Origin of the sequence: Streptomyces sp. NPDC059455 (assembly GCF_042750115.1) — a bacterium.
Classification (GTDB): Bacteria; Actinomycetota; Actinomycetes; order Streptomycetales; family Streptomycetaceae; genus Streptomyces; species Streptomyces endocoffeicus.
In genome coordinates, this window is sequence record NZ_JBHYVB010000035.1 from 29,267 (window position 1) to 72,179 (window position 42,913).

General features: G+C 71.9%; 34 protein-coding genes and 1 pseudogene. 12 read left to right on the forward strand and 23 right to left on the reverse strand.

Going from position 1 to position 42,913, the window contains the following annotated elements:
* From ACFXB5_RS15350 to ACFXB5_RS15435, 18 genes are all read right to left on the reverse strand, one after another.
* Nucleotides 1-3,349: putative baseplate assembly protein (locus tag ACFXB5_RS15350; RefSeq protein ID WP_385207434.1), on the reverse strand; the 3,349-nt coding region annotated here is incomplete at its 3' end.
* A complete protein-coding gene (locus tag ACFXB5_RS15355; RefSeq protein WP_385207436.1) occupies nt 3,346-6,549 on the reverse strand; it encodes a putative baseplate assembly protein in 3,204 nt (1,067 codons plus the stop codon). The genes ACFXB5_RS15355 and ACFXB5_RS15350, both read right to left, overlap by 4 nt.
* Nucleotides 6,546-6,944, reverse strand: coding sequence for a GPW/gp25 family protein (locus ACFXB5_RS15360; protein WP_385207439.1), 399 nt, complete (start codon nt 6,942-6,944; stop codon nt 6,546-6,548). Before ACFXB5_RS15360 ends, ACFXB5_RS15355 begins: the two co-directional genes overlap by 4 nt.
* The gene (locus tag ACFXB5_RS15365; protein WP_385207442.1) at nt 6,941-7,285 is read right to left on the reverse strand and encodes a hypothetical protein; all 345 of its coding nucleotides are present in this window, start codon (nt 7,283-7,285) and stop codon (nt 6,941-6,943) included. The genes ACFXB5_RS15360 and ACFXB5_RS15365 overlap by 4 nt, the downstream gene beginning before the upstream one ends.
* A 34-nt stretch (nt 7,286-7,319) precedes the next feature.
* Nucleotides 7,320-7,853 (reverse strand): phage baseplate assembly protein V, encoded by a 534-nt coding sequence (locus ACFXB5_RS15370; RefSeq protein WP_385207445.1) that lies wholly within the window; start codon nt 7,851-7,853, stop codon nt 7,320-7,322.
* Nucleotides 7,854-7,887: 34 nt separating this feature from the next.
* Nucleotides 7,888-9,027 (reverse strand): hypothetical protein, encoded by a 1,140-nt coding sequence (locus tag ACFXB5_RS15375; protein ID WP_385207447.1) that lies wholly within the window; start codon nt 9,025-9,027, stop codon nt 7,888-7,890.
* Nucleotides 9,017-9,394 carry a hypothetical protein gene (locus tag ACFXB5_RS15380; protein WP_385207450.1) on the reverse strand — a complete coding sequence of 126 codons (378 nt, stop codon included), beginning with the start codon at nt 9,392-9,394 and terminating at the stop codon, nt 9,017-9,019. The genes ACFXB5_RS15375 and ACFXB5_RS15380 overlap by 11 nt, the downstream gene beginning before the upstream one ends.
* A 4-nt stretch (nt 9,395-9,398) precedes the next feature.
* Nucleotides 9,399-10,085, reverse strand: a complete 687-nt coding sequence (locus tag ACFXB5_RS15385; protein WP_125755359.1) for a hypothetical protein — start codon at nt 10,083-10,085, stop codon at nt 9,399-9,401.
* A gap of 18 nt (nt 10,086-10,103) precedes the next feature.
* Nucleotides 10,104-10,565 (reverse strand): hypothetical protein, encoded by a 462-nt coding sequence (locus tag ACFXB5_RS15390; RefSeq protein WP_385207453.1) that lies wholly within the window; start codon nt 10,563-10,565, stop codon nt 10,104-10,106.
* 156 nt (nt 10,566-10,721) lie between these two features.
* Nucleotides 10,722-17,585: a DUF4157 domain-containing protein gene (locus ACFXB5_RS15395; RefSeq protein ID WP_385207456.1), complete on the reverse strand. Its 6,864-nt coding sequence runs from the start codon at nt 17,583-17,585 to the stop codon at nt 10,722-10,724.
* A complete protein-coding gene (locus ACFXB5_RS15400; RefSeq protein ID WP_385207459.1) occupies nt 17,582-17,911 on the reverse strand; it encodes a hypothetical protein in 330 nt (109 codons plus the stop codon). The genes ACFXB5_RS15395 and ACFXB5_RS15400 overlap by 4 nt, the downstream gene beginning before the upstream one ends.
* Nucleotides 17,902-20,211: an AAA family ATPase gene (locus tag ACFXB5_RS15405; protein WP_385207461.1), complete on the reverse strand. Its 2,310-nt coding sequence runs from the start codon at nt 20,209-20,211 to the stop codon at nt 17,902-17,904. Before ACFXB5_RS15405 ends, ACFXB5_RS15400 begins: the two co-directional genes overlap by 10 nt.
* A gap of 35 nt (nt 20,212-20,246) precedes the next feature.
* On the reverse strand, nt 20,247-21,176 hold the full coding sequence (locus tag ACFXB5_RS15410; protein ID WP_385207462.1) for a DUF4255 domain-containing protein: 930 nt from the start codon (nt 21,174-21,176) through the stop codon (nt 20,247-20,249).
* A 4-nt stretch (nt 21,177-21,180) separates the two neighbouring features.
* Nucleotides 21,181-21,924, reverse strand: coding sequence for a hypothetical protein (locus tag ACFXB5_RS15415; protein ID WP_385207464.1), 744 nt, complete (start codon nt 21,922-21,924; stop codon nt 21,181-21,183).
* Nucleotides 21,917-22,828, reverse strand: coding sequence for a hypothetical protein (locus ACFXB5_RS15420; RefSeq protein WP_385207466.1), 912 nt, complete (start codon nt 22,826-22,828; stop codon nt 21,917-21,919). The genes ACFXB5_RS15415 and ACFXB5_RS15420 overlap by 8 nt, the downstream gene beginning before the upstream one ends.
* Before the next feature lie 129 nt (nt 22,829-22,957).
* A complete protein-coding gene (locus tag ACFXB5_RS15425) occupies nt 22,958-23,482 on the reverse strand; it encodes a phage tail protein (protein WP_014058531.1) in 525 nt (174 codons plus the stop codon).
* 7 nt (nt 23,483-23,489) lie between these two features.
* Nucleotides 23,490-25,337 carry a phage tail sheath family protein gene (locus ACFXB5_RS15430; protein ID WP_385207469.1) on the reverse strand — a complete coding sequence of 616 codons (1,848 nt, stop codon included), beginning with the start codon at nt 25,335-25,337 and terminating at the stop codon, nt 23,490-23,492.
* Nucleotides 25,338-25,887: 550 nt separating this feature from the next.
* The gene (locus ACFXB5_RS15435; protein ID WP_385207471.1) at nt 25,888-26,463 is read right to left on the reverse strand and encodes a DUF6817 domain-containing protein; all 576 of its coding nucleotides are present in this window, start codon (nt 26,461-26,463) and stop codon (nt 25,888-25,890) included.
* 180 nt (nt 26,464-26,643) lie between these two features.
* On the opposite strand from ACFXB5_RS15435, the gene ACFXB5_RS15440 reads away from it, so the two are divergent.
* From ACFXB5_RS15440 to ACFXB5_RS15450, 3 genes are all read left to right on the forward strand, one after another.
* The gene (locus tag ACFXB5_RS15440) at nt 26,644-27,558 is read left to right on the forward strand and encodes a LysR family transcriptional regulator (RefSeq protein ID WP_385207473.1); all 915 of its coding nucleotides are present in this window, start codon (nt 26,644-26,646) and stop codon (nt 27,556-27,558) included.
* A 274-nt stretch (nt 27,559-27,832) separates the two neighbouring features.
* Nucleotides 27,833-28,843, forward strand: a complete 1,011-nt coding sequence (locus tag ACFXB5_RS15445) for a sporulation protein (protein WP_385207476.1) — start codon at nt 27,833-27,835, stop codon at nt 28,841-28,843.
* A 155-nt stretch (nt 28,844-28,998) separates the two neighbouring features.
* Entirely contained in the window at nt 28,999-29,508 is a 510-nt protein-coding gene (locus ACFXB5_RS15450; protein WP_385207479.1) for a DinB family protein, read from the forward strand.
* Nucleotides 29,509-29,542: 34 nt separating this feature from the next.
* On the opposite strand, the gene ACFXB5_RS15455 is transcribed toward ACFXB5_RS15450, so the two are convergent.
* Nucleotides 29,543-30,322, reverse strand: a complete 780-nt coding sequence (locus ACFXB5_RS15455; protein ID WP_385207482.1) for a methyltransferase domain-containing protein — start codon at nt 30,320-30,322, stop codon at nt 29,543-29,545.
* A 28-nt stretch (nt 30,323-30,350) separates the two neighbouring features.
* Between ACFXB5_RS15455 and ACFXB5_RS15460 the strand changes: the two genes are divergently transcribed.
* Nucleotides 30,351-30,752, forward strand: coding sequence for a MerR family transcriptional regulator (locus ACFXB5_RS15460; protein WP_385207485.1), 402 nt, complete (start codon nt 30,351-30,353; stop codon nt 30,750-30,752).
* 149 nt (nt 30,753-30,901) lie between these two features.
* A complete protein-coding gene (locus tag ACFXB5_RS15465) occupies nt 30,902-31,441 on the forward strand; it encodes a hypothetical protein (RefSeq protein WP_385207487.1) in 540 nt (179 codons plus the stop codon).
* Between the two features lie 123 nt (nt 31,442-31,564).
* On the opposite strand, the gene ACFXB5_RS15470 is transcribed toward ACFXB5_RS15465, so the two are convergent.
* Nucleotides 31,565-32,107: a hypothetical protein gene (locus ACFXB5_RS15470; RefSeq protein ID WP_385207489.1), complete on the reverse strand. Its 543-nt coding sequence runs from the start codon at nt 32,105-32,107 to the stop codon at nt 31,565-31,567.
* A 180-nt stretch (nt 32,108-32,287) separates the two neighbouring features.
* Here ACFXB5_RS15470 and ACFXB5_RS15475 point away from each other — a divergent pair, with 180 nt between their 5' ends.
* Nucleotides 32,288-33,211 (forward strand): glycosyltransferase family 2 protein, encoded by a 924-nt coding sequence (locus ACFXB5_RS15475; protein ID WP_385207491.1) that lies wholly within the window; start codon nt 32,288-32,290, stop codon nt 33,209-33,211.
* Between the two features lie 258 nt (nt 33,212-33,469).
* Here the strand turns inward: ACFXB5_RS15475 and ACFXB5_RS15480 are convergent, their stop codons facing one another.
* Complete coding sequence (locus ACFXB5_RS15480) at nt 33,470-34,735, reverse strand: APC family permease (protein ID WP_385207493.1); 1,266 nt, start codon at nt 34,733-34,735, stop codon at nt 33,470-33,472.
* 229 nt (nt 34,736-34,964) lie between these two features.
* Between ACFXB5_RS15480 and ACFXB5_RS15485 the strand changes: the two genes are divergently transcribed.
* Nucleotides 34,965-35,324: a metalloregulator ArsR/SmtB family transcription factor gene (locus tag ACFXB5_RS15485; RefSeq protein ID WP_201854808.1), complete on the forward strand. Its 360-nt coding sequence runs from the start codon at nt 34,965-34,967 to the stop codon at nt 35,322-35,324.
* 51 nt (nt 35,325-35,375) lie between these two features.
* Here ACFXB5_RS15485 and ACFXB5_RS15490 read toward each other — a convergent pair.
* Nucleotides 35,376-36,049 (reverse strand): annotated as a pseudogene (locus ACFXB5_RS15490) (cation transporter).
* 212 nt (nt 36,050-36,261) lie between these two features.
* On the opposite strand from ACFXB5_RS15490, the gene ACFXB5_RS15495 reads away from it, so the two are divergent.
* From ACFXB5_RS15495 to ACFXB5_RS15515, 5 genes are all read left to right on the forward strand, one after another.
* Nucleotides 36,262-37,359 carry a LacI family DNA-binding transcriptional regulator gene (locus ACFXB5_RS15495; protein WP_385207496.1) on the forward strand — a complete coding sequence of 366 codons (1,098 nt, stop codon included), beginning with the start codon at nt 36,262-36,264 and terminating at the stop codon, nt 37,357-37,359.
* A complete protein-coding gene (locus ACFXB5_RS15500) occupies nt 37,356-38,357 on the forward strand; it encodes a 2-hydroxyacid dehydrogenase (RefSeq protein ID WP_385207499.1) in 1,002 nt (333 codons plus the stop codon). The genes ACFXB5_RS15495 and ACFXB5_RS15500 overlap by 4 nt, the downstream gene beginning before the upstream one ends.
* Nucleotides 38,358-38,371: 14 nt before the next feature.
* The gene (manD, locus tag ACFXB5_RS15505; protein WP_385207507.1) at nt 38,372-39,577 is read left to right on the forward strand and encodes a D-mannonate dehydratase ManD; all 1,206 of its coding nucleotides are present in this window, start codon (nt 38,372-38,374) and stop codon (nt 39,575-39,577) included.
* Between the two features lie 5 nt (nt 39,578-39,582).
* Nucleotides 39,583-41,100, forward strand: coding sequence for a mannitol dehydrogenase family protein (locus ACFXB5_RS15510; protein WP_385207501.1), 1,518 nt, complete (start codon nt 39,583-39,585; stop codon nt 41,098-41,100).
* A gap of 93 nt (nt 41,101-41,193) precedes the next feature.
* Nucleotides 41,194-42,585, forward strand: coding sequence for an MFS transporter (locus tag ACFXB5_RS15515; RefSeq protein WP_385207504.1), 1,392 nt, complete (start codon nt 41,194-41,196; stop codon nt 42,583-42,585).
* On the opposite strand, the gene rpsR is transcribed toward ACFXB5_RS15515, so the two are convergent.
* Complete coding sequence (gene rpsR, locus ACFXB5_RS15520; protein WP_385207509.1) at nt 42,582-42,812, reverse strand: 30S ribosomal protein S18; 231 nt, start codon at nt 42,810-42,812, stop codon at nt 42,582-42,584. The two genes, ACFXB5_RS15515 and rpsR, sit on opposite strands and share 4 nt — an antisense overlap.
* Between the last annotated feature and the right edge of the window lie 101 nt (nt 42,813-42,913).

Genomic DNA, 42,913 nt, shown 5'->3' on the forward strand with positions numbered 1-42,913 from the left:
CTCGGGGCCGGGGGCCCCCCCCCCCCCCCCCCCCACTCTCCCGCCGCCCCCGCCCCCCCCGGGGCTGGCCCGGGCGCCCCCCCCCGGCCCGGCCGATGCCCGCGCGGGACCGGGCGAAGTCCTCGTAGTCCTGGAGGGAGACCAGCCGGTCGAGCGCGGAGACCGCGAGCGGGATGGTGCGGCGCGTCAGGCCCGGGCCGTCGCCGTCCGCACCGCCGGTGGCGGGCTGCGGATTGGTGACGGCGGTGACGCCGAGGGGCCGGGTGAGGGCCTGGGTGATGCGGTCCGCGGGCACGTTGGCGGCCTCGCCGGTGCCGAAGCGGTAGCGGGCCCGTACGTTCTCGTGGCCGCCGGGCAGCCGGGCGCCGTGCACCCCGTCGCCGAAGGTCACCGTGGTCCGCCCGTCGCCGGTGGTCCCGGTGACGTAGACGCGCTCGCGTGGTCCGCGTCCGGCGAGGCTGTCCACCCGGTGCCACAGCAGCCCGTCGACGCGGACCTCCAGGGCGGGGGTGGCGCCCAGGGGGTTGTCCGCGGGGAGCCAGGTCAGCGGCGACTGCCACAGCGTGAAGGTCTGGTTGGCCAGGGCGGGGTCGCCGCTGCCGATGGGCTCGTCACGGCTCTCGCCGTGCGTGGCAAGCACGACGTTGCCCTGGTGGCGGACCGTCTCGCGGCGGTAGCGGTAGGCCAGATCGGCGGTGAGGGTGAGGGTGGTGTGCACATGGTCGCCGGGCAGGTCGGGGTCGACGCGCTGGTCCACGGCGGCGATCACCGCCAACTCCGTGCCCCGGACCCCGGTCGGGGCGCCCGGCCCGGCCGGACCCGGGATGTCGGTGCGCTCACCGGAGACGATGATCCGGCGGCCCGGCCGCAGCCCGTCGTACAGCTCGGCGAGCTCGATCTCATTGCCGTGCACATCCTCGCCCAGCGGCTCGTCCGCCGGGCGCAGCGGTTCACCGCCCGCGTGCACGGTGGTGTCGCGGATCGCGGAGAGCAGCACATCGTGTTCGTCGAGCCACGGGTCGGCGAGGGTCAGCTGGGTGCCGCGGCCGGTGATGCCGTAGTTGGTGTACGCGGCGGTGCGCACGGCGACGACGCGGGTGGTGAGGAAGGCGAGCTTCTTGTCGCCCGGGATGCCGTCCGGCTCGCCGGACCCCTTGCGGGGCCGCTCGATGGCCACCCAGCTGCCGACCGTGATGGAGTTCTGGACCGAATCCAGCGGCAGCACATAGCGGTTGGTGGGCTCCGGCACGGTGGCGATGCCGATCTCGACGGCCGGGGGCTCGCTGCCGGGGGTGAAACGCAGCGTCAGTTCATAGGCGCCGTAGCCGATCTGTTTCGGGGGTTCGCCACGGCTGAGCATCCACTGCTTGGTCTCTCCGTTGTCCACGACCACATGCACCCGCCCGTCCTCGGCGGGCCGGGCCACGAACAGGGTGAGCGGGGGCAGTCCGGGCAGCAGGGTGGCGGTGACACCGGGCTCCTGCGAGTCGGTGGGACGGCCCCGGAGCCAGCCCAGGTCGTGGTCCTGGCCGACGCGGGTGGACAGCTGGACCTTCCCGGGGCCGAGCTCGAACTCGGCGGTCTGCGGCAGGTTCTCGCTGCGCTGCCATGACGTCCCGGTCTCGATGTGCTGGAACTCCGCCTTCACCGGCGCCTTGACCGCCGTGTCGTACACGATCCGTACGGCGGTGAGCTCACCGCCGGTCAGCGGCCAGTCGGTCTGCCGGATGACCCGGCCCCGGTCGTCCTGCACCGGCTTGAGCGGCGCCATCGCCCCGAAGGGCGCGGCCGTCACCCGCATCGCCAGCAGTTCGCGCAGCAGCGGGACGGTCCCCGGCTGGGCCGTGGCGGCCGGGGCGGCGCGGCGCCACGCCGTGTACATCCCGTCCGCCACCCTCGGGTCGAGGGCCGACAGCAGCCCGGCGGCCAGGTCGGACCCCGGCCCGAAGAGCCGCCGCGGATCGTGCGCCGCCGTGGCGCGGGCGCCGGACGGGGGCCGTACGACGCGGGTGCGCAGGGCGGGCAGGACGGCGCCGAGGGCGCGCATGGCGGCGGAGCCGTGGGCGGGCCCGGTGGCGGAGCCGCGGGTCCCGGTGGCGGGATGGTGGGTCCCGGTGGCGGGGTCATAGGTTTCGGTGACGCTGTCGGCCGCGGGCCGGTCCTCGGCGAGCTGGGACCGCAGCCGCACCTCGCCGGACCCGGCGGTGTCCGACTCCCCCGCCCGCTCCCGCAGTTCGCCGATCACCGCCTCCAGCCGCTCGAACCAGGCGGCGACCTCCTCGTACGGGGCGGCCAGCACCTGCGCCTCCGCCAGCCGGTCATGCGGTTCGGCGAGCCGCCGGGCGAGCTGCCCGGGTGTGGTGATCCCGTCCAGGTCGCCCCGCAGCGACGCCAGGACCTGCGCGTCGAACTCCTCGATCAGCCGGCTGACGGGACGCGGATCGGGGTGGTCCGGCGTGGGCTCGGCGTCCCCCCGGTCGTCCGGGTCCTCGTCCGCCTCCGGGTCGGTGATCCACCGGCGTACCTCGTCCACCAGCTCCTTGAGGGACGGCGGGGCGGACTGCGGCAGTCCGATCGCCGTCACGTCCTCGTCGCGGTCGACGGTCACGCGCGCGACCGACAGCAGCGGCCGACCGGCGCTCCCGGACTCCGGCGTGGTGTCGAAGACGAAGAGCAGCTTGTCGCCGACGGTCAGCCCGAGGGAGGTCCCGGACACCAGCAGCTCCGAGCGGCGCCGCAGGTCGTCCGGGCCGATCAGGGCGGGCCGGCGGCGGCGCACCGCCAGTTCGTTCCACGCCCAGCGGGCCGTCAGGTCCTCGCTCGTCTCGAAGGTCTGCGACTCCTCGTCGGAGGCCGCCGGGACGCTGTGGCTGATGGCCCCGCGCGGAATCGTCACCAGGACGTCCTCGGCGCGCGGATCCCGGTCCAGGGTGTACGCGAGATGGGTGTCGGCGGCCACGCCCGGCCGTGGCACATGCCCGACCAGCCGCCCCAGGAGGGCGAGTGAGCGGGGGTCGTGGGCGGTGCGCAGATAGCCCTCGTCGGCGATCCGCTCGGAGTGGAAGGTCAGCAGGTCGCTCAAGACCGCCCAGGCGTCCAGCAGTCCGAGGGCCGGGTCGTCCGGGGTGCGTACGGTCAGGCCGCGCAGCGCGGGGTAGGCGGGTGAGGCGAGCCGGTCGAGCATGGCGGCCAGGAACGAGCCGTAGTCGCCGACGCGATAGTCCAGGGCGGTGCGGCCGGGCGGGTTGTGCGGGGTGCCGGGGGCGGCCCGGCGCTCGTCGTGGCCGCCGCAACCGCAGCCGCGGTCACCGGAGTTGACGTGGCCGGGGTGGTCGGGGTGGTCGCTCATCGGGCCCCCTTCAGCTCGATGACCAGGCGGCCGTTCTCGGGCCGGTCGGGGTCGTTGTCGCATTGGGCGATCTCCAGGGGGCCGATGCGCAGGACGCCCTCCTCCAGCGCCTCGCCGTGTGACGTCTCGTACGAGGTGCCGTCATCGGGTTCCTTCGGCCCCTCCAGCCCCTCGTGCCACAGCCTTCGCAGCCGGGTGACCTCGACGCTCAGCACCCCCGGCACCGTCGCCGCGACGGCCACCAGCCGGCTGAGCCGCACCGGTTCGCCGAAGGTCAGCGCGTCGGGGTGGAAGAAGCCGAGCCGCCCGCCGGAGAACCGGCGGCTGCCCAGCGCCCGGTACAGCTCGGCGAGAATCTGCCCGTGCTGGTGTCCGGGCGCGGCACACACCTCGACCGCGATGTCCAGCGGCACGGCGCGGGCCGGGCCGACCACCAGGTCGTGTCCAATCCGGCGGTAGCCCTCCAGGGCATGCGCGACCGCGTCCAGGAGGGCGGGGGGCGGTGCCCCGGTCCCGTACGCGTCGATGGCGATATGCGCCTCCCGCACACTGCCGGTCCAGCGGATCTCCGCCGCCGCGCGCTGCACACCGGGCAGTTCGGAGGCGAGCGCCGCGTAGTCCTCGGCGGTGACGGCCCGGTGCCGGGTGCGCTTCAGATCGAGCGGGGCGAGCTGGCGGACCTGTTCGACCGGCTCGGGCTCGGTGCCACCGACGGCGGGCAGCGGATTGCGCACCCCGGCCACGGGCAGGGGCTGCCCGGTGGCGGTTTTCCCTCGGGATTCCGGATCCCGGCACAGCACCAGGTGGTTGATGGCCTCGGGGCCGACGTTGCCCGCCCTGCCGCCACCGGTCCGGTAGTGGACCGCGAGACGCGCCCCGGGTTTCGGCGTGGCGCCGTACCGGCCGTCGCCGAAGCGCAGCGCGATACGGCCGTCGTCCTCCAGCTCGCCGACGAAGTGGCGGTCCCGGGGACGGGAGGTGAGCAGATCGCGGCGCGGTGTCCAGGTCTCGTCGCCGTCCTCGATCGTTACGGCGGGGAGCGCGGCCCGTGAGTCCTGGACGAGGGCGGCGGCCGGGCCGTGCAGCACCGGATCCTCCGGGCGCAGCCCGGCGGCGTACGCCCGGCCCCAGCTGTGGGCGATCTCCCAGGCGATGCGCCCGTCCAGGACGGTGCCCGCCCGTGCCCTGGCGGTCAGCGCGGCCAGGCGCCCCAGCTTGGCGTCGAGCAGCCGGTCGCAGCGGTGCAGCAGCTCGCGCAGCGCGCGGACCGGGTGGCGGGCGAGTTCGAGGCGCTCCAGGACGCGCAGCCCGAACAGGACGGCCAGCTCGGCGATCTCCTCGTCCGAGAGCCCGTCCCGGTCGCGGGCGCTGCGCCACAGCTCCGTCAGCCGCTGCCGCACCCGCCCCGGTATGGCGGCCAGATGCTCGGCCTGCCCGGCCGCGATATGGCGCGGATCGGGGAAGGGCACGGCCTGGGTGACGGGCGCCTGGTGCAATACGGGCCGGAAGCGCGGCACGATCCCGGGGTAGACGGACTGGGCGAGAAGCGTCCGCAGGGCCTCGGCCTGGGCGTACGCGGTGCCCGGCACGACCTTCTCGCGCCGCTGCCCGGCCGACTCCAGGCCGATCCCGGCGCGGCCGGTGGCCTCCGGGCCGACGGTGGTGAACAGCTCCCGTACGTCACCGGGGGTCAGTTGCCGCCCGTGGCGGGCCCGGTCCAGCAGGGAGTCGATGAGCCGTGCGGGGGCGTTCCCGGCGTCCTTGTCGAAGCAGCCGAAGGCGGGTGGGTCACAGGACCCGGCGACGGCGGGGACGGGCGGGACGGTGAGGGTCTCCGGCGTGCCGCAGCAGAAGGCCAGCGAGCGGCCGTGGTCGACCAGCACCACATTGCCGCGCGCCACGCTGACGTCCTCGATGGGCGCGCAGTCCGTGCCGCCCCGGGTGGCCAGGCACAACGGGAACGCCAGCGCGTCCTCCCGCGCCCAGGTGACCTCCACCACCGGCTGCTCGGCGAGCCGGTCGACGGCGGGGGTGACGGAGGTGAGGCGCACGGCCTGCCGGTGCGACGGGTCGGCGTCGCCGGGCGTCCCGGAGCGCGGCCCCCGCACCTCCTCGAAGAGCAGCAGATCGCCGGGGCGCAGATCGAGCGCGCGGGCCTGGCACTCCTCGTCGGCCCACGCGTCGCGCAATGTCGCGGAGGTGGCGCCCACGGGTAGCGAGCACACCTCGCCGCCCCAGGTCCACAGGCGGATGCGGTGGTGCTCCGGCCGCAGGTGGAGGGGCTGGTCGGTGACGACGGGCTCGAACACCTCCACCGATCCGCGCTCATCGAGCACGGCCAGCTCCCGGTCGTCCAGCACGGCCCCGATATCCGGCCGGTCCAGCGGGCCGAGCGTACGGATGTCCACGGCGGCGAAGCGGTACTCCCCCGGGTCCAGCGTCAGCGGCTCTGCCGTCTCCACGGTGACGAAGGCGCGGGCGTTGCAGCCGTCGTGCATCGGATAGTCGATGAGCCGCACGTGGCGGCGTACGGACACCCGGCGGCGGGCGGTGTCGAGATACGCCTCGGTGGCCACCGCGTCCTGCTGGTAGCTGATCTGGTCGGCGGTGTAGGCGAGCAGCTCGACCAGGGTGATGCCGAGGTCGGCGGCGTTGCGCTCGACCCAGTCCGGGGTGGTGAGGCGGAGCCGGTCCAGGACGACCTGGCGGAGGGTGTCGTAGTCGCGGGCGGTGTAGTCGATGACGGGGGCGGGGGCGAAGGCAGCCGGGAGGTGTGGGGTCTCGTCCTTGCAGTCGAACGGGGTGGGGCAGTCGGGCCGGAAGGTGAACTCGGCGGAGAAGTACCGCTGGTCGAAGCCGGGGAAGGGCTCGGTGCCGGGCCGCCCGTAGGGGTCGGTGTCCACGAGGGAGAGCCGGTAGGCCGAGGTGTCCCCGGCCCGGTCCACCGTGACGTACAGCTTGTCGTCGAGCTCGGGGTCCTCCTCGCGCTCGACGGAGATCTCCATGACCTCGATGCCGGTGATCCGGCGACCGCCGTCGACGCGTACGTTCTCCGGGCACAGGCCGTGCGGGGCCTTGCCGAGGAAGGTGACGGTGAGGGTGATGCCCTGTTGAGTACTGTCGCCGACTTCGACGGCGTCCACCCCGTTGAGGTGGGCGGCCCTGATGCGATCGCGCCGTGACGCGGTGGACGCGCTCATGTGGCGCCCCTCCCCTCGAACACCTCGTCGCGCAGGCCGGCGGTGGCGCGCACCACATACCGCAGATGGACGCGTACGACGTTCTCCTCGCTGACCACGTCCAGGGACTCGACCTCGATCAGCTCGCCGAGCCAGCGCTGCAGCGACGCCTGGACCGACAGCTCGACGGCGGAGGCCAGTTCGGGGCTGTTGGGCGTGAAGACGAGGTCGAGCAGCCCGCAGCCGAAGTCGGGCCGCATCACACGTTCGCCGGGGCTGGTGAAGAGCAACTGCTCGATGAGATCGCGTATGTGGTCGTCGTGGTCGGCGTGCGCGGTGCGCCCGCGCCGGTCGGTCCGGAACGGGAAGGCGATATCGGTGCGTACGGTGTGTGTCCTGCCGGTCCGTGTCCTCATCCGCACATGACTCCTTGCCGCGCGGCGGAGACGACGGGTGGCCCCTGCGGCACGAGCCCCGCGCTGAAGCACTGTGCCGAGGAGGTGTCGAGCAGGACGGGCACGCCGTCGATCAGCACCGTGTCGCGGTCCGGAGTCCACCGGACGGTGGTGCACGGCAGTGGGACGCGGTCGACGGTGTGCGGGCAGCCGACGACCGTGAAGACGTCGTCGGCGGTCGGCACGGGCTGCCCGTCGAGCCGCACACCGGACGACGGAACGGATGCCGCCCGTACGCGTCCGCCGTGCGGGCAACTGATCACGGCGGTATGGCTGACGAGGTTCCCGGAATTCCCGGACACGTCGGTGGTCCCTCCCCGTTCTCGTTCTGGCTGGTTATCGCTTCTTGGGCACGGTCAACCGGCCCTCGTTGAGGTCGACCTGATCTCCGACCAGGGAGACGGACGCCCCCTGGCCGTTGTTGATATAAACTCCGGTGGCGTCGATCTTTATGAACGCGCCGCCGGGCGCTTGCAGCAGAATTCCCTCGGCCGGAACGTCGGACATCACGATCTTGTGCTTGCCCGGTGTCTGGATCACCACGGGGTGCGCGGTCGCCGGATCGGTCCGCGCGTCCTCCGGGAGCTGCTCCCTGGCCCCGAACCAGCACCCCGTCCAGATGGGGAAGCTGGGATCCCCCTGCTCGAACTCCACCCACACCCCGGCCCCGACGGACGGCACGACGTATTGCCCGGCGGGCCGCTGCTGATCCCCGGTGAAGGGGAAACAGGGCATGGCCCAGGTCGACGGCTCATCGCCGAGGACATCGGGCACCTCGACGGTGACCCGGCCGATTCCGAGCGGGTCCTGGTTGTCCCGCACCCGGCCCCGGAATTTGCCGAGGAAGCGGTTGTTGGGTGTGGCCGCCATAGGGGCTCCTGATCCTTTCCCTTTGTTCCATAACTCAGGGCCGAACGGTGTCGCTCCGGGCGATGAGCCCTTCGCGGGTGAGGGTGAAGTTCTGCTGGAAGGAGCCGGGACGGAGATGGTGGGTGACGGACTTGACGTAGTACTCCCCGTCATAGGTGCGCCCGGCGCCCCGGACGCCGACGAGCTGGCGCGGCTGGAGGATGTACCCGTGCCGGTTGACGTCGAGCGAACCGGACCCGGAGATGGCGTCGGCGGTGGTGGCGGCCCTCGCCAGGGCCTCGGCCTCGGCCTGCGCCCGGTCCTTCTTGGCGGTGCCGGAGAGTGTCTTGCGCTTGAGTGCCGGGGTGGCCCGTTTGCCGAGGGGCGGCCGGAGGGGGCTGATGTCGGGCTGGGCGAGGAGGGTGGAGGTACGGGTAGCCGGGTCCTGCACACGGGCCTGGGGCTCCTCGCGGGCGGTCCCGTCGTAGGCGAACGTCAGCTGGTCGACGGTGGAGTTGACGTCCATGTTGACGGTGAGGGCGTGCTGGGCCGTGCCGATGCGCTTTTCGGGCCCCCAGTAGGCGGTGGAGACCTCGGGGAAGGGCCCGGGGATGAGGTAGAAGACATAACCGTTGGCCTGAGCGAGATCGGTGACGTATTGGAGGTCGGTGCCCGTCTGATAGTCCACGCGGCGCTGTGCGTTGGGCGGTTGGAGGATCTTCTCCTCGATGACGTCGGCCTCGATCCCGTAGTCGGTGTACTTGGAGAGGATGCGGCTGACGCGCTTGAAGGGCGGGAGGTTGGGATAGCGGTCGGTCCGCTCCTCGAGATCCATGAGGAGGGTGAGGTCCTCGCCGGTGACGGTGAGGGTCGTCTGCCCGGGCTGATTGCTGGCCCCCACCTCGTGGCGCACGATGAGCCCGTCGAGGAGGACGATCGGCGTGCCCTTGACGGCGGCCGTGACGATGACGCGGGTGCGGGGGTCGAAGAACCCCTCGGGAAGCAGCCGATCGATGATCGCCCCCTTCTTGGTGAGGTCGAACGCCATCTGGAAGCCGCTGCGTTCGCCCGCGGTCGTGGTGATCTGCGCGGACAGCAGCGCCGCGGTGACCTCGGGGGGCACGGGCCGGGTGAGCTTGGGCCCCATCCGTAATTCGAGATGGATGGGCCCCTGCCCGACGGGCTCATCGGCCACTTCGCCCACCTCCCTGAGCCCCCGGGAACCCGTTCGGGATCTCGATCTCCTCGCCCGGCTCGGCGGTCAGCTCGCGCGGGTCGAGGACGGGGTTCGCGTCAGCGATCCGCCACCAGGCGGCGGGGTCGCCGAAGTAGCGCTGACCGAGGTGGTCGGGGCGCTCGCCGGCGCTGACGGTGTGGGTGGCGGCGTCTTCGTCCGCTTCGCTGATGAGCGGCAGCAGCCGCCGCTTGGCGTACCGGACGGGCGTCCCGTCGGGCTGGATGTGCACCCCGATTTCGGCGTCGTGGTAGCGGCTGGAGCGGGGGTAGGGGTGCGACCCCGGAATCGCGTCGAGCGCACTCTCATACGACTGTGACCCGGCCATTTTCCTATACCCTCCCCAACCCGATGTCCCCGCTGTTCAACCCCAACGCGCTGAGCGCACCGCCGCGGGCCGCCGCAGCGAGCCGCTCCTTCTGCGCGAGATGCGCCAGGTAGAGCTCGGCCCCACGGTGGCCGGCGGGCAGGTCGCTCACGGTGAGCACCTTCAGCCCGATGCTGAGGGAGGCGCGGATGGGGTTGAGGTTGACGTCGAACGCCGATTCGTTGATCGAGAGTTCCGTTATCCGCACGGGCATGACCCGCTTACTCCCCCAGGTGAAGAGAGTCAGCGGCATCTCGATCGGACTGATCTCAATGGTCCCCTTCTTGGACAGCCGCATGGCCTCCCGCAATTTGGCGGTGGTCGGCTGCACGAGCATTTCGAGCGTCGCGAGCTGCGGGTGTATCCCGTCGGGCGCGGCCACCTCGAACTGATCGGTCGCGTCGATCTCCGCGGTGAACTTCCACGTCTCCTGTGCGGGGCCCTTGAGGCGCAGCGCCTCGTTCTTGTCCCCGCTTCCGCTGCCGCCTCCACCGCTGTCGGCTTGGTCGCCGGCGGATTGAGGCGCCAACGACCGCTCCAGCGTGTCCGGATTGAACTGCAACACGATGATGCGCTGCGGCGTCCCCCGCTCGGGATCGACGAGAACGATTCCGGAGCGAATTGGCTTGGGGATGTCGGGGTAGCGGGTCACGAATCGCCCTTCCTCTACCTATTCAGCATCGGGGTGTTTCATTGCAAGAGTGATCATTTCGCGCAGAATTTGAACGGCACCAGCGCCTTCTGGTAGACCGCCCCCGTCGATCAGTTCGTCGAGCGCAGGAATAAACTCCTCCCAAAGCGTCTCCTCTACAAAGCGCCTCGCCGCGACACGCACTTCATGATCCGGGTCACACAACGCCGTCGAGACGCTCTCATGCAGGGCGGCGAGGAACACATCGGGTGGACCGGCAGCAGCCCTCAGAATCGCGTTCTTACGCTCTGCGGGCGTATCCGCATTTTGCACGGCCTCAAGAATCTCCGTGTCCGGAGTCACATCGAGAACCATACGCACATCGTAGGCCACCGCTCGCACCACGCCCCGTTCTTGCCCGGTGACCAAAACTCTCAGACAGCGGAACAGGTTGGATTCCTCGAACAACACATGGACGCCGTTCGGGAGCTCCCACTCCATGGCACGCTCTACGCCCTGCGCGGGTTCCGCCCAAGTGTCGTCCGGGCACTTTCCGAAGGCCCTGTTCAAGGATTCGACAACGTCACCCACACGACTTTGCGCCTCAAGGACCAAGGTCTCATTTCGGTGTGCTGACTGCATGTGTTAAACCCACTCTCACAGGAGACCATTCTGACGCAGGATCCAGGGACCCAGAATGTTCTCTACCAGGTGTTCAGCGACCTTTTCGGCGTTCCCTTCCTCCACTAGCATTTCAAGGACCTTGAACTGCTGCATCTCCCGCTCCAGGTCCTTTCGCCCCGGGCCCCCACTCCTAGCTCCCCTGCCGCTCAGCTGCGTCGCTACATCTTGCCGCCTCGCCATAAGCCACTCGGACGTATTTCGGGCCAGCCCCTCGTGGACCGTCCACGCAGATGTCGGACCACGACGAACGGACGCTCGATGCAAACTCCTGAGCTGCGCTTTCAACTGCTCAGGATGCGGGTTGGCCCCTTGGGCAGAGGCAATGGCGTGGGCACGGGCGACATCCTCGTACTCCCGGGTCGATCTCATGGCACCGCGACCAACGAGGGGTTGCCCCACATAGCGCAGGGACGAGTACTGGCCCGAGTTTCCATACACGCCCCCCCGGAACATTTCCGTTGGCTTTGCGCCTTGCTGTGTGATATAGGCGTTCATGACACCGGAAGCGAACCCGAGGAGAGAACGGTTCCCCTCGCCTGCCTGCGTGACGGTGGCTGTCAGCGCCGGATAGGAAGTGCCGAATCTGGATTGGTCGGGGGAAATCCGTCCGGCAGTCGCTGCCGTCATTCCCCGGCCGTACTCACCGAGTTCCGGTTGCGTCAGCCCGGCCACCCCCTCTCGGATATCCGGATAGCTCTCCAAATCCTGTCGCACGGTTCCCCCACTAATGCCGGAGAGGTACTGGTGACCGATGTCAGGTGTGGCTCCCTCCGGCACATTTGGGCGGCTCCACACGGGGACATACGCTCCGCGCTGCAAGGACTCGAAGAGCAGCATGGCCTCCTGTCCCACAATAAGCGGCCCTTGCTCGATGTTGTGCGCCAACAGAGCTGCCTGGCTGGTGCCGCTGGGAACACGCGTGACCGGCATGACGCGATTCGGATCGAGACGGGTGGGATCCCCTCCGTCCGGACCTACCAGCGAGGTCGGCGCAGAAGGAACATCACCGAGCCTCTCGTCCTGCGTGCTGATGCCCTGGCTCTGCGTTCTGAGGTTCTGTGCAGCCGCCGTCTGCGGCCAGTTGATGCCGTTCGCCATGCGTTGCGGGAAGTGCTTCTCCAGGTACAGGAGAAGCTTCCCATTGACGAGTCCGGAATCCAGCGGACCGACCCGAGCCTTGGCATTGAGGCTCGGATTGAGCGTGGCGCGAACGTTGCCGAATTCCAGCTCCAGCTCTGTGAGCCGATACCACAGCCGCATCGCCGAAAGCGCCGTCCTGAAGGCTCCCTTCGGCACCCCGCTGTCGAGGAGCTTGTCCAGTTTGGGACGCATCCGGGCCACGATCTTGCGCAGCCGCTCGTCCTTCGACTCCTTGGACTTCTCGTCCTTCTTCCGCCGTTCCTTCTGCGACTTGGTCTTCGGTCGGCCGGGACCGCTCTTGTCAGGGTGAGGCTTGCGCTTGTCGGGGCCCTTCTTGCCCGGCCGTCTGCCGGGGCCGTCCTTGTCGGGTTTGGGCTTTCGGGGGCCTGGCTTGTTGCCGTCCTTGTCCGGCTTGGGCTTCTTACCGTTGTCTTCCTTCGGCCTGGTGGGCTTGTCGCCGTCCTTGTCGGGCTTGGGTTTCTTCGGGTCGTCCTTGTCGGGCTTGGTCGGGTCCTGGTCCTTGGGGTCCTTGGTCGAGGGCTTGTCGTCGTTCTTCGGCCTGTCCTCGGGTCCCTTGTCGTCCTTGGGGTTGCGCTTCGTCTGCGGCTCGGGCTTCGGCTTGGCCGGGGGTTCCGGCTTCGGCTTGGGTTTCGGGGATGGGGTTGGGCGGGTGTCCGGGCGGCCTTCGGGGGGCTTGGGTTTGCCGTTCTTGTCCTTCGTGGTGGGGGCTGGGGTTTTGGTGTCCGATGTTGGCTTCGGCCTGCCGGGGGTTTCCGGCCGGGTGGGCTTGGTCTGCTGCTGCGTTGTGGGCTTCTTGGGGTCCGGTTCGGTGCCGGGCTTCGGCTTGGTGGTGGTCGTCGTCGGGCGCGTCGTGGGGGCGCTCGTTTCGGCCGGGTGTTGGGTTTTCTCGTCGCCCGGCTTGCTGCCCCGACCGTCCGCGCCCTCCCCGTCCGCGCCGCCCTTTCCGCCCGCTCCGCCCTTGCCGCCTTTCCCCCGGCCCAGCTTCGCCGCGATGTTCTTGAAGCGCCGGCCCACCTTCGCGACGTACTTGCCGATCCCCGACAGCAGCGCCTGGTAGGCCAATTCGAGAAGCGCCACGATGCCCGCCGCGACCGCCTTCGCGAAGAGGATTCCCGCGCCGCCCATGCGGACGAGCTTCAGCCAGTCGAGGACCGCGCCCACCGCACGCAGGATCGCGCCGAGCGCGCCGATGGCCGTGCGGATGGCGTCGATGACGGCCATCACCCAGCCCGCCCCCGGGATCAGCTTCGCGATGACCTTCGTGATGACGATCTCGCCGATGATGAAGGGGAGTTGGGGGACGATCGCGTCCCACGTCTCCTTGACGATCTGCTCCAGCGTGAAGCCGCCCTTGAACAGCTTCTCCAGGATGGCCTTGGGGACGCCGATGATTTCCTGAATCTTGGACTGGAACCACTCCTTGACGGCCGACTTCACCGCGCGGAAGAGGTGGTTCTTCGCACCGTCCACCGCCGAGTTCTTCGCACCGCTCAGCCAGCCGCCGGGGTCGGTGAGGAAGTCGACCGCGATGAGCATGAAGTCGCCTAGCGCGCCCAGCAGTTTGGACGCGAAGTCCAGGACCGCCTTGACCGCGTCCACGACGGCCTTGACGACGTCCAGCAGCATCTTCTTCAGGACGTCGAGGATGCTGCTCAGCAGCTTGCCGAGGGCGTTCAGCAGGTCGGTGATGGCCTGCTTGAGCATGGTGGCGAGCTTGTTGACCAGGGCGATCGCGGCGTTGATCAGGCCCGTGATGAAGTTACGGATGCGCTTCGCCAGGTCGATGACGGCCCGCACCATCGCCTTGGCGAACTCGATCAGGTCATTGATGAAGTTCTTGATCGCGTCAACGATGGCCTTGCGGGCATCGTTGATCCAGCGTTCGACCGTCTCCTTGAAGTTCTTGATGAAGCCGACGACCGCGTCACGCGCCTCCCTGATGACACGGACGATGGCGTTCTTGATCTCGATGACTTTGTCTTTGATCCAGTCGAAAGCCTTGCTGACCCAGTTGCCCGACTCGTTGGCACTCGCGTCGCGCTTCTTCTCGGCATCCCGCTCGGCTTGGTCGCTCTTGTCCTGGATCTTCTTGTCGCTGTCGTCCTTCTCCTTGTCGACGTCGTTGTCGGTCTTCTCTTCCTTGTCCTTGACGTCGTTGCGGATCTTCTCGTGGCGCTCGGTCTTCTTGTCACCGAGAGACTGGAGCTCCTTGTCCTGCTCCGTCCGCCAGTCCGCACGCTTGGCGGTGACCTCCGTCATCGCCTTCTGACGCTCGCTCGTCTGGCTCTTGGTGTTGGTGGCGATCTCCGCGCTGACCTGCTGCTGGTGCTTCTGCTGACCGTTCCTGAAGTCGCGGTCCTTGGCCTTCCGGCCCTCGGACATGGTCTTCTGGCCGTCGGAAAAGGCCGCCTGGAACTGCGGTCCGCGTTCGTGCTCCGCCACTTCCGAAGCGGCTTCGGGCGGGACGGCGCCTGTCGTCGCACCGCCCTTGGGCGCACCGCCGCCTCCGCCGCCCTGCTGGCCGGGGACCTTCGCCTCCATCTGCTCCTTGGGAGCGTTGGGGTAGACCTGGTCCTCGCCCAGCCCCCGGCCCGCGTCGTCGCGGCCCGTCGCAACGGTCTCCTGACCCTTGGTGTCGACGGCCGAGCCCTGCTCACCAGCCGTCTGGTCGGCGGCGCCCTGCATCTGTACGCCCGGTGCGTTACCCGCCTGGGCCTGCTTGAGCGCCTCGTCCTTGGTCGGCAGCCCGGCGAACTTGGCGGCCAACTCCTGCGCGTCCACCTTGAAACCGGCCCAGCTCAGGAGCTTGCCGACGCCAAAGCCCAGGGCCATCTTGAAGGTGTCCCAGCCGCTGGGTTCCTCGGCCTTCTCCGCCTCGATCTGGCCCTCGGGCTCCTTGGCGCCCTCGACCTTGGCGTCTTCCTTCTCCGGGGCCTCGGACTTCTGGGCCGGATCCTGCGAGTACTGAGCCGGGGCGTCGGTCTTCGGCTTGCCCTGGAGGGTCTGCGGGGCGCCCGCCGGACGCTGCATCGAGGGCGGGGCGGCGGCGAGGGCCTTGTGTTCGTCGCCGACGGTGCGGTTGACCGAGCCGCTCACGCCCGTCATGGCCTGCAACGCCACATGGGGCTTGAGCTTCGAGGCGGTGGACAGGCCCGCTTCTGGCGACACCTGGGAGAGGTTCGGGGCCGGTCCGGAGTCCTTCTTCTTGCCCTTGACGGAAGCAGACGCCTTGCCACCGCCACCGCCTCCGCCCGCACCGCCACCACCGCCGCGCGGTGTCTTGGGGGCCGGTGCCGACTTGGGCGCTGTGGGCTTCGCCCCTGACGCGGACTTGGGTGCCGGCGTCTCCTTCGGTGGCGAGGGCACAGGGTCGGCGGTCTTCTTGGGTTCCGGGGCGGGCGGCGCTGACTCCGCCGCCGGGGCCTCCGTACGCTCCGCCGGCGCGCCCTGCTCGCTCTGCGCCGCGCTGCTCGCCCCGCCGGGCGTATCCGCGTTGGATCCGCCCGTGACCTGGGTGTCCCGCGCGGCTGAGGGGGACTTGGCGTCCGCCGTGGGTTCGCTCTTGGCCGCCGGCTCCGCGTCCGCCTTCTTCTGCTCCGCCTTGGCCGCGGGCTCCTGCGCCGCCTGACCGCCCACCGCCTGCTGGGATGCCTTCTCCTGCGCACCGCCCGGCGCGTCACCCGCCGCAGGTGTGCCCTTCTCCTCCTTGGCGGCCTGTTCCGTGGCTTCGCTGCCGTCCTCAGACCTGCCCGCGGCCTCCTGCACCGTCGTCTGGGCGACGACGGGCCCGTCCTTGGGGTCGGCGCCGCTCTTCGGGTCGCGTGTCGCGGCCGGTCCCGGTCGGCTCTCGGCGGCCTGTTCCACGGCGAGACCACCGAGCCCGCCGCCTGCCGCCGCCGCGCCGTCCTCCGCGTCCGCCGACGGCTCGGCGTCGGCGGCCGAGTCAGCGGTGTCCTCTTCGGGTTCGGCGTCCTCCGCCTCGTCCTCGGCGTCCTCCGCGTCCCGTTCGGCCTGCACCTTGTCGGCCTTGGTCACCGGCGGGGCGGGGAACGACGGGGCGGGAGGGGTGGCGGACGAGGAGGGATCGAGCGTGTCCGCGGTCGGTACGCCGGACACGTCAAGGTCCTGCTCCGGTAGGAAGTCCTCCGGCTGGAGCTTGATGTCCCAGGCGCTCTTCTCCTCGCCCCCGACCTCGACCTCCGACTCACTGCCGGAGCCGAACGGATCCTCCTCCGCCCGCTCCTCCGGGCCGTCCAGATCCTGGGCACGTATGCCGTCGAGCGTGGAGAACGCACCGGGCAGCTGGGTGTCCTTGCCAGACGCCATCGGCGAACCGGTGGGCTTGTCCGCGCCCCGCTTGTCCTGCTGCTTCAGCTGCTGACCCGCCACGAGCGAATCGGCCGCGCCCGGACGGTTCTTGGCCGCCGACTCCTCCTTGCTCGGCGTCGCGACGCCCTGCTGCTCCTGCCCTTCCTTCCCCGCCCCCTCCTTGCCTTCCTTGCCCTCCTTGCCTTCCTTGCCTTCCTTGCCTTCCTTCCCCTTCTCGGAGCCCTCGCCCTTCTTCTCGGAGCCCTCGCCCTTCTTCTCGCTCTGCTGCCCGCCCCCGGACTTCCCGCCCGACGCAGGGCTTCCGCTCTCGCGTCCCGCGTCGGCGCCCGGCCGCTGCTCCTGGCTCCCGCCCCGGCCCGCCTTCTCGGGTGCGCCCCCGCCGTTCTGCGGCGTACTGCCCGGCGCGTCCTCCCCCGCGGGCTGGTCCTTCTCCGGGCCCGGCGCGGGCGCCGGGCGCTGCTCCTCCTCGCGGCGCTCCTCCACCCTCCGCCGCCGCGTCTCGCGCTCGAACAGCAGCTCCTGGACCGGGTCCGGCTCGACCTCCGGGGCGGCCAGCGACTCCCGCTCCAGGTTGTCGTCCGCCTCGATCTCGTCGACGAAGTCGAGCACCCGCTCGTGCTCCGAGCTGAGCAGCCTGGTTTCCAGGCGGTCAAGGACGGCGTCCTGCACCTCGTCCGGCATCCGCGCCAGCTGCATACGGGTGCGCTTGGAGCGGTCCTCCGGGTCGCCGCGCAGGGAGCGGACGACGCTGTTGGCGAGGCGGTCGACCAGGGTCGCCGGGTCGAGCTTCTCCATACGGTTGCGGTCGGCGTCGACCGTGGCGTAGCGGAGCCAGCCCGGGGTCGCGGACGTCTGCGGCTCCGTCTCGGTGTCCGGCTGCCCGCCGCGTGCCAGGTCCCGCGCCGTGCCCTCCGCCTCGCGCTCCATCGCGTCCTGCGGCAGGCTCACCGCGCCCAGGTCGCGGCCCGCGCGCAGGGTGCCGAGGCCGTGGGGGTTCTGGACGGTGTGGAGCAGTTCGTGGGCGAGGAGGCGTTGGCCGTCCGTTGTGCCGGGGCGGTAGGTGTTCTCGCGGAAGAAGATGTCCTGGCCGACCGCCACCGCGTCCGCGCCCAGCAGTTCGGTGAGGTGGCCCGCGTCGCGGTCGGTGTGCAGGCGGACCTGGCCGAGGTCGTGGCCGAGTTGTTCCTCGAGGTCGCGCCGTACGCTCGGGTCGAGGGGCTGTCCGGCGCCGCTGACGATGTCCTTGGGCTCGGGCGTACGGGCCTTGCCGGTCCGCTCCTTGCGCTTGCGGCGCTTGGCGGACTGGGACGCGCGGTCGTCCTGGGTGGTGGACGGTGCGTTGCTCATGTCACCTCCCGCCCCCTTCCGGACAGGCCCGCGTGCACGGCCCGGGCCAGCGCCTCGCCCAGCCGGGCCGGGGAGGTCGTGGCGGGGAGCGGGGGCAGGTCGGACAGTGCCTCGATCGCCGTGCCGTCCCCGGTCGCCGCCAGCGGTACGCCGCGTTCCTGTACGAGACGGGTCAGCTCGGTCTGGAACGCCGCCGAGACCCGGTCCGGGTCGATCCCGGCGCCGAAGCCGGTCAGCGTCAGCTCGCCGATGTCCACATGGACCGCGCTCGGCTGCTCGTTCAGGCCCATCCGGGCGTTCGGACTCATCCGGTCGTTCAGACCCATCCGGTGACCTCCGAGGGTGTGAGCGAACGGTCCAGCTTCTGGTACTCGGTGCGCGCCGCCGCCAGCATGTGGCGCATCTGGAGACGGTCGCCCTCCTCGGCGGCGAGGAAGGCGCCCGAGAGCGCGATATTGCGGATCGAGCCGCCCGCCACGGTGAGTCGGGCGAGGCGTTCGGGGTCGATGTCCTTCATCGGCGCCTGGGCGGGGAGCACCCGGCGCCAGATCTCGGCGCGCTCGTTCTCGCCGGGGAAGGGGAAGTCCACGACGAAGCGGATCCGGCGCATGAAGGCGGGGTCGAGGGCCTTCTTCATGTTGGTGGTGAGGATGGCCAGGCCCCGGTACGCCTCCATGCGCATCAGCAGATAGCTGACCTCCAGGTTGGCGTACCGGTCGTGGCTGTCCTTGACCTCGCTGCGCTTGCCGAACAGCGCGTCCGCCTCGTCGAAGAGCAGCAGTGCGCCACCGCGCTCGGCGGCGTCGAAGACCTTGCGCAGGTTCTTCTCGGTCTCGCCGATGTATTTGCTGACCACCTGGGAGAGGTCGATGATGAAGAGGTCCAGGCCCAGCTCCTTGGCCATCACCTCGGCGGCGAGGGTCTTGCCGGTGCCGGAGCCGCCCGCGAAGAGGGCGGTGACGCCCAGGCCGCGGCGTAGTGTCGCGGCGAAGCCCCACTCCTGGTGGACGGTGGCGCGCTGCCGTACGTGGGCGACGATCTCGCGCAGGATCCGCGCCTGGTGGTCGGCGAGCACCAGGTCGTCCCAGGCGGCCTCGGGCTCGATCCGCCGGCCCAGCTCGTCCAGGCCGATGCGCGCCTCGATGAGCCCGGCGCGCCAGGCGAGTTCGGTGGGGTCGAGTGTGTCCGTGTCCGCGTCCGTGCCCGTGCCCGTGTTCCTGCCCGTGTCCGGGTCCGCGCCCGCGTCGGGGAGGTCGCGGCGTACGGCGGCGGCCGCGGAGCGGATGATGTGCGGCGGCAGCTGGAACTGGGCGACCAGCGACCGCAGATGGGCCTCCTCGATCCGCGGGATGTCGGCGAAGGCGTCCGCCCAGAGGGCGAGTTGTTCGCTGTCGTCCAGCCCGGGCACGGTGACGCGCTCGCCGCGCGCGCGGCCGGTCCGGCGCGGGTCCTCGCTGGAGACGACGAGGGGCACGGCGGCGCCGTCGATGAACGCGTCCGTGGCGGCGGTCTGCTCCCGGTCCATCTCGCCGACCTCCAGCAGGAGCGCGGCGGGCAGCAGCACGGCCTCGCGCTGCCAGAGGCGGGCGAGGCGGTCGCGTTCGGCCGCGTCGGTGGGGACGTCGTCCGAGGCCATGGCGTACAGCGCGAGCCCGGTGCGGCGGGCGGCCGCGGCGGCGATGTCCGTACGCGTGGTCAGGTCGCCGCCGACGAGTTCCACCCGCAGCGGGGCCTCCGGACGCGGCTCGTTCCAGCCCGCGGCCACCTGGTCCGCCGCCCGGTCGTACGAGGGGGGCAGAGTCCGCGGGGGCTGCGCACGGCGCAGTAGTCCGTGCAGTCGGGCGTCGAGGTAGGGCGATCCGGCCAGGAAGTGCAGGATGCGCTCGTCGATCCGAAGGCGGGAGGTGGTGAGCCGGGTCTCGTCGTCGAGGTCTACGAGCCGCCAGCGGCGGAGCGGGGACACGGGGGTGAGCGCGCTCCAGTGCGGCTCGTCGAGCGCGGCGAGCGCGAGTGAGAAGGTGGGGTACGCACGGGCCGGATCGCCGCTGGCGGCGGCACACCGCGCGGCGGCGGTGGGGTCCAGCTCGGCGGCGGCCACCAGCAGGACGAGCTGGCGCTCGAAGGCGCTGAGACCGAAACAGGCCACGAGCGCGTCGAGCGTGGCGGGGCCGGGAATCGGCTTCCGGACGGGGGCGGCAGCGGGCTGCTCGCGGTCTTCTGCGTGCGGCGGCTGGGCGACGGTGTCCGAGGGCGCGGAGGGGCGGCCCGTACGGTTCCCGTCCGGCACCTGGCGGTGGTGGCTTTGGCTGTCGTCAGCCGGGGCCGTGGGCTCGTCGATGGTGGTGGCGCCAGGTGCGGCGGCGTTGGAGGCAACTGCGCTGGTGGCGCCAGGGCGGACCACACCGGGGCCGGCGGCGTCTGTGCGGGCGGAGCCAGAGCCCGTGGCATCGTGTCGGGGGGCGTCGGGCCGGGAGCCGTTGGCGGTGGCGCGGCGGGCGTGGGCGTCGACGCGGGCCAGTACGGCCTGGACGGCGGCGGCCAGCGCCTGCCCGTCCTCGGCCGCGATGACGTCCGCGCTCGCACTGGCCTCGTTGGCCGTCGATGCGCGGTCGTTCCGCGTACCCATGGTGTCGTCCGCCCCCTTCTCCCCCACCGTGTGCCTCAGCTCTCCGTGTCCTCGGTACGGCCACCGCGGCGCCGGGGCGTGGACTTGCGTGTACGCGCGGGCGAGGCGGCGGACTTGGCGGCGGCGGACTTCGTGGTCTTGGTCGCGGCCGATTTGGTGGCAGCGGCTTTGGCGGTCTTGGCCGCGGCCGACTTCGCCACGGCCGTCTTCGCGGCGGCGGGGCGCTTCTTGGTGGGCTGGGCGGGTGACGGGGTCTCGGCCTCCGTCGGCGCCTCCGCCTCCGCCTCCGTCTCGGCGGGTTCCCCGGACCGTTCCGGCTCCGCCCCCGGCAAGGTGGGTGGCTCCGGCGCTCCCGGCGCGCCGAAGGGCAGCACCCGCACCGTGGGCCGTTCCACCGGCTTCGCCGGGACCGGGCGTTCGCGCCCCTCGATCAGGACCAACGAGCCCTGGTAGCAGACCGACAGCACATACGGGGTCTGGTAGAGCATCCCCCAGAGCTTGGAGGTCTCGTCCACGTCCATCTGCGTCGGGGTGAAGCGCACCCGCTGCACCGCCTCGACCAGGTCGCTTCCCGTCAGGTACGAGCGCCGGGCGGCCTCCTCGATCACGTCCTTCGGCAGCATCGGCATCTCGTGCAGGATGCGCACCACGGTGCCGATCAGGCGTTGCCCGACCAGTTCGGACTCCTCCCCGTACGCGCTGATCAGGTAGTGCAGATCCATCGCCGCGGCCGGTCGCTTGAGCAGGGTGCCGTCCGAGGCGCGGGTGGGCAGGTCGGTGGCGCGCATCGAGGCGTTCGGGGTGACCTGGTAGAGGAAGATGTTGATGGTCGGTTCGGTGGGCGGCTCCGGCGGGGGCCTCCGGGTGTCCACCGTGACCGCGATGTCGATCTCGGGCCGCAGATTGTTCGCGATCAGCAGCGCGAGGGCCTGGGTGACGGTCGCGAAGGCGAGTCCGTTGCTCATGGTGTCAGTCCCTCCTCTCGCCGCGGGCCAGGTAGTCCTCCAGGCTCAGCGCGGGTGCGCGCCGTTCCGTCGTTCCGGCGCGGGCCCCCGTGGTGCGGTCGGCGCCGGGCGGGGCGGCGGCGGTGACCTCCAGCCGCCCGATCTGGACGTGCACCGTGCGCTGGGCGGACCGGGCGCGGCGCCGCCCGGCGGGGAGCCGCGCGGCCTCGCGGCCCAGGGCGGGGTCGGCCGCGCGGGGCGGCAGTGGCGCGGCGGCCACCGCGGACCACACGTCCGCGGACGGCAAGCCGGGCGAGGGCCGGGCGGCCGTCGGTGTGGCGTCGGGCGCCGGGGACACCGTGGTGCCCCGCCGGGTGGCCGGAGCGTCGGGAGTGAGCAGGTTCGGTCTGGCGGTGATCTGTGTGCTGGGGAGCAACAGCGGTGCCGGGGCGGGGGGTTCGGCGAGCCGCTCCACGTCCTCGTACGGTGTGGGCTCGGCGCGTACGACGGTGTGCCGGTCGGTCCTGACCTCGCGGTCGTGCCGGACCACCTCCTGGTGGCGGTCGGCCGCCGGTGGCGGGGACACCCGGGCAGGCGCGGGCTCCTCCGGAAGCGGCGATTCCCCCCGTAGCGCCTCGATCCGCTCGTACGGGCCCGGCAGCCGCGGCCGTACCCGGACCGGGCGGTCGCCGACGCCGCCGCCCGCCGCCGGCCCGGACGCGGGGACGGGGGCGTGCCGCGCGAGCAGCCGGTCGAAGTAGTCAGCCATCTGCGCAGAGCTCCAGGTAGTAACGGCGCCGCAGCGGGCTGAGCGCCAGGATCTGAGGCTCGCTCCAGCCGTATGCGGTGGCGAGCAGGTGGACATCGAGGAGCAGGTCCCGGGCCCAGTGGTCGAGTTCGGCCCACAGGTAGGAGGCGATATCCAGCTCGGCCCGGGTGGCCTCGCCGCATTCGGGGCAGGCGACGTTGAGCGTCACATCGGCCGCCGGGTCGGCGCGTTCGGCGGCCTCGGCGAGGCGCCGCTGCACCGGCTCCGGCAGTTCGGCCGCGGGGAGGCGGTCGGCGGCGACGGGCCGCCCCGAACGGTGCACGGAGACGATGCAGCGGGCGAGCAGGGCCCGGCGGGCGCGGGCGGCGGCGGTGGGCTCTCGCTCGGCCTCGCCGCCGTACGAGTCCGACTCGCCGCCGTACGAATCCGAGGCCGCGTCCACGTTCCCGTTCGCGCCCACGCCCACGTTCGCGTTCGCGTTCGCGTTCGCGCCCAAGGGCCCGCCCGCGCCCAAGGGCCCGCCCGCTTCGGCCGCCGCCTGCGCGGCGGCCTCCACGTCGGCGACGGTGGGCAGCCGCAACTCGACCGTCCACTCGCCCTCCTCCGCCCGGAGCGGGCCGTCCTGGTCCCCCGGGCGCACGCCCAGGTCGCGTGCGTCGAGGTCGAACTCCATGGCCTCGCCGCACCCACCGCACTCGGCCCGGATCTGCATCCGCTCGCCGAAGAGCGCGCGGCGCAGGGCGTACAGATCCGCCTCGCGCTCGCCCACCGGCAGCGACAGCAGTTCGTCCGCCGCGGTCTCCGGGCGGGCCGCCCGGTGCAGCAGCAGGGCGCGGCCGGGGCCATGGTGCGCCAGCCCCGTCTCCCAGATGGCCAGCAGCTCCGCGGGCCCCGTGTTCCCCATCTCTCAGGCCGTCCGCTCCCCGTACCGTGCGGTTCCCCGTACCCGTGACCGTCGCCGTCCCGATGACGGCCGCCGCCACAGCCGTAGCCGCTCCCGTCCGCCGTCCCGCGCCCCGTCCCCGTCCCCCGCCTACGCGGGATGCGTGAACGAGGGCTCTTCCGGCTCCGGCACCTCGTAGTCCCGCTCCCAGCCCTCGCACTCCAGCTTCAGGCTCTGGATCGCGACCGCGTTGGCGTTGGCGTCCAGCTCGCCGAGCACCTGGTACTCGCTCGGCCAGGTCCGGTAGAGCTTGTGCGAGACGGCCACCTGGCCCGCCTCGTTGAGGACCTGGATGACGATGTCCTTGCGGAAGTCGGCGAGCGAGACCTCGGCGCCGAGCCCCGCGCCGACCTGCCAGACCTTGTTGGCCCAGCGGTCGAATTCGGGGTCGTGGGTGACGCCGCGCTCCAGGGTGATCCCCTCGAACTCGGACCGGCCCGGGGACTTGCGGGGTGAGCTGGGGTCGCCGCCGTTGCGGTGTTTGACGACCTCGGTGGTGCGCTTGAGCGGACTGATCTTGCTGATGCCCGCGACCGTACGACCGTCCCAGAGGACCAGAAACTTGAAGTTCTTGTACGGGTCGAAGCGATGGGCGTTGACCTGGAACTCAGCCATCACATTCCTAAATCTCGAACTGTCCGGCCATCTGCTGGATCTTGACGATCACGAACTCCGCGGGCTTGACCGGCGCAATACCGACCACGACATTCACGATGCCGTTGGCGATGTCCTCGTCCGTCGTGGTGTCCTTGTCGCACTTGACGAAGTACGCCTGCCGCGGAGTGCCGCCCTTGAACGCGCCCTTCTCGAACAGCGTGTGGAGATAGCCGGAAGCGTTCAGCCGGATCTGCTGCCACAACTGCTCCGTATTGGGTTCGAAAACGACCCATTGCAGTCCGCGACGCAGGCTCTCCTCGATATGCAGCGCCAGCCGCCGTACCGGGACGTACTTCCATTCGCTGTCGAGCGCGTCGGCGCCGCGCAGCGTGCGGGCGCCCCAGACCAGCGGGCCCACCACCGGGAACGTGCGCAGGCAGTTGATGCCCAGCGGGTTGAGCAGCCCGTTCTCACGGTCGGTCAGCTGGACGGCGAGCGAGTGCACCCCGGCCAGCCGCGCCTCGGTCCCGGCCGGTGCCTTCCACACGCCGCGCTCGCCGTCCGTACGGGCCATGACGCCCGCGAGCGCCCCGGAGGGCGGGAAGGCGCGCGGCCGCCCGGTGAGCGGGTCGGTGAGCCGCAGCTGCGGGAAGTACAGCGCGGCGTGGTCGCTGCGGACCCGCTCGAAGGCGCCGATCCCGGCGCGCGCCGCGTCCACGCTGCCCCAGGCCGAGGGCGCGTCGACGAGCAGGAAGATCCGCCGCTCCCGGCACAGCCGGTCGGCCGCCGACAGCACGGTGACCATGTCGCCCACGGACTCGTATCCGGCGAGTTCGGGCAGTGACAGCAGGTTGACGTCCTCGATGTCGCGCAGCGCCTGAAGGCCGGTCTTGTCGGCCTCGCTGCCGATGAGGTCGCGGGGGCCGGGCGGGGCGCCGTCCTCGCCGCCGGACAGCGGGAAGACGGGTGGGTTGACCGATGCCTCCAGGCCCAGGTCATTGGCGCATTCGCCCAGGAAGCGCACCACGTCGTCGGGGTCGATGGAGCCGGCGACGACCTGGAGGCGGCGGCCGAACGCGCTGACCTCGGTGCCCGCGAAGGCGTGCTTGCCGGGGGCGTCGGGCAGCGCGCGCAGTTTGCGCTCCAGGAGCAGGGCCAGCTCGGTGACGTCGCACGGAGCCTCGCCGTCGCAGTCCGGGTCGTAGAGGGTGAACGCGCGCTCCACCTCGCCGATCTTGACCGTAAGCTCGACCTCGAGATCGGGGAGTTCCTCCGCGAACGGCTTGGAGACCGTGCCGGAGGGGTCCGGCCGGCCCTCGCCGACCGCCTTGACCCGGATCAGCGCCGACCCGGCGTTGATCACGGTCTCGGCGTGGCGGCCGTGGGCGGGGTCCATGGACAGATTGGTGAAGGACTCGCGGGAGGCACCCCGGGCGTCGAGCACATGGAGGTTGAAGGTCTCCTCCGGGCACGGGGTGTCGTAGTCGACGGCCAGCCGCAGGCCCGAGCCCCAGTGGCCAGGCTCCTTGGCGTGCACCTCCAGCACGGGGCATTCGCTGTGGCCCTCGGTGGATTCGAGGGTGACGCAAGCGGCCTTGCCGGTCCCGGCCTTGGTCACGCGGACGACGACCGCCACGGTGCCGCCGTTGCCGAAGAACTGGTGCACCGCGTAGCCGACCGCGCTCTGCGAGGTGAGGCCCCCGAAACGGCGCTCGAAGTCGGCGAAACTGGTGATGCGGACCGGGGTGTTCAGCGGGCCCCGCCGGGTGTGGCCCACGAAGGCGGTCACCGAGGTGGTGACCGAGGCGATGGTACGGACGCTGCTGGGAAGCTCTTCGATGTAGACACCGGGATAGCCCGCGGGCGTCGGCATTCCCCCTCCATTCTCTTCATCGCATCAAGAGATGAGGAGGGGAAGTGAAGATCACACGCACGGATTTTCCACCGCGCACACGATTTCTCCTGGCACTTCCCCCGGTCGCACGCCCCCGCGAAACCGGTATCGCAGGATTCGGAACGTCGCTTGCGGCTCCTGATGCGTGAGTGCGGTTTGAGTTTCCGTGCTCGACGTGATTCCGGTCAAGGCATTGATCCGGTCATCTCCTTCACGGGGAATTTCTAGATCGTTTCGTCCTCTCCATGGAGTTGACCAAGCTATTACCGTGCGCGAACACTTCCGGCAATTCATGATCACAAAATCCCGGCCGGTGCGCGCCGACGGCGAGAACGAGCCGAAAAGGTGAACGGTTCGGCGCGCCGTTTTGCGGTCCCGCGCTTCCGGCGATATCACACCCGCGCCCGCGGGGCGCGCCCGCTGAGCAGGCACTTCACGCGTCCGTTGAGCAGGCAACTCACGCGCCCGCCGAGCGGGCGCCTCAGCCGCGAGGCGCTTCAGTCGCGAGGCACTTCAGTCGCGAGGCACTTCAGTCGCTCGCGAGCGGGGACGGCGCGAGGATCGCATGGCCGTCCAGCCAGGCCGGGCGGCTGAGCAGCGGGCGGCAGCGGGTGAACAGGGCGAGGAGTTCGGGGCCGCGCCGCTCCCGCAGGGCGGGATCGAGACGGGCGAGGTCGAGCTCATTGGCGGCCGACAGCTCGGCGAAGTCCCGGAGCAGCCAGGGCTCGGGGGTGTGCGCACGGCCGGTGAAGCGGTCGTGGAAGACCGCGTCGGGGTCGCCGAGCACCGGGCAGGTGGCCTTCCGGTCACAGCTCGCGTAGAGGTACACGATGGCTTCGGCCTCCGCGCCGATCACCGCCACGAGTTCGCCGCGACGGCCGAGGGGCAGCAGGGTGACGGGGAAGCCGTCGGTTCCGTAGAACGCGTGGCACAGCCCGGCGAGTTGGAGCTCGGGGCGGGCGCCCCAGGCGGCGAGCCGGGCGCGTACGCGCTGGAGGTGGGCGAGGAGGGTGCTGCCGCCGGGGTGGGCGATGCGCGCGGCGCCGAGGCGGCGCAGGAGGGTGACGGCCCGGTCGGCGGCGGCAGGAGGGGGAGCGGCAGGCACAGGTCGTGTCCTTTCGGTGCTTGGCAGGTCGGCACCCGCACCGCGCCCCCACCCGGTCCGGATCCTCGTGCCGGCGCCGTACGGGTTGCCGCCTGAGCCCTGCGACGATCGTCGCGACCACCGGCCACCCCAGTCAATCCTGGGAATTGCTCGCCAACTCCAAGCTCTACCTTGGGGGTTATGACTCTGGACGATCTGCGGGTGTTCGTGGCCGTGTGCCGGGCCGGCAGCCTCAGCGCCGTGGCCCGGGAGCTGACCTGCACACAGTCGGCGGTGAGCCAGCGGGTGAAGCGGCTGGAACGCGAGACCGGCGTCAGTCTGCTGGAGCGCCAGGCGCGTGGCGTCGTACCCACCCCGGCGGGACGCATTCTGTGCGAGGCCGCCGCGGACGGGATCGCCGGGCTCGATCTGGCGCTGCGCCGTCTGGGGGACCTGGTGCACGGGGAGAGCGGTTCGGTGCGGATCACCACCGGCAGCACCACCGTACGGCACTTCATGGCCGAGGCGATCGTCTCGTTCCGCCGCCGCTATCCGAAGGTGAACCTGGAGTTCCAGACCGAGAGTTCCAGCCGTGGCTGTCTCGGCGCCCTCATCGCCGGCAATCTGGATCTGGCCTGGATCACCCTCGGCGGGCCGGTGCGCGGTGTCGAGCAACGGCCGGTGGCCGAGCTGCCGTGGGTGCTCGCGCTGCGGGCCGGGGATCCACTCGCGGCCAGGTCGCGGGTGGAGGTGTCCGACCTCGCCGAGATCCCCCTCGTACGGCTGCCGCCGAACTCCACCTCCGGCGGGCAGCTCCACGCGGCCCTGGCCGAACTGGGCGTACGGGCCGGTTCCGACACCGGCGTCGCCGACTGGGACACGGCCCTGCTGCTGGCCGAACTCGGGCTGGGGCGCGCCGTGGTGCCCGCCCTGCCGGGGCTGCCGGTGCCCGGGGACGACGGGCCGCTGCGGCTCGTCCCGATCCCCGCGCTGCCGCCGCTGCCCGTCGGCTGGGCCGCACGCCGCTGGGACGCGCTCCCGCCGCTGGCCCGGGCCTTCGCGGACGCGGTGGCCGGCACCTTGCGCGGCGACGCCTCATCTGGAGGCCTCACCTGAAGGGCGCTCGGCACGGCCCCGCGAGTGATCATTTTCGGACTTCCGCCGTCAACGCGCCAGGATGGGCCGTCTCGACGCGGCGCACACCCCTATGCTCTACATGCATGTAGAAGCACGGAGGGAGGACACACGGTGAACGTGCCACCGGCCGCGAACGTTCCGCGGCGCACGGCCCGCTGTCGCCCGACCGCCGTCCTCCACCGCCGTCCACCGCACGCGCCCGTAACCCCCACGCACACGCGACAGTACGCACATTGAAGGAGTGGACGCCCCGATGGTGTTCAAACGACTGCTCGGCTCGCTCGGTGTCGGCGGACCCACCGTGGACACGGTGCTGGACCCCGGCCCGGTACACCCCGGCGGGCCGCTGACCGGTCAGGTCCATCTCCGGGGAGGCACGGCGGACTTCGAGATCGAGCAGATCACCCTGGAGCTCGTGGCCCGGGTGGAGGACGAGCACGGCGACGAGGAACGGGAGGGAGTCGTCCTCTTCGACCGCTTCACCGTCGGCGGCGGCTTCCGGCTCGCCGAGGGCGAGCACCGCAGCCTCCCGTTCACGGCCCACCTCCCCTGGGAGACGCCGATCACCGAACTGTACGGGCAGCCGCTGGGCATCATCCTCGGCGTCCGCACCGGGCTGGAGGTCGCGGGCGCGAAGGACAAGGGCGACCTCGACCAGCTGACCGTGGGCCCGCTACCGGTCCAGGAGGCCATTCTGGAAGCGCTGGGGCAGCTCGGCTTCGGCTTCAAGTCCGCCGATCTGGAGCTGGGGCATGTGGGCGGCACCGGGCAGCGGCTGCCGTTCTACCAGGAGATCGAGCTCACCCCGGCTCCCCAGTACGCCCACGCCATCAACGAGCTGGAGGTGACGTTCCTGGCGACCCCGGGTGGCATGGACGTCGTCCTGGAGGCCGACAAGCGCGGCGGGCTCTTCTCCTCGGGGGAGGACGCCCTCACCCTCTTCACCGTCGGCCATGAGGGCGTCGAGCACCACGACTGGAACACCGAGGTCGACGCCTGGATCCGCCGGCTCGTCGAGCGGCGCGCCACCTATGGCTCTTACGGCTCGCACGGCGCCCACGGCGCCCACGGCGCCCACGGCTCGTACGGCCACGGTGAGCACGATGGACACCACGACGGCGGGCGGCGCTCCGGCCCGAGCACCGCGGCGGTCGTCGGAGGCGTCGCGGCGGGTGTCGCGGTCGGCGTCGTCGGAGGAATGGTCGCCGCGGAGGTCGTCGACGAGATCGGCGACGCCTTCGAGGACGAGGAGGACGAGGACTGACCACCTCCCCCGGCCCGGGGCGGATCCGGGCCGGGGAGCCCTGCTCGGCGTTTCGGCCATGGCCCCGGTGCGGGCGGGTCCCGGCGGCCGTGGTCCTATGAGGCCGAACAGCGCCACCCAGGGACCCGCCCAGCCGTCGAGGAGGACGAACGACCATGACCGCCGACAGCCGCCCGGAACCGCCCCACTTCGGCGACGAACGCGAAACCCTGCGCGCCTTCCTGGACTACCAGCGGGCGACGCTCGCCATGAAGTGCGAGGGGCTGACGGACGAGGAGCTGCGGCAACGGTCGATGCCGCCCTCGACGCTGACGCTGCTGGGCCTGGTGCGGCACATGGCCGAGGTGGAACGGGCCTGGTTCCGGCGGGTGTTCGAGGACAACGACGCGCCGATGGTCTGGTCCCCGGTGATCGACTTCCAGGCGGCGTACGACGTGAGCGAGGCGACCGGAGCCGAGGCGTTCGCGGCCTGGGAGGCGGAGGTCGAGACCTCCCGCCGGATCGAGCGGGAGGCGGAGTCGCTCGACCTGGCGGGCCATCAGCCCCGGTGGGACGAGGCGGTGTCGCTGCGGATGGTGCTGGTCCATGTGCTGCTGGAGTACGGCCGCCACAACGGGCACGCGGACTTCCTGCGCGAGGGCGTGGACGGGGTCGTGGGGGCCTGAGCGATCGGCTTCCGGCCCGTGCTCATGGGCCCGTTCACCTTGCCGTACCGGCCGCCAGGAACAGGGGCACGGCGAGGAAGAGCCGGTCGGCGCGGGCGCGTTCGCGCTGTTCGGCACACCACGCCGCGGCCTGGTCCCGGGTGATCGCACCGGCCGCGCACGCGGCCTCGGCCAGGCCGGTGAGCAACGGCAGCGTCTCGGGCCCGGTGAGAACCGTGGTGTGCGCCTCCGCGATGACGTCGCACAGCCCGGCGTCCAGCAGCAGACCGCGCTGGCCGCGTGCGGCGCGGGGCGAGGGGAGGAGACTCGCGCGGGCGCGCACGACGGTGGTGGTCAGGGCCGCGTCGTCGGCGTCCACGACCAGCGCCTCCCAGTCCTGGCCCACCAGCACCACCCGCCCACCCGGCGCGAGCACCCGGCGGGCCTCGGCCAACGCCCCCGCCGGGTCGGGGAGTTCATGGAGGACCTTGTCGGCCCGATAGCCGTGCACCATGGCGTCGCCGAACGGCAGGCGGCCCACGTCCGCGACCCGGAAGTCGGCGCCGGGCCACCGCTCGCGGGCCACGGCGACCATCCGCTCGTCGGCGTCCACACCCGTCACCCGCGCCCCGCGCCCGGCCAGTTCGGCCACGGCCCGCCCGGCGCCGCAGCCCACGTCGACCACGCGGGTGCCCGGCTCGATCGCCAGGAGTTCGTAGGTCCTGGCGCGCAACCGTCCGGCCGCGGGCGACCGCTCGGCGCGGTCCAACCGCGCGATGAGGGCATCGGTGGCCCCTTCCCGTACGTCCCGCTCGCTGTGCTTCTCCTTGGACATGACCGCGAGACTGCGACTTAATGTCGGCATGAAGTCAAGCGGCGCCATGGCGGCCATGGCCATCGGTGAGGTCGCGCAACGGTTCGGGCTGGCCACTCATGTGCTGCGGCACTGGGAGACCGTGGGCCTGCTGCACCCCGCGCGCGACACCGCGGGGCGCCGCCGCTACGGCGAGGCCGACCTCATCAGGGTGGCCGTCATCCTGCGCGCCAAGGAAGCCGGGCTCGGCCTGGACACCATCCGCGCCCTTACCGCCACCACCGAGCCGGCCGCCCGCCGGGACATCCTGCGGCGCGAGGCGGAGACACTCCGCTCCCGCATCGCCGCCGCGCGGGACTCGCTGGCGCTCGTCGAATGCGCCCTCGGCTGTGAGCACGACGACCTCACCCGGTGCCCGCACTACCGGCAGCGGGTGGCTCCGGAGGGCTGAGGCAGCGCTGCCGTGATGACGACGGGGCGCGGGGACTGGTTGAGGCGACCGGGGCTGGGCACTCAGTGGGGCGCGTGGCCCGATACGGCCGGGCTCGGTACGACCGGCGCGTGGCCCGATACGACCGTGCCGAATCCCAAAGGACGATCATGAGCGAGCCCAGGACATCGACATCCCCCCGCATGCTCGGCATCTACCTCAACGACCACCTGGCCGGGGCGACGGCCGGAGTGCAGCTGGCCGGCCGGACGGCCCGCGAGCACCGGGAGTCGCCCTTCGGCGGCGACCTGGAGGACGTGGCCGCGCAGATCATGGAGGACCGCCAGGCGCTCCTGACCGTCATGGCCGACCTCGAGGTGCCCGTCCGCCGCTACAAGGTCTACGGGGGCTGGCTGGGCGAGAAGGCCGGGCGGCTGAAGCCCAACGGCCGGCTGCGGCGACGTTCGGGGCTCAGCACGGTCCTCGAGCTGGAGTCGCTGCGGATCGGAGTGGAGGGCAAGGCGCTGCTGTGGCACGCGCTGCTGGCCGCGGCCGACGAGGACCCCAGGCTGGACCCCGATCGGCTCATCGAGCTGCTGAACCGGGCGCGGCGGCAGCGCGCGACGCTGAAGTCGCTGCACGAGGGCGCGGCCGCCACGATGTTCGGCCCCGGCCGGACGGAGCCGCGGGAGGCTGTGGCCGGAACATGACTCCCTCCACTCCTCCCTCGGCCGGTCACAGCGGCCGCTGCCACCGGTGAGGGGGAGCCCGCTGGGCCAAGGGGAGCTCCGGGCGCTGTGACGTGACAGGCCGCCCGTAGTGTGCCGGCGCCGTCAGGCCGCGCTGGTGGGCGTCTGGTCGTCGCTGGGCAGCCGCCGCAGACGTTCCAGCAGCTGGGGACGGTGCAGCTCCACGACGCACGCCATCAGGTCCGGATGGCGCATCAGCGGCGCGGCCTGCCAGTCGTGGGCGTCGGGCTCGGTGAGCCGCCGGAACTCCCCGGGGGACCCGGCGGCGTGATCACAGTCGGCGAGCGCCGCCACGGCCTCGGACGCCAGGGTGGAGCAGGTGAGCAGGGCCGCCGCCCAACTGGCCACGACCTCGTCCACCCAGGTGCGCCAGACGCCGTCGGGGCCGCGAATCTCATAGGGCTCCGCGTCCACGAGCCAGTCCAGCCGGTAGGAACCGCCCGGTCCGGCCATGGTCACCAGGGCGGCGTGGGTGGTGGTCGGGTAGCGCAGCCACGCGGCGACGGTCACGGCCTGTCGTGCCTGCGCCTCTGCGAGCGCGGTGTTCATCGCACCGTCGGCCGCCGGATAGGCCCTGATCAGCCAATGCGTGGTCGCCGCTATGACGGATGACAGGTCCAGGGACAAACGAGCCGCTCCTCTTGCGCGATAGCTGTCAGCAACGTACCCGCGGGACGACGGTGTCGAACATGACATAGATCACTCTCAACGGCGGTGCGCCGGTATGGACGACCGTGCGCGCATCGCATAAGGGCCCGGCGGGTCGGCGTACCGCATAGCGGCCGGGGCACCGGGTACCTGGTGGCCGTGAACGCGCCAGGCCCCTCCGTGGGCGTGGTCCTCGCCACCCGCGACCGCGCCGAAGGACTCGCCACCGCTCTGGAACACCTCACCGCCCTGCCGGAGCGGCCACCGGTCGTGGTCGTGGACAACGGCTCGACGGACCACACCCGGCCCATGGTCGCCGAGCGCTTTCCCCAGGTGCGAGTCCTGGCGCTGGGGGCCAACCGCGGCGCGCTCGCCCGCAACGACGGCGTACGCGCCATCGGCACGCCCTACGTGGCCTTCAGCGACGACGACTCCTGGTGGCGGCCCGGCGCCCTGGCACGGGCGGCCACCCTGCTGAACGGCCATCCGCGGCTGGGGCTGCTGGCGGCCCAGGTGCTGGTCGGCGCGGCGGAGCGGCCCGATCCGCTCAACGCCACACTCGCCGCCTCCCCCGTGGGCCGGGCCGAGGACCTTCCCGGCCGCGAGGTGTTCGGCTTTCTCGCCCGCGGGGCGGTGGTGCGCCGCGGCGCCTTCCTGGAGGTGGGCGGCTTCCATCCGCTGATCTTCTTCGGCGGCGAGGAGACCCTGCTCGCCTATGACCTCGCCGCGATGGGCTGGGGCGTCTCGTACTGCCCCGAGGTGGTCGCCCACCACGATCCGGGCCCCTCATCGCGCGACGACGAGCACACCGCCGTGATGCGGCGCAACGAGCTGATCGGCTGCTGGCTGCGCCGCCCGCTGCCGCTCGCCGCCCGGCGCACCGCCGGGCTGCTCACCGAGGCAGGGCGGGACCCGGTGGCGCGGGCCGCGCTGGGCGGTCTGCTCGCCCGGCTGCCGACCGCGCTGTGGCAGCGGCGGCCGCTGCCGCCGTGGGTCGAGGAGGCCGCCCGGCGCGTGGACCGGCAGCGGCCGGACGACGCGCCCCGACGGGAGGAGGGGCAGGCCATCGCCCATGACCGATGACCACGGCCATGACCATGACGGTGAGGGTTGTGAGAGGGGGGCAGGCGGCCTGGCGCCGGAACCAGCTCGATGGTGCGGGCCGGCCCCTCGCCGGCGGGGGCGACCGGTGCCCACTGGATTTTGCCGCGGGCGAGGGTGTTGTGGGGGCAGCGGGCGGCGGGGGGCGTCGGTGGGGCGGCCGATGAACTCGACGGCGGAGCGCGAACCGGCCAGTTCGATGATCTTGTGTCGGCGGCGCGTTCCGCCGCGGTGGGCTGCCTACGCGGCCGTCGCGCGCCGCACCCCGTAGGCCGCGGCGCCCAGGGCCAGCACCGCCGCGCCGGAGACCACCGAGGAGACGGGCAGGGCGAAGGCCAGCAGCAGGCAGCCGGCCAGCCCGAGCCCCGGCACGATCCGCGGTGGGCGGCCCTCGGTGGGGGTGAGGGTCCAGGCGGAGGCGTTGGCGACGGCGTAGTAGGCCAGCACCCCGAACGAGGAGAACCCGATCGCACCGCGCAGATCCGCCGTCGCCGCCAGAACCGCCACCACCGCGCCCACGGCCAGCTCGGCGCGGTGCGGCACCGCGAACCGGGGGTGCACGGCGGCCAGCGCGGACGGAAGGTGCCGGTCGCGGGCCATGGCCAGGGTGGTCCGTGAGACGCCCAGGATCAGCGCGAGCAGCGACCCCAGCGCGGCCACCGCGGCGCCCGCCCGCACCACCGGCGACAGCCCCGGGAGCCCGGCGGCGCGCACGGCGTCGGCCAGCGGGGCGCCCGCCGCCCCCAGTCCGCCGCTGCCCAGCACGGTCAGCGTCGCGACCGCGACCGCCGCGTAGACGGCCAGGGTGATGCCGAGCGCGAGGGGGATGGCACGGGGGATGGTGCGCGCCGGGTCGCGGACCTCCTCGCCGAGGGTGGCGATACGGGCGTATCCGGCGAAGGCGAAGAACAGCAGGCCGCCCGCGCGCAGCACCCCGCCGAGGGTGGCGTCGCCGCCGATCTCCAGCCGTGCGGCGGCCGCCTCCCCGGAGGTGAGGAGGGCGACGACCACGGCGGCCAGGACCGCGAGCACGACGGCCACGATCGCCCGGGTCAGCCAGGCGGCCTTGTGCACCCCCACGTAGTTGACGGCCGTCAGCGCCACCACGGCCGCCACCGCCACCGCGTGTGCCTGGGCGGGCCAGACGTAGGAGCCGACGGTCAGGGCCATGGCCGCGCAGGAGGCGGTCTTGCCGACCACGAACCCCCAGCCGGCCAGATACCCCCAGAAGTCGCCCAGCCGCTCACGTCCGTAGACATAGGTGCCACCGGACCGCGGATAGCGGGCGGCCAGCCGCGCGGAGGAGGTGGCGTTGCAGTACGCGACCACCCCGGCGGCCACCAGGCCGAGCAGCAGCCCCGTCCCCGCCTCCCGCGCCGCGGGCCCCAGCGCCCCGAAGATGCCCGCGCCGATCATCGACCCCAGGCCGACCACGACCGCGTCGAAGACCCCCAGGCGCCGCCGCAACTCCCCCGGCCCGGCGGGGGTGTTCACCGTGTCCCCCATCGCTCAGCGCCGGCCCGTCCCGAGGCCGTACATGGTCCGGCGACGCGGGTGTGAGCCGGTGAGCGGCCCGAGGGGGCGCGGCGGCCGGAATTGGCGGGAGACGGCGAAGTGCATGTGCTCCAGTATGGTGCCGGGGTTCGGCCACCGGCCACGATGCCGCCGGCCTTCCGTTCGACACCGTGCGGGCCGGGCGGGGTCCGCCCTTCGCCCGCCGCTCTACGATGGGGGCATGCCGGTCAGCGAACCCTCCTCAACTGCGACCCGGTCGCATACGCATCCCAGCGGCGCGGCGCAGTTCGCCACGGCCGCCAATGTCTTCTCGCTGCTGTCCGACCCGACCCGGCTGCATCTGGTGTGGTCCCTCGCCCGGGGCGAGGCCGATGTCAACACCCTCACCGAGGCCAGCGGGGCGGCCCGCCCGGCGGTGAGCCAGCATCTGGCCAAGCTCCGGCTGGCCGGGCTGGTCCGGGTGCGCAAGGAGGGCCGCCGCTCGGTGTACTCCCTCCACGACGGCCATCTGCGCCGACTGGTCACCGAGGCCGTCAACCACGCGGACCACATGGTCACCGGGGCCCCGCCGCACGACTGAGCCTCCGCGGAGCACGCTCGCGGGATCTCCTCACATGGCGTGGTCGGCCAGTCATACGGCGTGGTGGGCCAGCAGGCGATGCGGGTTCTCCGCGCCCGGCCCGGGGGTCGGTGTGCACCAGGGCGGCGGTCAGCCGGGGCACCGCGTGGAGGAGGGCGTGTTCGGCCCCGCACTCGGGGGACCTCGCACAGGGCGGCCTCGCCCGCGTCGATCACCGCCGGGTCGACGGAGTCCATCAGCCGCCGCAACACCTCGCGGGCCGCGTCCTTGAGGACGAGCAGGATGGCGGCGGTGATGGCCAGGCCGACGATCGGGTCCGCGGGCTGCCAGCCGAGCGCCGCGCCGCCCGCGCCCAGCAGCACGGCCAGTGAGGCGATCCCGGCCAGGTCCTCCGCCCGGCCGTAGCCGTAGGTGAACCGGCGGTTCGCCGCGCGGCGGCCCAGGACGAACGCCACGCCGAGCGGCAGCGCGGTCAGCGCGTCGGCGGCGTTGTGGACGGTGTCGCCCAGCGGCGCCACCGAGCCGGACACCACGACGACCACGGCCTGGAGGACCGCGGTGGCGCCGAGGACGGCGAGGGAGAGCCACAGGGCGCGCATGCCCTCGGCCGAGGACTCCACCGCGGAGTCGACTTTCTGCGGCGACTCGTGGGAGTGCGGTTTCAGCAGATGCGCGAGCCGGTGCCGGCGGTGGTGGTGCCGATGTCCGTGGTGATGGGACTCCATACCGTCACCATGTGCATATGCGCACACTCGTGCACCCATTGAGCCGGGGAAGACTTCGCCGGACCGCGAAAGGCCGCCCCGGACCGCGGAAAGCTTCGGCGCCGACCGGTCTTGCCAATGTTTTGGCAAGCATTGACAAGGTTGCGCAACGGTGAAGACCATGCCACATGCCGTTCATCCACCCCACCTCGTCACACCGGTAACGGGCTGCCATGGCCCCCACCCTGACCGATGTCGCCAAGGGCGCCAATGTCGCACTGTCCACGGCGTCCCGGGCGTTCAGCGACCCCGGCCGACTCGGCCCCCAGACCCTGCGCAAGGTGCTCACCGTGGCGCAGGAGCTGGGGTACGAACCACCCGTGGCGCGCACCACCGAGAGCACCACCGCGTCCCGAGCCGAGACCGCCACCGTCGCGCTCGTCGTCCCCGATATCGCCAACCCCGTCTTCGGGGCCTTCGTCAAGGCCGCACAGGGCGAGTGCCGGCACCGCAGGCAGACCGTCGTCCTCGCCGACACCGACCTCGACCCGGACCGTGAGCGCGAGGTCCTCGCACATCTGAGGGAGCGGGCGGACGGCCTGGTCGTATGCTCTCCCCGGCTGGACGCGGACGATGTGCTCGACATCTGCGGCCGTACCCCCGCCGTGCTGGTCAACCGCGAAACGTCCGGCACCGACTGTGTACTCGCCGACGCCGCCCACGGCATGCGCCAGGCCGTGGAGTACCTCGCCGCCCTCGGGCACCGGCGGATCGCCTACGTCCAGGGCATGCGGCGCTCCTGGTCCAACGCCCACCGCGCCGACCTCATCCGCGCCGAGACCGAACGCGCCGGACTGGAGCTGGAGTTGCTGGGCTGGCAGTCCGAGACGGTGGCGGGCGGCACCGCCGCCGCGGCGAGCGTCATGGCCTCGGGCGCCTCCGCCGTCATCGCCCACAACGACCTGATGGCGTTCGGCGTGCTGACCGGCGCGCGGGCGCTGGGGCTGAGCGTGCCCGGGGACCTCAGTGTCATCGGGTTCGACGACATCCCCTTCGCCGAGGTGTCCCAGCCCTCCCTGACCAGCGTCGCCGTGCCGATGGCCCGCGCCGGGGCGCTCAGCCTGCAGATGCTGGGGCAGGTCCTCGCGGGCGAGCGGCAGATTCCGCGTACCCACCGGCTGCCCACGCAGCTCATCGTGCGCGACTCCACCGGCCCCGCCACCACCCACACGCCACGGCACCGGCCCGCCACGACCACCGCGCCCGCCACGGCCACGGCGCCCGGCGCGCCCGCTGGCCCCGCCATCCCCGCCACCAAGGACGCCTCATGACCGCCGGCCCCCTGACCGTGGTGGTCGCCGACCCCAATCTCGCCCCGCTGCGCGCCGAGTTCGAGGCCGCCGTCCCCCACGGCACGGTCGTCCACTGGCCCGACCCCCGGCACACCGAGGCGGTCGAAGCCGCCATGGCGGACGCGGACGTCCTCGTCTCGGGCCGGTGCACCGCCACCATGGCCGCGGCCGCCACCCGGCTCCGGCTGGTCCACGCGGCCGGAGCCGGAACGGACAACATCGACATCGCCGCGCTGGCGCCGGGCACCCAGGTGGCCAACACCTTCCACCACGAGAACGCCATCGCCGAATACATCGTGTCCGCCACGATCCTGATGCGCCGAGGCTTTCTGCGCCAGCACACCGCGCTGCGCCGGGAAGCGCACTGGGACTCCCCCGCCCATGACCCACGGGCCCCGTGGGCGGCGGACCTGACCGCCGCCACCGTGGGGTTCGTCGGCTTCGGGCACATCGGGGCCCGCTGCCGGCGGCTGTTCCAGGCGTTCGGCGCGCGGGGCATCGCCGTCACCCGGAGCGGGGACGTGGACGCGGCCGCCCACGGACTGCTGTGGGCCGGGACCGTCAAGGACCTCGACGCCCTGCTGGAGAGCTCCGACGTCGTAGTGGTGTCCGTGCCGCTCACCGAGGACACCACCGGGCTGATCGGCGCGGCCGAACTGTCCCGGATGCGCCCGGACGCGGTCCTCGTCAACGTCGGCCGTGGCCCCGTCGTGGACGAGGACGCGCTGTACGAGGCGCTGAGCGACCGCACCATCGGCGGCGCCGCGATCGACGTCTGGTACCGCTACCCGGCCGACGGGCACACCGCCGCCCCCGGCAAGCACCCCTTCGACACGCTGGACAACGTGCTGATGACCCCTCACTCCTCTGGCCTCACCCGCCAGACCTTCGTCCACCGCACCGCCGACATCACCGCCAATATCCGCCGGCTCGCCGCGGGCGAACCGCTCCACAACGTGGTGGCGGTGACCCCGTGACGACGACCGACACCATCACCGCCGTCGACGTCCTCGTCACCAGCCCGGGCCGCAACTTCGTCCTCCTCAAGATCACCACCGCGGACGGCGTCACCGGCTGGGGCGACGCCACCCTCAACGGCCGCGAACTCGCCGTCGCCTCCTATCTGCGCGACCACCTGGCCCCCCTCCTCATCGGCCGCGACCCGGCCCGCATCGAGGACACCTGGCAGTACCTCTACCGCGGGGGCTACTGGCGGCGCGGACCGGTGACCATGACCGCCATCGGCGCGGTGGACATCGCGCTGTGGGACATCAAGGGCAAGACCACCGGACAGCCCGTCTACCAGCTGCTGGGCGGCGCGGTCCGCGACCGGATCCTCGCCTACACCCACGCCACCGGCTGGGACCTCCCCCAGCTGCTGGAGTCCATCGAGGCACAGCGGGACCGCGGCTTCCGCGCCGTACGGGCCCAGAGCGGCGTCCCCGGCCTGGAGATGGTCTACGGCGTCAGCAGGACCGGCACCGGATACGAACCGGCCGACCGGGGCGCCGCCCCCGTCGAGGAGACCTGGGACACCGACGCCTACCTCCGCCACATCCCCCGCGTCCTCACCCGGGTACGCGAACACGTGGGCCCCGAGCTGAAACTGCTCCACGACACCCACCACCGGCTCACCCCCGGCGAGGCCGCCCGGCTCGGCCGCGCCCTGGAACCGGCGGACCTCTTCTGGCTGGAGGACGTCACCCCCGCCGAAAACCAGGAGGTACTGCGGCACATCCGCCACCACACCACCGTCCCGCTGGCCATCGGCGAGGTGTTCAACACCGTCTGGGAGTGCCAGACGCTGATCACCGAGCAACTGGTCGACTTCATCCGCACCTGTGTGAGCCACGCGGGCGGCATCAGCCATCTACGGCGCATCGCCACCCTCGCCGACCTCTGGCAGGTGCGGCTCGGACCACACGGCCCCTCGGACATCTCCCCCGTCGCCCTCGGCGCCTCACTCCACCTCGGCCTGGCCACCCCCAACTTCGCCATCCAGGAGTACATGGGCTACGAACCCCTGGTCCACGAGGTGTTCCGGCACGCCTGGTCCTACGCCGACGGCCACCTCCACCCCGGCGACGCACCCGGCATCGGCGTCGAGATCGACGAGGAGCTCGCCGCCCGCCACCCCTACGAACCCGCCTATCTGCCGGTCGCGCGACGGCTCGACGGCTCGATGACGGACTGGTGACACCGATGCCCCACACCCTCCCCCGCCTCAACCGCACCACCACCCCCGCGGCCGCCCTCACCCTCCCCCACCCGCCCGCCGAAACCGGCATCGTCCACCTGGGCCTCGGCAACTTCCACCGCGCCCACCAGGCCGTCCACACCGCCGCCGCCCTGCGCCACACCGACGGCCCGTGGGGCATCCTCGGCGTGGCCAGCCACTCGGCCACCGTGGCACGCGCGATGCGCGACCAGGAGATGGCCTACGCGGTCGTGGAGATCACCCCCGACGACACCCGCGTCACCGTACCCGCCGTGCACACCGGCACCCTGGTGGCCACCGAGCAGCCCGACGACCTCCTCGACGCCCTCGCGGCCCCCGCCACGGCCGTCATCACCCTGACCGTCACCGAACACGGCTACACCTTCTCCCCGCGCACCGGCGGCCTCGACCTCGACGCCCCCGCCGTCCAGGCCGACCTGCGCGGCGATACGCCACCACGGACCACCATCGGCCAGATCGTCCGCGGCCTCCAGCGCCGCATGCGCACCCACGCCCGGCCCGTCACCGTGCTCAGCTGCGACAACCTCGTCGGCAACGGAGCCCAGACCAGGCGGCTCGTCCACGAGTTCACCCAGGCCCTCCCGGCGGCCGAACGCGACGACCTCACGCCCTGGCTGGAATCCGCCGTGACTCTCCCCAACTCCATGGTCGACCGCATCGTCCCCGCCACCACCGACACCTACCGCGAAGCCGTCGCCACCCACCTCGGCGTACACGACACCGTCCCGGTACCGGCCGAACCCTTCAGCATGTGGGTCATGGAGGACCGCTTCGCCGCCGGACGCCCCCGCTGGGAAACCGGCGGGGCGCTCTTCACCGACGACGTCGAACCCTACGAACTGCTGAAGCTGCGCCTGCTCAACGGCACCCACTCCCTCATCGCCTACCTCGGCGCACTGGACGGACGGGAGACCGTCCCGGACGCCACCGCCCGGCCGTTCATCGCCGAAGCCGCCCGCGCGGTGCTCCACGACGACTATCTGCCGACCCTCACCGTGCCCACCGACATCGACCTCGACCACTACATCGGACAGCTCTTCGACCGCTGGGCCAACACCGCCCTGGGCCACCGCACCCGGCAGGTCGGCTCCGACGGCTCGGTCAAACTGCGCCAACGGGTCCCCGAACCCGCCCTGTTCCACCTGCGGGCCGGACGCATGCCCCACCACCTCGCGCTCACCGTCGCCGCGTATCTGTGCTGCGTGGCACCGCGCCCCGGCTTCTCCCCCGGCCCCCACGCCACCGCGATGGCGGACCCGGCCCGGAAGACGCTCGCCACCATCGCCGGGCGGAGCGCCACCGCCTCCGGGCCGTCCTTCGTCGAAGCCGTCCTGGACAGCGGACTGCTCGGCGACGGACTGCGAGACCACTCCGACTTCGCCGCCCGGGTCGCCGAGCTGATCGACCTCATCGTCCGCCACGGGCCCGCCGCCGCGGCAGCCGACGCCGCCGGGGCCCTCCGGACCCCCGCCCACCGCTGACCCCGTCCCCTACCTCCCCACTTCCCCGTCTCCCTTCGCCTGCCCTCCCCTCCACCGCTCCGCTGCATCGATCCGTTCAAGGAGGCATGGATCATGGACAGCAACACCCCCGCCACGGCGCGTCCCCCATCGTCGGCCACCTCCCCCTCCGACCCTTCCACCCCCGCCGAACCACCCGCCGACCCCCGCGCGGTACGCCGCGCCGCCCTGGCCGGTCTCATCGGCACCGCGCTCGAGCAGTACGACTTCGTCATCTACGGCACCGCCTCGGCCCTGATCTTCAGCGACCTGTTCTTCCCCAACGCCTCACCGTCCGTGGGCATCCTGGCCAGCTTCAGCACCTACGCCGTGGGCTTCGCCGCCCGCCCGCTCGGCGGGCTCTTCTTCTCCCGCTACGGCGACCGCCTCGGCCGCAAGTGGGTGCTGGTGGCGACCCTGCTCCTGATGGGCGGCTCCACCCTCGCCATCGGACTGCTGCCCACCTACAACGAGGTGGGGCTGCTCGCCCCGATCCTGCTGCTCATCTGCCGTATGGGGCAGGGCTTCGGGGCCGGGGCCGAGCAGTCCGGCGGCGCCACCCTGCTCACCGAGACCGCCGCCCCCGGACGCCGCGGCAGACTGTCCTCCCTCGTCATGACCGGAGCCGCGCTGGGCACCGCCCTGGGCGCGGTGGCCTGGATCCTCGCCCAACGCCTGTCCGACGACGCCCTGATGAGCTGGGGCTGGCGGCTGATCTTCGGCAGCAGCCTCCTCGTGACCGTGATCGCCCTGGTACTGCGCCGCAAGCTCGACGAGAGCCCGGTCTTCACCGAGCTCAAGGAGCAACGGGAGCGGCCCGCCTCACCGGTGAAGGAGGTCTTCCAACACGGCCGGAAGCCCATGCTGCTGGCGCTGTTCATGAACTTCGGCATCAGCACCCAGTCCTACACGTACCAGGTCTTCATGGCCTCCTACCTGGTGTCCAGCGTCGGCGTCGACAAGCACTTCGTCCCCCAGGTGCTGCTGATCGGGGCCCTGTGCGGCGGTCTCGCGGCCATCTGCTTCGGCACGCTCTCCGACCGCCTCGGACGGCGCCCGGTGTACTCCACCATCGTCGCCGCGCTGGTGCTGCTGCCGGCCCCGACCTTCATCGCGCTGAACACCGGCTCACACGTGGCGATCACCGTGGCCATCGTCATCGGCTTCATCCTGGCCTGCCACGGCTCGGTCGGCGTCCAGATGAGCTACTTCCCCGAACTGTTCGGCAAGCGCTACCGCTACGCGGGCGTCACGCTGGGCCGGGAGTTCTCCTCGCTGATCGGCGGCGGGGTCGCCCCGCTGATCTGCAGCGCGCTCCTCACCGCGTTCTCCGGCTCCTGGATACCGGTCGCCATCTATATGTCGCTGGTCACCGCGGTCAGCCTCGTCGCCACCCGGATGTCCCCGGAGACCCTCGACCGCGATCTGAACACCGCGGCCGACAGCACCGAGCCGGTGAAGCGCTAGCGCGATCCGTACGGCAGCAGCGCCATCTCCCGCGCATTCTTGATGGCACGGGCCAGTTGGCGCTGCTGCCGCGCGGTCACCCGGGTCACCCGGCGGCTGCGTATCTTGCCGCGGTCGGAGATGAACTTCCGCAGCAGCTCGGTGTCGTTGTAGTCGATGTAGGTGATGTAGGTGATACCGGCCTTGTCCAGCGGGTTCACGCGGTTGCGCCGGGCGTCCTCGCGCAGCGCACCGCACGCGCAGTCGTTCACCAGCGGCGCCTCGCCCTCGCCGAGCGGCCCCGATGCGTCGCGCACGGTGCGGCGCACCGCGCGGTCGGTGGCGGCGG

Coding starts and splice junctions, on each gene's coding strand:
- ACFXB5_RS15500 (WP_385207499.1), top strand. CDS start 37,356: ATGACCGCCGGCCCCCTGACCGTGGTGGTCGCCGACCCCAATCTCGCC.
- ACFXB5_RS15405 (WP_385207461.1), bottom strand. CDS start 20,211: ATGGGTACGCGGAACGACCGCGCATCGACGGCCAACGAGGCCAGTGCG.
- ACFXB5_RS15370 (WP_385207445.1), bottom strand. CDS start 7,853: ATGGCGGCCACACCCAACAACCGCTTCCTCGGCAAATTCCGGGGCCGG.
- ACFXB5_RS15455 (WP_385207482.1), bottom strand. CDS start 30,322: ATGTCCAAGGAGAAGCACAGCGAGCGGGACGTACGGGAAGGGGCCACC.
- ACFXB5_RS15495 (WP_385207496.1), top strand. CDS start 36,262: ATGGCCCCCACCCTGACCGATGTCGCCAAGGGCGCCAATGTCGCACTG.
- ACFXB5_RS15390 (WP_385207453.1), bottom strand. CDS start 10,565: ATGGAGTGGGAGCTCCCGAACGGCGTCCATGTGTTGTTCGAGGAATCC.
- ACFXB5_RS15485 (WP_201854808.1), top strand. CDS start 34,965: ATGCCGGTCAGCGAACCCTCCTCAACTGCGACCCGGTCGCATACGCAT.
- ACFXB5_RS15445 (WP_385207476.1), top strand. CDS start 27,833: ATGGTGTTCAAACGACTGCTCGGCTCGCTCGGTGTCGGCGGACCCACC.
- ACFXB5_RS15480 (WP_385207493.1), bottom strand. CDS start 34,735: ATGGGGGACACGGTGAACACCCCCGCCGGGCCGGGGGAGTTGCGGCGG.
- ACFXB5_RS15420 (WP_385207466.1), bottom strand. CDS start 22,828: ATGGGGAACACGGGGCCCGCGGAGCTGCTGGCCATCTGGGAGACGGGG.
- ACFXB5_RS15440 (WP_385207473.1), top strand. CDS start 26,644: ATGACTCTGGACGATCTGCGGGTGTTCGTGGCCGTGTGCCGGGCCGGC.
- ACFXB5_RS15360 (WP_385207439.1), bottom strand. CDS start 6,944: ATGAGGACACGGACCGGCAGGACACACACCGTACGCACCGATATCGCC.
- ACFXB5_RS15515 (WP_385207504.1), top strand. CDS start 41,194: ATGGACAGCAACACCCCCGCCACGGCGCGTCCCCCATCGTCGGCCACC.
- ACFXB5_RS15355 (WP_385207436.1), bottom strand. CDS start 6,549: ATGAGCGCGTCCACCGCGTCACGGCGCGATCGCATCAGGGCCGCCCAC.
- ACFXB5_RS15380 (WP_385207450.1), bottom strand. CDS start 9,394: ATGGCCGGGTCACAGTCGTATGAGAGTGCGCTCGACGCGATTCCGGGG.
- ACFXB5_RS15430 (WP_385207469.1), bottom strand. CDS start 25,337: ATGCCGACGCCCGCGGGCTATCCCGGTGTCTACATCGAAGAGCTTCCC.
- ACFXB5_RS15410 (WP_385207462.1), bottom strand. CDS start 21,176: ATGAGCAACGGACTCGCCTTCGCGACCGTCACCCAGGCCCTCGCGCTG.
- ACFXB5_RS15465 (WP_385207487.1), top strand. CDS start 30,902: ATGAGCGAGCCCAGGACATCGACATCCCCCCGCATGCTCGGCATCTAC.
- ACFXB5_RS15460 (WP_385207485.1), top strand. CDS start 30,351: ATGAAGTCAAGCGGCGCCATGGCGGCCATGGCCATCGGTGAGGTCGCG.
- ACFXB5_RS15395 (WP_385207456.1), bottom strand. CDS start 17,585: ATGAGCAACGCACCGTCCACCACCCAGGACGACCGCGCGTCCCAGTCC.
- ACFXB5_RS15450 (WP_385207479.1), top strand. CDS start 28,999: ATGACCGCCGACAGCCGCCCGGAACCGCCCCACTTCGGCGACGAACGC.
- ACFXB5_RS15415 (WP_385207464.1), bottom strand. CDS start 21,924: ATGGCTGACTACTTCGACCGGCTGCTCGCGCGGCACGCCCCCGTCCCC.
- ACFXB5_RS15425 (WP_014058531.1), bottom strand. CDS start 23,482: ATGGCTGAGTTCCAGGTCAACGCCCATCGCTTCGACCCGTACAAGAAC.
- ACFXB5_RS15510 (WP_385207501.1), top strand. CDS start 39,583: ATGCCCCACACCCTCCCCCGCCTCAACCGCACCACCACCCCCGCGGCC.
- ACFXB5_RS15400 (WP_385207459.1), bottom strand. CDS start 17,911: ATGGGTCTGAACGACCGGATGAGTCCGAACGCCCGGATGGGCCTGAAC.